The following is a 57671-nucleotide window of genomic DNA, read 5'->3' as shown; positions in this document are numbered from 1 at the left end:
GGCGTTGGCTTATAAAGTCTTTTAATGGAAATAACAACACTAATATTGAGATAACAAAAATGCTCAATGTTAGTGGACGTTCCCATAAGAAGCTTAATGAACCATCTGAGATCATCATTGAACGACGAAAGTTACGCTCAATCATGTCGCCTAAAATAAAGCCTAGTAGTAATGGTGCCATTGGGAAAGCTAGTAATCGTAATACCAACGCCACCACAGCAAAGCCAACCATCATAAATAAATCAAAGGTATTAAAGGAAACTAAATACACGCCAATTAAGCTGAAGAACAAAATCATTATCGTTAATATTGATTTTGGCATCGCTAATACTTTTGCAAAATATGGGATCAAAGGGAGGTTCAGAATCAGCAATACAATGTTACCAAAGTACATGCTAACGATAACCGCCCAAAATACACTTGGGTTTTCTTGCATTAGCATTGGACCTGGCTGAATACCGTAAGCAATTAAGGCACCTAACATAATAGCGGTAGTACCCGAGCCTGGAATACCTAATGTAAGTAATGGTACAAATGAACCGGTACACGCGGCATTGTTCGCTGATTCCGGTGCTGCCAAGCCTCGCAATGAACCTTTACCAAACTTTTCTTTTAAGCCTTTAGGCGCTAAGTTACGTTCCGTCGCATACGCCATAAAACTAGCGATAGTGGCACCTGCACCCGGCAATACGCCAACAATAAAACCAAGTATAGACGAACGGCCAATAACTGGCGCAATATCTTTAATCTCTTCTTTGGTCAATTTAGTTGAACCGATTTGCGGTGTGTCTGAGTCATTAATACTTTTAGTTTCTTTTTTCTCTGGACGCACTACATTAATAAGCGCCTCAGCCAATGCAAAAGTAGCCATTGCCACTAATAAAAAGCTAATGCCATCAAGTAAGTCGGCTTGGCCTAACGTAAAACGCTCTGTACCAGATGATGGATCAATCCCCACAGTGGCTAGCATTAAGCCAAATACTGTCATCATCATGGCTTTTAAAAATTGTCCTTTATTAGAAAACGCCGCGATCGCTGTTAAACCTAAAAACATCAGCACAACGTAATCTGGAGATTGAAAACTCAGCGACACTTTTGCCAACAAGGGGGCTGCAACCATCAATAAAATTGCGCCTATGGTTCCGCCGATAAAGGAAGAGTAAGCAGCTATCGCCAATGCTTTACCTGCATGACCTTGTTTAGCCAGCGGATAGCCATCAAAGGAGGACGCAACTGTGCCCGCCACCCCTGGGGCATTAATTAAAATAGATGATGTTGAACCGCCAAAAATGGCACCGTAATACACCCCCGCCATCAGAATCATCCCTGAATCGGCACCAATGCTATAAGTAATTGGGATCATTAACGCGATTGCGGTAATAGGACCTAGGCCCGGTAACATGCCAATAAACGTACCAACAAAGCAACCCACAATCACATACAATAAATTGTTCCAGTCGAGTACGGTCGACAAACCCAGCATAATTCCATCAAACATAACTTAACTCCACAGGTCGCCAGAAACCAAATAAATACCGAGCACTTGGGTCATTAAAAACCAAAACACTACAGTAACAGGGATAGAGGCCAATAATAAAATAGCCTTACGGCGCTCACCCATAACAAAAAAGCCAACTAATAAAAACGCACTGGTTGAGATTAAAAAGCCAATAGGCTCAAGCGCTGCGCTATATATCACCATCAATATAAGCAACCCGGTAGTTCGCAATACATGTGACTTTTCGAGCACATTATCTTCATCAACGGCTGCGGTTGGTTTAAGTAAAGTAGCCCCGATAGAAAGCAGACAAACGATAATCCCAAATGCCGCATATACTTTAGGTAAAGTGGCAGAAGTAACCGTTTCAAACTCTTCAAATGGGAGTAACGGAATTTGCCATGCAACGATGGCGTAAAGGGTAAATAGCGCCAAGAATAAACTTGGCCCTAGTAGTTCGCGATTTAGCATCTGAGCCTCAATTAACGTAACGTACGAATAAAGCCGAGCTCTGCCATTACAACTTTAAGCTGTGCTTCTTGCTGCTCAAGCGACTTTATAAATTGATCTTTTTCTTGAAATAGGTTTAACCAACCATTACGTGCCCGTACCACTTCCCACTCAGGAGTAGTTTGTAGTTTACGTAACTTCTCGGTGTATTCAGCAAGTTTATCAGCCGGTAAATTTGGTGCCGCAAAGAAACCACGCCAATTAACAAACTCCATATCATAACCAAGCGATTTCAAGGTTGGAATTTGTGGATAATCTGGTAATGCCTCACCAGAGGTCACAGCTAGAATACGCGCTTGACCGCCATTAGCGACTTCTAACGCTTCGCTAAGTCCGGTAGAGAGTAGGTTAACCTCGCCAGATAACAGCCCAGCTTTGGCTTTACCACCCGCGTCATAAGGAATATAACGCAAACGACGTCCATCAAGGCCTGCCGCTTTAACGGCTTGCGCTGCAACTAAGTGATCCATGCTACCGCGTGCAGAGCCACCAGCTACTTTTACAGAGCCTGGATCAGCTTTCATTGCTGCGATCACATCCTGCCAGGTTTTAAATGGCGAATCGTTACGTACTACAAACGCACCGTAGTCTGCAATCATGCTGGCAACTGGAGTTAAATCACGGTAGCTGTACGGAATTTTACCGGTTAATGCCCGCAACACGATAGGTGTTGAGTTAACCATTAAGATATCGCCTTTTTTAGTGCCAGATTCAATCAGGTAAGCGATTGCACGGCCACCGCCGCCGCCCGACATATTTTGAAAAGACGCATTATCTTCGATACCCGCTTTCACTAAACCTTCACCCACACCGCGGGCGGTGGTATCCCAGCCGCCACCAGGGCCGCCCGGTACTAAAAAATGAATATCAGCCATGGCAAACGGGCTGCTTAGTACTAACGATGCCGCAAGAACTGTAGTTTTAAATGATTTAAATGATTTTTTTAGTAAGTTCATATCAATTTACTCCTAAAATAAATACTGCATGCGCGCACTAAACCCCATACCTGAGTCTTCATCACCCACTAACGCAGTTACGCCGGGGCCCTCTACATCGCTGTAGATCAGGTTGCCCATAAATTTGATATCGCTGCTGATATAATAGGATGTACCTAGGGTATAAGTCGTTACTTCAGTACCTTGTGTGCTACTTGTTGCATCCATTTTTGATACTCGAGCCACAAGCTCCCACGCATCTTTAATGCCTTTAGGTTGGACAAATAATGCTGAACCGGCTTTGTACCTGCGTTGCTCGCCACCTAAGAAGTAGCTTGCTGATACATGAAAACCATCATAACGCTCGCCATCAAGCGGGTCCGCGCCATTAACAGCATCGAGTGTGCGGCTTGCGTATTCAGCTTCTAGCGTTAATGCATCTGCTTGATACGCAAACTCAAGACCACTTTGCGACAAACTATCCAATGCTACGGCATTACCACCCACCGCGTAATCAACAAGACGCACATTGGTTTCACGTATTTCGCCACGGGCAAAACGCGCACCTAACTCATTACCACCCATATCACGGTATGAATGCCACGCACCTAAGTGGATCACATCGCCCGGAGCTGCGCTTGACCAAGTAACACGCCCCGTTGCAGCGAGTGTTAGTTGATCATCTTCGTCATGACCGGTCGCACCAAAGGCATCATTTTTATAAACACCAACGGCATAACGAAAACCACTGTCTTTAAAGTATTGAGACGCTGACGCTCCCCAACGGAAGAACGGCGAAAAGGTATTGGCTAGCGTACTGCGCTCTATAGTATTGATATGCTTAGAGCTCGTTAAGCCGTTTAAGGTGATATCTTCACGGATCTTACCCGCTTTAATTTTTAGACCATTATCGAAATTATAACGAACTCGTGCCATCACGATTTCTGCTGTCCCTTCGGCAAACTCAAGCAGTAATTTGTGATCCCAGTTACCATGCTCACTTTCAACATAAGTACGGATACGACGCGCGAAAAAGTCACCGCCCGCATCACCGTTATTATTTGCGTTATATGCACCATCAAAATAGTTGTAATCAAGTTGCACTCGACCACCAAATTCTAAATTAAAGCCGCTAGACTTCTTCAGCGCAGCGACCTCTTTTTGTAGTTCGTCTAGTTGTTGCTGTAATTTTTCAGTGTCATTGGCAGCGAATGCTGAGGTACTTGCTAGCGCTGTTGCAATGGCTAAAGCCAATTGTGTGTTACTTGCTTTCATTGGTTGGTTCTCTCCACATCTGTTGATGATTTTGTTGTCGTTAGATGAGCGACTGCACACTGCTATCTGTCTTTGAGCATAGTATTAACGTCAGATTAACGAAATATTTAGAAGTTAAGTTGCATTGTTCTGCTTAAAATGCATTTAGCGCATAAAGATCATGCACAATATACACAAAACTACAGAACAATAACTCATTGATAGTAATTGATTATTTTTTGAGGTTTAGCTAAAAAAGGCATATTAAGGGGTGATAAGTAATTCACCCCTTTGATAATACTTATACTTTAAAGTTGCTTACTAGGTTATCTAACTGTTGACACTGTTGTGCTAATGCTTGGCATGCACGCTCAGCCTGATCCACTTTTTCTAACATATTGCCACTTGATGTAGCGATACGTTGCACATTGATATTCACATCTTCACTCACTTGGCTTTGTTGCGTGGCAGCGGTGGCAATTTGCATATTCATATCGTTAATAATGGTGACTGCGTCGTTAATACGCTGCACCGATTGCGCGGCACCGCGGGAGTGCTCAATCGTTTGTTGACCACTTTTGGTACTAGCTTGCATTGCACCAACCGCTTGATTAGTGCCTTGTTGGAGCTTTTCAATCATGGCGTTGATCTCTCCAGTACTATCTTGCGTGCGACTAGCTAATGAACGAACCTCGTCAGCAACAACCGCAAAACCTCGCCCTTGCTCACCCGCACGAGCTGCTTCAATGGCCGCATTTAACGCTAACAAATTTGTTTGATCAGCAATACCACGGATAACATCAAGCACAGTGGCAATATTCATTACATCCTGCTCTAAGGTGTTTATTACGTCGCTTGATGCCGAGATATCGGCCACCAGTTGATTAATTAACGAAATGGTTTCTTCGATTGTGGCTTTGGCAACATTGGCATCATTATTTGCAGTACTTGTGGCACTGGCCGCATCATTAGCGTTTTGGCTTACGTTATCACTGGTCGTACTCATTTCATTTACCGCAGCAGCCACTTGCTCACTTTCTATTTGCTGATTACTGGCTTCACTTAATACACTTGCAGTAATAATGCGTAAGCTTTCAGTTTCATTGCGCACCTGTTCAGCCGAGCCGACAACCGCCAATACTGTGTTATGAATTTTACTGATAAAGGTATTAAACGAACGCGCAAGTGCACCCATTTCATCTTTTGACTCACTGTTTAACCGTTGCGTGAGATCGCCTTGGCCACTGGCTATGTTTTCTAATGCTAACTGCATTTTCTTTAACGGCGCCAAAATAACGGTAGAAAGCAGCCAGGTTGCAGCTATCGATAAAACAAAGCTCAATACAATACCAGACTGTAAAGCAAAACTAGCAGACTCTTGATTAGCGGTTACTTCAATTAAAGAATTTGTAAGTTTGGTATCTATTTCATCACGCATGCTAGTAACATTGTTACGAATACGCGCTAACACAGCTTCCATATCTTGTTTATGCTCAGCTAAGTAACTAGACGCAAGCTGGTGATCACTAAAAAGTGCTTGGTAGTAACGAGACCAAATAGCGACATCGGCTTTGATATTCGTAATCCGCTGTGCATTGATCGCATCAATGTAGCCAGACTTCACCAGCTTTAATGGGCTAGAAAGGCGCGCGTCAATACGCGCTATATTATCTCGGTACTCTGCTAGCTGTACTCGATAATTTTGTTTGTCGCCTTGTCCTAGTACCATGCTCAAACCTGCCGTTTTCACCTGAAAGAGATCACGATAGCCGTCTTCAAGATCATCCAGTACCGTTCGCACCTCTAAGCTTATAAAGCTGTTAAGCCGAGCTTGCTCTTTAAACGTATACAATACGTAACCCGACAGCACCGAAAAAATAACTAAGGCAACGACAACAGGAATAGCAAATTTAACTCGAAAGCTAAGGTTATTTATAAATTGTCTCATTTTTGATCACTTATTGGTTTGCAGGTAATGGGAGGGTGTGTTTAAAATAAACATAGTCCTATGTCTATAAAAAAACAAATAAACTAAATAAACTAAATAAACTAAAGTTTCATGAAGGACTTCAAAGTCTACTTTTTGCTCCGCGGTCGGTTCAATTTTGTTCATGTTAGTATCACGACCTCATTACTGTAAAAATCAAGCATCTTCATTATTGATCACGGGGATATATTGAAATAAATAATTAGACTAAATCATAACTAATTGTTTTACTTGAAATATAAACCAACAAGAAATTAAATGAGAATTATTTGCAAATGACTATTGACAGATCAGACAATCTAACTGATAATCAATATCAACAAGACGGCAAAGTACTACGACTTGTACGGAATAAACTGATTTGTTTCTCGACCCTGAAACACGTGTGGCGCACGTAAACAGCTAAGGTTACCTGTTATTAACCGCAACGCCCCTTGATGTTGATAACGGGTAACCGCCCTACTATTTTACTTGCTACATTGCTCATATCGGTGACGGTAGATATGAAACTAAAAAAGCCCTTACGGGCTTTTTTTATGTTTGTAATTTAGCGAACTAAATTATTACTAAAGTAAACATTACCGACGGTTTTTACGTGCTCGTGCTCGGCGTTGTTTTTTCTCTTCTTCTTTAGCTGCTTTTTTAGCCTCAGCCGCAGCGCGTAGACCTGCAACCATCACTTCTTCTTCTTCGCGCATCGCAGGAGTTTCCATAGTGATACGACCAATAATGCCATCACGTAATTCATTAATTAGAATTTCAGACATTTTATACGTATCAATTTGATTACCACCACGAATACAACCACGCTTTTTACCCGCCATTTCAACAAATTCCCAATCATTTTGTGGTAATTCATCAATTTTATAGCGCGCTTTTAAAAGTTCAGGATAGGCATGTAATAGATATTCAGCGGTATAACTGGCCACTTCTTCATAATCAAGCGCCGTATCACGTATCGCACCTGTCGCGCCCAAACGGTAGCCTGAGTTTTCGTTTTCAACTTTTGGCCACAACATACCCGGTGTATCGTAAAGCATAATGCCATCTTCAAGTTTAATACGTTGCTGCGCTTTAGTAACCGCGGGCTCATTACCTGTTTTTGCAACAATACGACCCGCCAACACATTAATTAACGTAGATTTACCCACGTTAGGAATCCCCATGATCATGGCTTTAATTTGCTTATCAGCACCAACTTTGTGTGGTACTAATTTTTTACACAGCTCATTAATACGATGAACTTCAGCCGCTTTATCATTACCAAACGCAATTGCTTTTACGCCATTTTCTTGCTCAAAGTAATCTTTCCACGCTTGCGTCATTTTAGGATCGGCTAAATCAGCTTTGTTCAAAATTTTGATAACCGGCTTGCCTTCTCGCAAGGTGGTCACCATTGGATTCTCACTACTGTAAGGAATGCGCGCATCAAGCACTTCAATGATCACATCCATTTGTGGCATTATTTCTTTAATTTCATTACGGGCTTTATTCATATGCCCAGGGAACCACTGTATTCCTGCTCTACTCATTTGATATGTAAACCTTATACTTCAACCCATAACACCATGGGGTACTGGGTGAATAATTTCGATTTATCACCTCAACTAATACCTCTAAGTTTACAGCATTTACTGGTTCTATTGCATAAGTTTATAATTAAACCATAACTTTAATCATATTTGATAAAAAAATGATTGACTAGCTGCATCTAAAAACTACCATAAAAACATCAAATATGGCTTTCCTTATGGAAATAAACACATGAATAATAATTTAGTTAATTTTTCGATTTCTGGTAGTTTAAAACAAGAGCGTGTTCATTGGAGAAACTATGAAACACGCTATGAAGCACAGCAGGACGTAATGAATTACATAACCATGTGGTACAACAGTAACCGATTACATTCCTACTTAGGGTATCAAAGCCCAAATGATTTTGAATTTAAAATTAATGAGTTAGAAAAGTAGCTTTTTATAAGGCTATTTTTTTAACTCAATGCTATTAAGTAAGCTAACCAATGATCTGCCTAGAGCTGCGGCCATATTAACAGGTACTGCATTACCTATTTGCTTATATATTGCGGACATAGATCCCTGGAAACACCAATCATCTGGAAAGGTCTGAATCCTTGCATACTCACGGGTCTGTAAAGGCCTAGTCTCAATCGGATGACATCGCTCTGTTTGCTTTTGAGCTGGTGCGGTTGTCAGTGTCAAACTCGGCTCATTCATTGAAAGCCTTCGCGCCATACCAGTCTTACCTCCGCCCAAATAAAAGCTTTTTTGCATATACTCTTTTTGAACTTCAATATCCTTTATATCTCTCCAATACCCTCCTTGAGGCACCATGTTCATTATTTCTGCTTTTCGTTGAGGGTACTTTTGCCCACACGAGACGGGAACATCGCTATCAAATAATTCACCTTGTTCGAAAGCATCTTTTAATGTCATAACCCTCTTGTAAGCTGAGGGCCATTTAAAATCAGCTTTCGGATATAAGTCATTTCTAATAGCAACAAGAATCAACCTCTCTCTTTTTTGAGGTACTTTATAAAAGATAGCTTTTAGTACTTTAGGCTCAATCAAACTATAACCTAGCTCGCTAATAACATTTTTAATTGTTTCTAACGTCTTGCCATCATCATGTGTAAGAAGAGCTCTTACATTTTCAGCCATAATAACTTTAGGCTTTATTTCTTTGATAGCTCTCGCCATTTCAAAAAATAATGTTCCTCGAGTGTCTTCAAAACCCAAGCTTTTTCCAGCATAAGAAAAAGCTTGGCAGGGAAACCCACCAGTTAAAACATCAACTTCCCCCTCAAAAGAAGTAAAATCGACTTTAGAAATATCACCCTCAACAACGTTCCAATCAGGTCTATTATACCTAAGGGTTGAACAAGCATGTTTGTCTAACTCATTTAATAAAAGACTTTTAAAACCAGCTTGCTCCATACCCAGAGCAAGCCCTCCCCCACCAGCAAAAAGCTCAACTAAGCTAAAAGGCCTCACAGGCTTAACCTTTAACTCTTCATCCCATGTGGAATTTTGAAAACTTCTTACTTCCGGGAAGTGTTGCACTTGGGTTTTATCAATGAAACCTTCAGAGCAGGCTCTAAGTTCACCCTTTTTAATCCTAGTTTCAATAGCCCTCTTGGGCAGTGATAATATATCTGCCAACATTTCAAGACTAAACTGGTTATATGATTTTTCTTGGACATCAAACATATGACGCTTCCAACCTTAAATAACTTTAACAACTGATCAAGTATACAGTACTTATAAGAAAAGGACCAGGTTTGACGTATAATTTATTATAAATTATCTGCCAAAAGTTCATCCAAAACTTCTTTTAACTCTCCGCTCTCTCTAATCTCATGAAATGCTTTTTTTATTATTGAATATGTTCCCTCATGACCAGAACAAAAGTCCCAAAACTCATCCTCAACCCAAGCCTCTTCAAATGGCTCTAAAGGCTTACCACCACCAATTACTCCTTTCCAAAAAGACTTTTCAGGTGTCGGATTGTAAGGGAAAACTATACGCCCTATAGCGGTTCCCTCCGGGTGCTTTGAATAATAAAATGAATACCAACCAATAACCTGATCTAAACACCCAGTCAAAGTTGATAGATTCGGCTGAACTGTTTTTGTATCAAAAAAATAATTAACACCATCTTTTTCAAGCCAGATATCGACTCCACGGCCACTTTTTGGTTTTTTAAAGCTATCTATAGGATTTATTTTATAATTTTGGCAAACCCTTTTTATCGCCTCATGGCTCGATTTAGCATCGTATAACCCACCCTCAGCATTTCTGTCCTCTTTAATCGATTCAACAGTATTGCTCAATGCCGCAGGCATATTTGAAGGGCACATTAAATCCTGGTGAATAACATTAAATCCATTTTGGGCTGCTAATGCCTTTCCCAAAGGCTCCCATAATGTTGTACCTAACGAACCTTCAAGACCACCGACTATTGATCGTATTTTTCTTTCTTTTGGTATCAAAAGATCTAAAATTTGGAACTTAGGCTTTTTCTTTAAAGAATTTTTTGCAAAGTTTTGAATACTAGTGACTATTGTATCTCTAACAATTTTTTTTATATCATTTTCCGTCAAAATAAGTTCCTTTATAGGTTTATAAATCCAATATCCGAGAGGCTTTTATTTCATCTTCTAGCTTTTTACAGCCTACCTCTAAGGAATTGTCTGTTGGCATATCTGTAATGATTCTATCAAGCCCAACAACCAACCGCTGATAAAAATGTTCAGAACCAGTAATTCGATTTGCTCTTGGTTTTTTGCGCACACAAAATAATGCCCAGCGGTGCTTGCTCACCCGCTTGGCGTTCATATTTATCTAGCCAGCGTAAGTAGAGCTCCATTTGGCCTTTATAGTGGGGTTTGAACTTCCCTAGTTTTAAATCAATCGCCACTAAACGCTGAGTTGACGGTTATAAAACAATAAATCGAGGTAATGGTCATTCAGTCCTAAAAAATCTAATACGTATGGGTCTTTAAGCAGCAACGCCTCAGAAACAGGTTGTTGCGAAGCTAACTTTTGTAACTCTATTTTTATTAACTCTTCTGGCTTTTTAGACAACGCCGTGCACTCAAATAGCATACTGTTAATGCGATCATCTAAGGTGCGCGCACTCCAACCTTCTACCGCACACATTTGCGCATAAAACTCACGCTGTAGAGGATCTTTTAAATGAATTATTTGTTTAAAATGCGTCCAGCTAAATTTTGCACGCAGTGCGTGCACAATCTGTTGCTCAGGGAATGTTTCGTAAAATTGCACCATATATTGCAAATTACGCTTGCCCCAGCCTTTGCCTAATTCATTACTAAGTTGGGCCGATAAGTTAGCAATAACCTGCTTACCGTACTCAGCGCGTTCACCTTTTAATACCGCTTGGTTAATACGTTGACCAATTTTCCAATACAGCATGGTTAATGATGCATTAACCGCAGCTTGCTGCTTGGCTTGGGTAATTTAGTTTAGATATCTGAAAACAGTTCAGGTTCAACAGTGAGTTTTGACATTAAGCGCTCTCCAATAAATCTTCTATCCATTCTCTATCTTGATAATCTTTAACAAGCTCTTGGCACGTTAGTATTTAGCCACTTATTGCTTTATTTCTCACGGTGAATAAAAGTAGAGCATGAGAAAGTTACCGAACATTCAACTTAGTGCTGCAAAACACACATAATATCGCTTTTAGTAAGTGCGGCATAGAAGCTCAGGTAGTAACAGAGCTTTAGTGACTTAGGTATATGTACTATTTTTACAAGTACCAGCCTTGAATTGCGCTATACTGACGCAAATTTTTTCAAATAAACTGTTATGGCTCTTAAATCGACGATTATTAAAGCGCAGTTATCGCTCAGCGATATGGACCGCCACGTATACCAAGACTTTAATTTAACCTTGGCGCAGCATCCGTCTGAAAACGAACAACGACTGATGATCCGCTTGCTTGCCTATGCACTTAATGCCTGTGATGGTCTTGAGTTTACCAAGGGGTTGTCGGCTGACGATGAGCCAGAAGTGTGGCACAAAAACTACAGCGATGAGATTGAGCTGTGGATTGAGCTTGGCCTTCCAGATGAAAAGCGCCTGAAAAAAGCCTGTAATAAAGCTAAAAAAGTGGTGCTATACACTTATGGTGAAAACAACCAAGCAATTTGGTGGCAAAAGCATCAACCTAAATTGTATGAGTTTAAAAATTTAAGCATTTTTAGTTTAGACTTTGCAGCAACACAAGCTCTTGCGGCATTAGTGGATCGCAATATATCGCTAACAATTACGGTTCAAGATGGTGATGTATGGGTGAGCTCTGATTCAGTGAACATTGAGATAAAACCAGTACAATTAATGTAATTGTAAGTTCGATAAATTAAGAGGGTGTATGACTGTTAAACGCGTTGTGGTATTACACGGATTGTATATGTCTGGCTTTGTAATGCGCCCTTTATGCTCGCAACTCGAAAAGTTTGGGTTGGATATTCTCAACCTCTCTTATAATACATTGTCTCCCGATCGCGCCGCTATTTTTAAACAGATTGATAATTTTATTAATGATAAAAATACAGCCCTTGTTTGTCATTCAATGGGCGGACTGGTGGCGCGTGCATACCTTGCTGCAAATTCAGAGCAAAGCCAAAACGTAACAAAAGTTATTACTTTAGGCACACCGCATAAGGGCAGCCATATAGCCCGCAGAATGCAGCAAAAAGGCTTTGATGTATTTTTGAAAAACAGTGTAGAATTTCTACTCACCGAAAATGGGGATTGGCCGTTTAGCGCTAAGCTTTATAGTATTGCCGGCGACTTACCGATCGGGCTCATGCCGCTAATTGCCAAAGGCAGTCAATCCGATGGTACTGTATTACTTGACGAAACCAAGCTCAATGGCATGGCAGAACATAAGGTGTTTCATTTAAGTCACACCGGTATGATCTACTCACGCCAAGTGATGAATTATATTGTTGAGTTGTTGGTTTAATCTTCTGCACTCGCAGCTATTTTATAGGCAACAAATGCGATGATTGCTAAGATCAGTGGTATTGGCGCTGCAATATAACCAAAGGTATCAAAGTTAGCAAAGCTTGCTCCCGCTAAATGACCCACTAAACCAACTACAAATGCCAACAACGCGATACCAATGACAATTAGCTCAAATCTATTTTCTTTGCTTGTTTTAGCCTGCATGTTATCTCTCCATCTAATTAATCTAGGTTGATTATGCGCCAACTAAAAACTCCGATTTTGACCTAAATCAAACCCTAGCAAGCAGTAAAAAAGCGTAATTATAAAGTTTGTTCTGGATCATGGTTTTGTTCTATCTTTAAGGAAATATCAGTTATTTTTCTCTTAGGGGTAGATTTTTAAAGTTTGGCACCCACTTCTATTACGGTTATGACTACTAAAGTAACGAGTTTTATTTGAGTGGTTTGTTGATAGATAAAAACTATGGCTATCATCGATTCTAACTATTTTACAGTTCATCAATAATGGCTGATACTTACTATCAGTCATTCGAAAATAACTTATCAGTTTATTTAAGGAGAGTAATATGTCACAGGTAAACGCAATCGGTCTTAACAGTGCGAAAAGTAAAGATATCGTAAAGTCACTAAATACCCTGCTAAGTAGTTATCAAATTCAGTATATGAATGCCCGTGGTTTTCATTGGAATATTAAAGGACGTAACTTTTTTGAGTTACACGTTAAATTTGAAGAAATTTATAACCTACTACTATTAAAAGTTGATGAAATAGCAGAGCGTATTCTTACCCTTGATGGTGCGCCACTGCATGCATTTTCTGATTACTTAGAGATCAGCAAAATTAAAGAAGCTAAAAATATTAGTGATGGTGAAACTGCCGTTGAAAACTTACTAGCAGGTTACAGTACCTTAATTAAAATGCAGCGTGATATTTTAGAGCAAGTAAGTGATGCACAAGATGAAGGTACAGCCTCACTAATGGGTGATTATATTACTGAGCAAGAGAAGCTAGTGTGGATGCTTAAAGCATATTTAAATTAAGTAGTCATACATCAAATTAAGCAATTAGCACCAAGCCCTACTTGGGGGCTTGGTTGGTTATTGCTTACAGCCAATTTTTTACGTGCTGATGCTCAGGGTTTTGCTCAAGGTAGCTCTGGGCATTTACACAAAATTGCACATCCATATCGCTACCTCTAAGCTCAATTACAGATAGAAACGGCTTTATTTAGCTAAGCTAATAAAAAAAGCCATCTCTAATGCTTTTTCTTCTAAGCTTTTAAAACGCCCTGATGCACCGCCGTGGCCAGCATCCATATCGGTTTTGAATACTAGAATGTTGTCGTCAGTTTTATATTCACGCATTTTAGCCACCCACTTCATTGGCTCCCAATATTGCACTTGTGAATCATGCAAACCGGTAGTCACTAAAATATGTGGGTATGCCTGTGCGGTAATATTGTCATATGGTGAATACTTAGCAATCATATCATAATAGGCAGGGTCATTTGGATTACCCCATTCATCGTATTCATTGGTAGTGAGCGGAATTGATTCATCCAGCATGGTGGTTAGCACATCTAAAAATGGCACATGGCAGCCAATTCCTAAATAAAGTGCTGGTGCTTGGTTAACAACCGCTCCCATTAGTAAGCCACCAGCACTACCGCCTGAAGCAAACACTTTATCTTTTGCACCATAACCTTGTTCAACTAATGCTTTGGTTACATCAATAAAGTCGTTAAAGCTGTTTTGTTTATACTGCTTTTTGCCTTGCTCATACCAATCACGTCCCAGCATTTCACTACCACGAACATGTGCTATCGCATACACAAAACCACGGTCGAGCAAGCTTAATGAGGTACTAGAAAAACTCGGGTCGATGGTTATACCGTAAGCACCATAACCATATTGAAACAGTGGATTAGTACCATCTTTTTTAAATAACTCTTTACAATAAACCAATGACACGGGCACTTTAATACCATCACGCGCTGTTACCATTAATCTTTCTGAGGCATAGTTTTGCGGATCAAAACTGCCTAATACTTGCTGTTGTTTTAATAAAGTTTTGTCACCATTATTTAAGTCTACTGCAAATAATGAACCTGGCGTGGTGAGGCTTGAGTAATAAATACGAGCTACGTGCGTATCATGCTCAGGATTCATTGCAATGGCAGCATAATAACAAGGATCATCAAATTCTAAGGTCATACGCTGCTGTTGCTTATTAATGACCACAAAGCGTGTTTGTCCTTGCTCACGCTCAGTAAGCACCAAGAAATCATCAAACAGCTCTACGCCTTCTAATAAAACGCTATCACGGTGAGGCGTATGTTCAAACCACTGATTTCTATCTGCAATAGTTGCCGCTGTTGCAGTCATTAAACGAAAGTTTTTAGCTTGCCAATTGGTCACGATATAAAACGTATCGCCGAGTTTATCAACATCAAACTCGTGGCCTTCCTCGCGTGGCATTAATTGGGTAAATTCACCAAGTGGCTGATTGGCATCTAATACCCAGGTATCATTAGTTTCAGTGGTCGCTAAATCAATAATGATCAGCCCCTCATCACGGCTTTTACCTAAACCCATAAAAAAACTACGATCTTGCTCTTCATAAACCAGTATATCTTGCGCTTGACTAGTACCTAAAACATGGCGATAAACTTGGTAGCCGAGTAAGGTTTTCAGATCTTTCTTAACATAAAATACGGTTTTATTGTCGTTTGCCCAAACGATTTGGCCCTCGGTGTTTTCTAATACATCTTCAAGTAAATCATCGTTACCAATAGCTTTAAACTTTACGGTATAGATGCGGCGACCATCGGTATCTTCAGAGTAAGCCAACAATTGTTCATTAGGACTAATTGCCACCTCGCCTAATTCATAAAATTCAAAACCTTCTGCAAGTATATTTACATCTAACAGTAGCTGCTTATCTGCCGCATCCATCTGACGACTACGGTAATGGCGAGAATATTCATCATCGCCACGAACCTCAGAGTGATACCAGTACTGACCATCTTTAACAGGAAAAGTATTGTCATCTTTAACTATACGGTCTTTTAGCTCGTCAAATAATGCGGTTTGCAGTGGCTTAATTGGCGCTAACTGCTGCTCACAATAGTCATTTTCAGCAGCTAAATGTGTCAGTATAGTTTGCTCTGTGCGCTCGTCATCGCGCATCCAATAATAATCATCAGTGCGCATTTTTTGGTGTGTTGTTAACGTGTGCGGCTGTTTACGTGCAACAGGAGCATTAGGAAGAGAAGACAACGATAAGTTTGATAAAGCCACAGAAAAACCAATAAAAAAATTACAATGACTGGAGTTTACCATAATTTTTAAAAGTACATAAAAAAGCCCACTCAAAGTGTGGGCCGAAACATGCTAACTAGTATTAAGGGGAGATTTGCTGCCAAGCCAGATGCCAACTTTCGCCTACACCAGGCTCGTATAGCGGGTTGTTTTCTTCTTTGACATTGCAAAACTGGCTGAAAGGCCAAGGTTTGCATTTATAAATTAAGCCTGTTTTTGGCTGTAACACTTTTACACCCGCATTATAAGCACTGCATTTTTCAGGGTAGATATAGTCATATGCAGGCTTAACAGCTTGGCAATCATCGCATTTAGCAATACATTTAAACGTTAATTCCGCACGAGTAATCCCGCAACCTTCAAGTGTATAGATCTGATTGGAACGATAAGCAACAACCAAGCCTTGCTCAGTCATTCTTCCCGCTGCAACTAGTGGTATATGGGTATTAATATATTCAGCGACAAAACGCGGCCAATTATGTGGTCCACCTTGTTCTTCGGTGATAATTTCATATTTAAATGATAAATCGACTAGCTCTCCTTGCGTGTCATAAAAGGTCACTGTCACCATATCACCAACAAATAATTGGGTATGATGATTGAGACAACCTATTGGCATCCAATTTCCACAGGCCAATGACGTATGCATAAACAAAGCAACACCTTAATAACATCTAATAGGTACTATCCAGTATTTATTGGATAAAAGAAATACTTTTTAACTATATTGTAGGGCTGATGACACACAGTGAGGCTAATATTACCCTGTGCAACGGCCCCGCTATCTTAGTTTTAGCACACTAAAACCTTAGACCGGAAACTTTGCGTCCTAACCTTTCGATTAGTTTGCCAAAACAGCGTGAGTATAATCTGACATTGCTCAAATATCAAACTAAAGAAGGTAGCAGAAAATAAAAACCAATACTTAGGCATGTTAAAAAAACCAATACATCATATATTGGCTTTTAAGGTGTGTAATAACGAATTAAACTAACTATCTAATTGCTGTACTTTTCTACGTTTAAATAAGCGCCCAATCATAGTGAACAAAGCTTTAAACACCTTACCTACATCGCTCATTATGATGTACAAACACGGTACTAATATTAACGTGATTAAGGTTGCAAACATTACTGCAAATCCAAGCGCTACAGCCATAGGTATTACAAATTTAGCCTGTAAGCTGGTTTCAAACATAATCGGCAATACGCCCGCAAAGGTCGTGATTGATGTCAGCAATATAGGTCTAAAGCGTGCACAACCGGCCTCTATCACCGCATCTTTAATAGCGATACCTTCACGGCGAGCTTGGTTAACAAAGTCAGTCATAACCAGCGAATCATTAATAACCACACCCGCTGCGGCAATGATACCAAAGCCCGACATTAAGGTTAGATCTAAGCCAAACCAATAATGCCCCCATACAGCCCCCGTCAAACTAAACGGGATCACCGACATTACAATCAAAGGTTGCGCATAGCTTTTCAAAGGTACAGCCAACAAGATATATACTAAAATCATGCCACCAAAAAAGAACATCTTTTGCTGATTAGCTTGTGATTGCTGCTCTTCAATAGCACCGCCAAGCTCTGATTTAACACTTGGAAACTCTTCTTTGAGTTGAGGTAATAGCTTTTCTTTTACTTGTGTAATTACTTCATTTGGCTCAATCACTTCTTCGTCTATGTTGCCGTAAACATAAACAGTGCGATAACCGCCTTCACGACGAATATAACTAATACCAGGTGTTTCGGTTAGCTCAACCACATCACCAAGTAACACCTCTTTACCTTGCGGTGTGCTGATAACTGCATGCTTGAGCGACGAAAACGCTTCGCGAGTTAGTTTTGGATAACGCACCATCACCCGCACTTCTTCACCGCGGCGAATTACACGCTGTGCTTCACCACCGTAAAAACTTGCGCCAACTTGGTTTGCTATTGAAGCTAAGTCTAAACCAAGATCATAAGCCACAGGCTTTAAACTCATTTGCACTTCTTTACTTGCTGGATCGATGGTTGAGCTAATATCAAATAAACCGTCTTGCTGCTGCAATAATTGAATAAAACGACGCCCGGCATCATTTAAAGTGTCGATATCTGAGCCATAAAGCAAGTAACCAAACTCACCATTATTACCACCTTGCGTATTCACATCGTCATAAATAACAAGCGACTTAACACCAGCAATGGTTGGCATCGCTTTACGCCAACGACGAGAAAGCTCAAACGCGTTATAAGGACGTAAATCCTCTTCAACTAATGGTGCGAGTATTTGCGCTTCAGTACGACCTTGGTTAAACACGAGTACATCTCTAATTAGTTTTTGACCATATTCCCGCTCAGTCTCTTTATCAACGGCAATCACCATCGCTTCGATTTCACGAATTGCCTCAATGGTTTGTATATCAGAGACATTATCATTCATCTCTAAGTTGATCTGCGGATAGTCATGCGGGATCTTCGGCATAAAACCAGTACGCACATGGTTTGATGCAATCAAGGCAAAAGTGACGATAAGTAATGAAATAAACGAGAACAGTACCGCCCAACGCCACTCTACACAACGCACTATAAAGCGTCGATATGGTCCATTTACAAAACCAAAAAAGCGCTTATTAAAACGTGCTCGCCAGCTATCTGGTTTAATTGGCGAGAAGTTAGTGTGGGCAATATGTGCAGGTAGAATCAGCTTTGATTCTATTAAGCTGAATATTAAACACAATATAACCACGATCGAGATCCCAAAAAAGAATGCACTTTCAGGGCCTGTCGATAACGTAAATGGCGCAAATACCGCAACTGTGGTTAACACCCCAAAGGTTGCCGGGGTTGCGACTTTTTTAGCGCCATTAACCACATTAACAACTCCGCCGCCTTTTTTCTCTATTTCGGTGTAGGCGCTTTCTCCGATAACAATGGCGTCATCCACCACAATTCCTAGCACCATAATAAAAGCAAATAATGACAATATATTAATAGTGACACCAAATAACGGCATCATCATCATGGCACCTAAAAAACACAACGGTAAACCAACCATTACCCATAGCGCAAGCTTAAAGCGTAAGAATAATGACAACATAATCGCGACTAAAATTGCACCTTGGATCAGGTTATTAACCATCATGTCTAAGCGAGCATTTAGATAGTAAGTCATATCCATTAATGGCTCTAAGCGCACACCCGGCGGTAGCTCTTTATTTTTTTGATCAAGAAACGCTTTAACTGAATCCGCAACAGGAATAATACTTTGCTCTTCCGTCGCTTTGACTGATAAATAAACGGCGTTTTCGCCATTGAACTTAAAGTAACGTTCGCCTTCGGTGAATTGATCCTTAATAATTGCAATATCTTGCAGTAATACTTTCGCACCATTGTTGCCAATTTTTACTGGAATTTGACGAAACTCCTCACCAGAATACAGTTGGTTTTCAACTCGAACAGAAATGACCCCAGCATCGGTTTTTAATTGTCCAGCCGAAAAGTTAGCTGAATAGCGACGCACCGCGTTCGCTACATCCGATAAGGTTAAATTATATTGACGTAATGTATCGGGTTCTATTTCTATGGCAATTTCATCCAGCGGTACATCATTGACTACCAAAGATACATTGGATAGCTGTAACAGCTCATCTTCAATCCGGTTAGCTATCGGTTTGAGCTCATTCAGTGGGAGGTCGGCAACTAATGTCATGCCTATTACATCTTGACGAAATTCAATTTGACTGATAGTGACCGGTTCCATTCCTGCGGGGAAAGTCGCGATACCATCAACCCGCAACTTAATTTTATCCAATACATCGGTGAGCTCTGCATCAGTATTGATTTCTAACTGGGCGCTGCCGCCGTTACGAAATGCGCGATATACCCCTTTTTTAATTTCGGTAATATCTTTTAAAGATTCTTCAATCTTAACGAGAATACTTTCTTCCATCTCTTGCGGTGACGCGCCAGGATAATTCGCATCAATCGTAATGTAATTGATTTCAATGTTCGGGAACATTTGCCGTTGGATGGTTAAAAAACTAATGCTCCCCATTACTATAATGAAAACCATCATTAAATTAGCCGCTACAGAGTTATTAGCAAAATAGGCAATAATACCAGTCTGCTTTTCAACTGTTGAGTCTGGTGTATTTGGCAGTTCAGTGTTAGTCATAACGCAGTCTACCTTTTATAGTTTTTCACTGGTTGCACTATCAAGTGCATCAACTTTTTTAACATCCTGCACATCAGCGATTTTCACTGCCATGCCTTTTTGCGGATACTCAGGTAAGGTAATAACTAATTTATCATCAGCTTCTAAGCCATCGCTAATATAAAAGAACTCGCCCTCTTCGCGGATCACTTTCACTTTACGTGGCTCAAGTTGTTGTTCATCATTAACAATCCATACCATTTGGTTATTCACCAGCTCTTGCGGTAAACGATAGATATTATTAAGCATAGTGCCAGCAAAATTGACTTGTACATAACTGCCATATTTAATTGCCTGCTGCTTATTTACTAAACCATATGGGTCATCAATACGAACAACTAAGTTACTCATACGAGTTGCGCTATCAATAATACCTAAATCACGATCCACCACAGCTTGACGCGTAAATCCGTGTAAACCAGTTTTAATTACCGTTGCTGTAATACCTTTGACTCGTTCAGGTAAAAATACACTATCAAAACCCGCGATAGGAATAATCACTTCGGCTGTTTCAATGTTATTTAACTCGCCTATCTGTGTACCCATATTTACATATTGGCCCACACCAATATCACGACTTACAATCAGTGCATCATAAGGAGCTGTTACTTCGCAATTATCTAAATCACGTTGCGCACGCTTTAATCGCGCTTGCGCTGACTTAACCGATGCTTGCGCGCTAAGCACTTGTGGCTCACGTAAAAACAATGCTGTGCGCTCTTTACCTGGGAAGCGTTTTACTTCATCTGCTGCAACTTGTGCTTGCGCTTGCTCTTCGATGAGCTGCGCTTGAGCTTGTGCAAGTTCAGCTTCAGCTTGTAATAAAGCGGCTTGATAGTTATCTTTTTCAATAGTGAATAAGGTTTCACCACGAGCAACAATCCCACCAGCCACAAAATTAGGATGCCAACTAACCACTTCACCCGACACTTGTGCTGATAAATACGTGCTCTCCAATGGCCTAACCTCACCATAGCTATTAATGATAACCTGATGGTTATTAGCAGCCACAGGCTCAACCTTAACAACCGGTCGTGTATCAACAACTTCTTTTTTTTCTGGCTCTTGGGCAATCGCATTAATTCCCGCAAAGCCAACAATTCCTAAGCCAAGCGCGATAAATGGAAGTGTCCATTTTAATATCGTTGTTCGCATAATCAGTCCCCTAAATGCTTTACTAAAGCCATAATAACAGAGCTGAATGAAACATGAACGTGACATTTGTAAGGAACTGTTACAAAAATTCAAACCCTCATACAAGAGTGCTTAACTCTTATTTCAAAATCACTTGTCATATTTTGATACAAAAAAATAGTAGATATAAATCAATATATTAATGATTATTTTTGGAATTTCATCTTAGACTTGTTTTATCCAAAGCCGATTTGGGTACACTGAATACGATTTTTAACAAATAAAACAAAGAGTATAAAATGAAGTTAACAACCCTTACGCTAGCATTAAGTTTAGCTTTAGCGACCAGCGGCCACGCTTTAGCCACAGATAAAAAAGACGAAAAAAAAGACCAAACCATTGCCGAGCTGATCAAAGACAAAACCGAGTTTGCGGGGATATTTAGCCTCTATCAAGATGAGAAAACCGGCGAGCACCTAATGGTTATTGATGAGTCACAACTTGATACCCCGTTTGTATATTTTGCTCACACTGTTGATGGCGTTACCGACGCGGGGCACTTTCGCGGCGCATACCGTGAAACTAAGCTAATTGAATTTAGAAAGTACTTTGATCGTATTGATATCGTAAGTAAAACGCCTCGCTATCAATTTGATGAGAATAGCGCTATCGCCAAAGCGGCTGATGCGAACATTAGTGAAGCAGTGCTTGCCAGCATAAAAATTGAAAAACAAGAACAAGGGAAAATAGCTTTTAATGTAAACACGCTATTTTTAAGTGAGGCACTGCATAAAGTATCTCCTTGGCCAAACCCTGACGATAAAAATGCCAAAAAGCGTTTCAAAGTTGGCAAATTGAGCGATAAGAAATCACGTATAATCAAACAGCGTCCTTACCCTAACAACTTAGACGTTGTTGTTGATTATGTATTCGAAAACGCCAGCCCCAGTGTTCGCGGCTCTAGTGCAGTCAGTGATCCTCGTAACGTATCAGTAAAAATACAACATTCATTTGTAGCATTACCAAAAAATAGTTACCAACCGCGTATTGATGATGCACGTATTGGTTATTTCACCAATCAGTTTGATCAAATGACGTCGTCAGATTGGGCCCCGTATAAAGATGTAATCAAACGCTGGGATTTACAAAAGAAAGATCCAAGCGCTGCATTATCTGAGCCTGTAAAACCAATTACTTGGTGGATCGAAAATACCACCCCGATTGAGTGGCGCGACACTATTGCAAATGCAACTCTGGCATGGAATAGCTCATTTGAAAAAGCGGGGTTCAAAAATGCGATTGAAGTAAAAATCCAGCCTGATGATGCCGATTGGGATGCGGGCGATATTAATTACAACGTACTGCGTTGGACCTCATCACCAAAACCTCCATTTGGCGGTTACGGCCCAGCACTAGCAAACCCATTAACCGGTGAAATACTTGGCTCAGATATTATGCTTGAGTTTGTATTTATGAAAAACCGTTGGATTTACGACACCTTATTTACACAAGGCGCTATGAGTCACAGTAATGGCCCTGCTAATACCGGTGAACTGAATTGCTCGTTAGGTCATGAGATTCAACAAAATATGATGCTTGCAAATAGTTTATCTACAGGAGCAAGTATTGAAGATAAAGAAATACTACGCCAAGGCTTAACTCAATTAGTACTTCACGAAGTAGGCCATACATTAGGGCTAAACCACAACATGAAATCATCTATCTTGTGGGATGAGAAAGAGGTTCACGACCAAGCAAAAACACAAGGCATCGTTACAGGCTCCGTGATGGATTATGCTCCCGCGAATATCGCCCCAATTGGCGTCACCCAGGGAGATATTTTCCAAACAAAACCAGGTCCTTATGATGATTGGGCAATTGAGTTTGGTTACAGCCAAGCATTAACTGATGAGACTGCTGAGCAGCAACGTCTTGAGGCAATTCTGGCCCGCTCAACCGAGCACAAACTTGCATTTGGTAACGACGCCGATGATATGCGTGCACCAGGTCGTCATATCGATCCTCGCGTCATGATTGGCGATATGTCATCCAACCCAGCAGCATACGGTGCTGATCGTATGGCTTTGATCAACAAGCTATTCACTGAACTAAAAGATAAAGCCCGTGTTGCAGGCGAATCTCACCAGCAATTACTGACCTCTGCAAATAGTTTATTTGGACAATACCGCACTCAAGCAAATATCATTTCACGTCAAATTGGTGGCGTTTACGTAGAGCGTGCTGTTGTCGGCGCTAGTGATGCTATTGCACCATTTACTCCTGTACCATTGGAGCGCCAGCAACAAGCAATGCAAATTTTAGCTAAAAATGTATTTGCCCCTGCTGTACTAAGTAGCATGAAGCCGCTTTATAACTACATGCAACAACAACGTCGTGGCTTTAATCATTACGGTAAAAATGAAGATCCTAAACCACACAAAATGATTTTAGGTATGCAGAAGTCGGTACTTTCACAGCTATTACATCCAGCCGTAATGCAACGTATTTCAGATACCTCACTTTACGGTAATGAATATAGCTTAAATCAGTTTATGAACGATTTAACGGCAAGTATTTTTGTCGAAAGCAAAACGGCAAATTCTATTAGCCATAATTTACAGATCGAATACGTGAATCAGCTAATAGCTATTGCAGGCCTAAGCAAACCGAGTCAGCATGATAATCTCGCTAAAACAGCGGCACTTTATCAATTAACTCAAATTGCTGATAACAGCACACCTTGGGGTGCTGACACAGCAACTAAAGCACATAAAAAGTATATCGACCGCCTAATCAATAAAGCGCTCGAAGCATAATCAACAACGCAGATATACCAAGCCGCACTTTATAAGTGCGGCTTTTTTATTTTCGATATCGAACTATAATAATTAAAAAATAATCAGTTAGATCTTATTATTGCACTATTACATTATGCAAAACACAATGACCATCGGCTTGGCGACAAGTAAACGTCGTTTCAAAAACGTTATTTTCTGCGCCAATTTTTAGCATTAGATTTATCTAATATTAAGCTGCGACAGGTCGCATTTTATAATATTGAATACAACCAAGTTGCGCGGCATTAGTCAGTAAGATCATCACAAACGTTAAAAGATGCGAAATACTCGGGGCTGCCATCGCTAACTCTGCAAATAAACCACATACACCGGCGATAAACTGCAAACTAAAATAACGCGCACTTAGATTACTTATATCGCCGCTGCGCAAAGTTTTATAGGTTTGTGGCATCACGCGCACCGAGCTCATGATCAAGCCAACAAACGTAAGCCCTGTAAGTACATTAGCGGTCTCTAATTGTGGATTTACTAACAGTAAAAACGGTAATAATGAAAAACCTAGCATCGCGGCCAATTGAATTTGCTCTCTAGTTTTGGCGTTATATCGAGCAAAATAATACAAGATTAAGCCACTCAAACACCCGGTAACCACAAACGGTAGTACCATGTAGTAACGTTCAAAAAAGAGATTAAATGCAATAAAGTAAATACTTTGCGCCACCCCAAAAGTCATCATTAATAATGATAACCCCGATACACTGCGGTTTTTACGAATTTTATTTAGTAATGGTAAAAAGCTAAACACTAAAATAAATGATGATAAAATAGGCAGATAATGCGCCAAAGTAGACCTCGTTCGTTAGTAGTTGATTAATAAGTTAGCAGCTTATAAACAAAATAATAAATCAATGTAAACCACTGTTTTTATATGCTTTATATAAGGCGCGGCATTGTAAAGATCCTATAAAAACAAGCAACCATTTGTACAAAATAAACTCACGGCTACTGTGGCAAGTTAACCTTACAGTTTCCATTTTTAGACTGGCACTTTGTCGTTAGCAAGAAAGCATCCCATCGCATAGAATTGAAATAACATTGATAATTGTTATCATGCAAAAAATTTATTTTGACGACTCTTTACCTTATGAGAAAAGCACTTTTTAAAATACACAGTTGGATTGCGCTTTGTGCTTTAGTTCCACTTATTGTGATCAGTATAACTGGCAGCGTATTAGTGTTTAAAAGTGAAATTGATGGCTTACTGATGCCAGATAGTCACTTTGTCGTTACTAGTCACGCAGAACGCAAACCCCTTGATAAATTAATAGCGGTTGCTGAGCATGAATTTCCTAGCTATGTAGTAGGTAGTTGGGAAATATTTAATGATGACACTGCTGATCGGGTTTATTTGATCAAGCGCGGCACTGATACTTGGTATAAATTTCATATCAATCAATATTCTGGAGAAATACTCTCGCAGCCAGTTGGCACCAGTCACTACTTCACAGATTGGTTTTTAGAACTGCATTACACATTTTTGCTCAACGATTTAAAAACTCTACCTGGTCAAACCGGCACCGTTCTTGGGTTCTTTTTTGCAATCTTTCTATTTATCCTCGGCGTTACAGGCTTAATAATTTATCGTAAATTTTGGCAACGTTTATTTTCAGTACGCTTCAAGGCGACGCTGCAAATTGTGCTAAGCGATATTCATAAAATGACAGGGGTACTTGGCTCACCCATTATTTTAATTTTGGCGATCACTGGCGGCTACTTTAATTGGGCTGTGTGGTATCACGAGGTAGTCGAACACGCAGAAGAACAGCATTTTATACTCACTAAAAACTTACATAGCGATACCATTAACTTTCAAGCCATTCTAGATGACAGCAAAAAACAAATCCCGACATTTAATGGTACTTTTTTAGTTATGCCACTGGAGCCTGACGAAAACATTACGCTATTTGGTGAAGTTGATAGCAACAATCCACTGGCAAGCGAATACGCTAACACCGTTACTTATGATAAACAAACCGGTGAACATATAGCTAACTGGGATATTCGCGAGGTCGGCATTGGTTGGAAAGTAATTGATAGCTTTAGAAAATTACACTTTGGTTATTTTGCCGGTTTACTCAGTAAAATCTTATGGTGCGTGATTGGCCTAAGTCCAGTATGGCTTGCAGGCACTGGTTTTTACTTGTGGCTTAGCCGCCGTAATCGTAAAAAACAATCACAAAGAAATCGCGAGCAAAGGCGAACAGCGACAGCATTAAATACTTAACTTATACAAAGCGATAAAAGAGGCTCCTTGGAGCCTCTTTTAATTTATAGCGAATAATAAAACCCGAGCCAGCCTCTTAGTTCATCATCAAAGCTGTCGCCTTCTACTCTGACTAAGCCAAAATCAAGCCTCACATCATTGATACCTGCAGGGCCTAAGCCAAAACTAAAGGGCCCTTGCCATTTCACACCATAGCTTTGCCCGTAAACCTGCTGGTCAATCTGATGCTGTTGATAGTAAAACCATGGCATGCCTTCTGACCAGCTAATACCGCCACCATAACCTTGATAGCGTTTGCCAATAGCGCTGTAAAAGGGTAGTTCAGGTGCAAAAACAAAGTCACTGCGAATATTTTTTGATAATAATGAAGAACTAAATCCACCTAATAGCAACTCACTATCATCTCGATATTGCTGGCTATAATTGGCATACATAGGGATTGCCAGCGCTTTACCAAATAGCTGCACAGCAACATCATAGCCCTGCCACTTCTGTGTGTCGCTATCGCCACTATACCAACGTGCATCAATCGCTTGGCCAATAGCATAATCTTGCCTGTTATGGCTCCAAGATTGCTTCAAGCCGACTCTAAGCCACTGTGAATTCTGCCCTTGGTTGATATTTGTATCATCTATTTCTGAGTAAATATAAGCCAGCTCTGGCTGAATTCTAAACTCCCCAAAGCGTAGTGGTAAACTTGCAGCAAGGTAGCCACCTTGCACTGACTGTTCATTTAACAAGCTACGCTGATATTGCTTGCTAGCATTCAAATCATAAGAAAATAACTGGCTGTCAAACTTGATTGCAAGCGCACTGTAGCGTGCTTGGGCATAAATGCCTTGCAGTGCAGTGTCATGTAAATCAATGCTGTAGCCCAGCTGCCAATCTAATTGCTTGAGTAAATCGCTGCCTTTAATGCTCGCTGAAAATAATGCTGCGGAGGCTGAATGATATTGTTCACCTAACGCAAAAGTGGCTTTTTGCTGCCAGATATCATAGTGCGTTTGCTCACCAATGGGTTGTTGATATACTCGAGCTTTTGGCAAGGTGTGCTCATTCACAAGCAACAAAGGCGCAATACTCGTGGTAGCAAAATCGGTGATTTCTTCTTCGTTATTATTTATCTGTAGCTGCATAATGTCAGGGCCATCACTACTGATTGAAAAATACAGTAACTCACCGTCCGATAATGCCAGTGGATTAGCAACCGCTTGTTGACCTTGAGTCAGCTTGAACAAACGTTGTGTAGTTAAATCATAACGGTAGATATCCGTTGCTTGAGCTAATCCTGCAACAAAATAAAGCTGCTTACCATCCGCACTCCAACTTGGTTGTGATAAGTATTGATAGCCTTTTGGCATAGGAACTGCGACAGACTTTTGTTCTTGCAAATCTTGTATATACAACTGCCAATTATGATTAAACTCAGTTTTAAGAAAGGCGAGTTGCTGTTGATTGGGGCTAACTACAGGATAATCGTAAACCGTTGCTAGACTTTTTTTGAATAATGGTTGAGCTTGACCGGTTTGTAAATCAACTCGCACTAACTCTGAGTAACCGCCTTTAACCTGTTCTCCATAAAGTGTTTGCCCATTATCTGCAATACTAAAGCGCCGCAGGCCAGCTAAATCAGTTAGTTTGGTAACTTCACCGGTTTGCGTATCCCAGCTAAATATATCTGATATACGCTGATGATCGATGTGATCAACTCTGCTATAAGCTGAAAAATACAACACGTTGTCATTTAGCCATTGTGGATTTTGAATACCCGCACGGTTGATTTGATTCAAGACTTGCTTTTGCTTACGCTTAAACACCTTAGGTGGTTTATCTGCGATATCGTTAGGGTCATCTGTAAGCAACTCTTGCTGTATTTTTTGAAACTCTTCAGCAGCCTTAATGTTATCCTCAGTACTGTAAAGTTTTAACTGCGTTTTACCGTCTTGATCACGCTCCACCACCGCAAGTTGCTCGCTATTTGGTGATAAAGCGGGACCACTAGCATAATGATCTAACGCCAACCACAGCCCACTAATAAGTGACTGCTCACTTTCCTCTTTGCTCATTGCTTGATAGGTATACTCGGCAATAAAACGTCGATACAGCTTACTCGCTGAGCCACCAAATACCCCTTCGAATGCGTCATCAAATTCGCGCTGTTTTACTCCTTGCATACGCGTCCAAACAGCATCAAGGGTTTGCTCTGAATAGTTTTTCTCTAGCCAAGCTAAAAACCGTGCGCCCATTAAATACGCCATAGAGCCTGCCATAAAGCCACCATCAGTACTATTGAGCTGATCATAGCGAGGCAATGCTCCTTGCTGAGCAAACTCGATTAAAATCGCCTCGCTGTAGTTATCAAATAACCGACCACGCCCCGTCATTTTCGATTCAAGTAATGTTGCGTAACCCTCCGCCACCCAGCGCGGCATCTCGCTGTGTGTTAAATCGTATAAATCCCAAATGTTCCTGAGCTCTTGACGCCATTTACTGCGCGTTGGCTGTGCTAAATGCACTAGATGAATATACTCGTGCAGTACTAGTAATTGCTGCCAACCACTATTATTTGAGATCACTGTATCAGATTGAGGTGGTGTAGTGAAAAGCGCCATCAATGGCCTATTTGAAACCGGTAATGCAAAACCATTAGCGGCATTGAGTGGATCAAACACCACCACATCAACCGCTTCATCTAAAGCACGGTTTTGTTGCTCAAGCACTTTGCTGCGCACGATTTCTAATTCATTGGCCGCAGAGCGTGCCCAATCAGCATTTTCTTGACTGTAATGAACTTTAAAGTGTTCGGTATGAATAGTTTGCCATTGCACAGCGGCCTGTGTATGTGTGGCTAATAACAAAGTGGCGAGTAAGATTCTTTTCATCATATTCCCTGATCTCTTATTTTAAGTCCATTATTGTCATAACTTAGTCGAAAAAGAGAACATAAAAATGTAAGAGAACGTGAACCACCACTATTACGCTTTATCACCTAATAAAATACCATCCTAAGAACTTAAAAGTGGTCAATTACATCCAACTTCGTTGCTCAGATTCAGCTTGACACAGAATAAAGTCGATAATTTCATCTGCTTGCTCTGCTTTGATATAAGGCATAGTCACTGTGCCCGCAGCGAGTTGTATAGACAAGCTTTTCAAGCCGCTTTTCCGCATAAAATAAGTACTTACTGCGCACGTGCTTTGCGCTTTATATAATTCAAAAACTCGATAGTGCGCACTTATCATGCCACTGCGAAACACTGCGTAATATCGCCCTTGATAATGATAAAAATAATAACCGTATCGTCGATATGATAAGTACACTAACAAACTTAGCAGTACAACACAAAGCAAGCTATACACGGGGCTGTAACCTTCTCCTGCATAGCCCATAACTGCAATTAAAGCGCTCGGTAACAACGCATAAAAGCATAAATTTTTGATCAGTAACGCTTTTTCAGCGCCTTTAAAGTTGAGTGCTTTAAAATCAACGCCGGTTAAATTAAGCCAAGGATGAACCCACTGATAAACTTGCTTTACTTGCTCAAGAGTAAGTACTGGCATTACTAAGCTTTGCTTGCTCTTAGCGCCTGCGCTAAAGCCGCCGCCAGTTGCTTGCAAACACTGCACGGTATAACGTTTAAGTAGTCGTGCAATTAGGTTTTGCTTAATTAGCAGCGATTGCACTTTATCAAGACTCACCGACAACTGATGACGCTCTAATAATCCAGCAATGCGTTTAAATTTTCCGGCCTGAAAGTATAACTGAAAATTATAAAAGCGGATTAATGACATTAATACCGATAATAAAACGGCAACCAACACAACAAGCACAAGTATTGAAAACACAGCGAGTGCTGCGGCATCAACCAAGGTGCCCATTTCTTGTTGATAAAATGATTCTAAGCGATTGATCACCGCCGTTTCTAAAAACTCCAGCATTGCATTCATAAAAGGCGCAAGCGCTGCTAATGCCAAAATAGCCATATTCGACATCAAGCCAAATTTTGCAACTTCTTTATTGCTCAGCACCAAACATTGTTGTGGTTCGTTGCTATGTGTAGCTTCAAGTTGCTGCTTAGCTTCAGTTTGTTGTTGGGTTTCTTTATACGCCAAGACCCGCTCTCGCATCTGCTCTGCATACTGAGTAGTTACACCGGGTAACACCGCTTCTTGGCTAGTACTGCCAGCGGCATCAAAAATACAATTAACCAAACCCAGCGGCTTAAAATAAAACGGTTCGGTAATATTAACATTCTGCACTCGCAAAAAGTTAAGCGTTAAACGCTCTTTTTTAAACACCCCTTTATTGAGTAAAATTTCATGTTCATCGGTAATACAAAAGCGAAAGTTAATGTGGTAAGCAAATGAATAAACTAGCAATCCAACGATAGCGACAGCTACTGTTACTTGCCCCCAAAACAATTTATCTTCAACTTGCGTAACAAACACGACCATAATCGGTAGTAAGTTAAATACGCCATCTTTGACAAATCGAAAAGCAAAGTGCACAACAAAATAAACCAACGACCATGGCGATACACGCTGCCAAATTAAATTATCCATTTGCTGACTCATCAGTAGCTAGCACATCATCACTATTTTCTTTATCTATACTATTAACGGTTTGCCTTGCTTCTGTATACTTTTGGATAAACTGACGGATATTTTTACAATCATCATGATTTAAACCACTAATGTTGAGATCGGCGCTCATACCGCCAGCGCTGTACAAACGCAAGCTAGCCAAGCCCAGTTTTCGTTCTAAAGGGCCGCGATGTATTTCTGTGTGCTGCACTCGTGAGAAAGGTAAAATCGTCACCTGCTGCCAAATAACCCCTTTGCGATAAGCAATATCATGCTCACGCATAGCAATTCCTTTAAGCCGTATACTGACAACGTTATAAACTAGCGATATAACTAAAATAATTGGTAAACCAATCAGCAAGCTCGTTTGTGCCAGTGCTGCAAACTCCTGATTAAAAAAGCAAACAGCGCCTAATATTGCCGTTAATGGCAAATAAAACAGCAGCCAGTTAAGCTGAGCGTGCAGCAACGCTTTATTTGCCAGTGGCTTATATACTATTTGTTGATGTTGGGGTAAGACGTCCAATTGGTGGTTTTCGAACACTTTTTTTCCTTAATAAGCCAACGGTTTGATACATTGGCTTTGATTTATAGCAAAATCGCGGCTCTATATTATACCCAGCGAATAGTCGTCGCTAAGGTATGACTTTCGCCTGGCGCTACAATCACACTATCATCCATTACATTTGCCGCTTCAAGGCACAGCATTGTATGGTATTCATCATCAGCAAAATTTGATAAACGCTTTGACTTATCAATCCACGGGTTCCACAGCACACACGAGTTGGAATTTTCACGACCGACTTCAATAATTCCATCCGGAGTAATAATACGCTGGATAGCTGCGGCTTGGGTATAAACCATATCTGTTTCACGAGCAAAACCAACCAGTCCATCTTGATCAAACGGGCCCTCGCTAAACTCAATATATTTAGAACCTTGCAGGCCATCCACTTGGGTTTCCTCAATAGCTGGGGTTGGAAAATAGGTGTGCAGCGCTTGCGTGAAAGTAATAGTTTGGTCACTTAAATTCGTTGTTGTTAAGCGCACTTCAAGCTGATTAGTTAGTATAAATTCAACCTTTAGCTTTGATTTGTGTGGCCAGTAGGTTTCATCAACTTGTGCCATTGGCAAGGTTAAGCTAACGCGTATTTCATCGTCTTGCTCTGCAACTTCATCTGCTCGCCATAAGCTCGTACGTGCTACACCGTGAATTGCCCACTCAGGATTTGGATTGACACCAAACCATGGCCAACAAATAGGGATGCCACCGCGTATACTTTTACCTTCTTGGTAATCTTCCTCGTTTGATACCCAAATTAATGGCTTTTTGCCAGTTGGCGTGAATTCGGTGAGTTGTGCACCTTGTAGAAAAATTTTAGCGTTACAAAGCTCGCTTGCAACATTGATATATTCTAAACTAGTGTCAGTTTGTTCGATGCTTACAGATGGAGATAACTTCATTATACGTCCCATAAAAATGAAAAACCTATCTCACCTTACCCAATCCCCAACCAATTAGTAAATATTATTTAGTGAGTTTTTATGTCAAATTTATAATTTTTCACTATGTCACGACCTATAAACAAGAGCAGAACTAAAAACATTTAATTAAATAATAAGTAAATGAACCAAATTTAATTTCAACTCAAAGCAAGTAAAAAACAGCTATAGCTAACTGTAAAGCCAGAAATACAGTATAAATCGCCATTATCTATTTGAACTCTATTTATTAGATGTGTAATATTTATTGATTGCACTCACGCCTTGACCGTAAACCATCTGCGAATGAGATAAAAATGAAAAAATATGACGAATTACTGGTTTCTTTACGTAAAGTGATCCGCGCGATCGACCTCCATTCTAAGCAATTAAATAAAATCTCCGGCCTTACCGGTCCGCAGCTATTAATTATGACTGAAGTAGCACAAACTGATGGTATTACAGCCAGTCGCATTGCCCAAAATGTAAACCTGAGCCCTGCTACGGTTACCAATATTTTAGATCGCCTAGAAAACCGCGATTTGGTGACCCGTGTTCGCAGCCAATTAGACAAACGTCGAGTGAGCCTTTACCTCACTACAAATGGTCAAACAATTCTGCAAGCAGCACCACAACCGTTACAAGAACACTTTATTGAAAAGTTCTCAGCCTTAAACGAATGGGAACAAAGTCAGCTACTATCCTCAATGCAACGAATTGCCGCAATGATGGATGCACAAAGTATTGATGCCGCACCATTATTAGAAGTCGGCTTACTAACCCGTGCAGCTGATGGCAAACCGTCTGAGTAAACCATTAATAATAACTGATATAAAACAAACTATTAATACATAAGATATGACTGCTTAGCTTGGGTTAAAAGTACAATTAGTCTATTCTATACATACCTTTATCAAGAATAGTGATTTATCATGCTTAAACTATCAAAGTTAGCTTTCGCGACTATGCTAGGCGCAACAACAAGCGCCTCATATGCATCAGACATTGATGCTATGCAAGCTCAACTTACTCAACTGCAACAACAAATGCAGCAACTGCAACAACAGCTTGCAGCTGAAAAAGCAAAACAAGCCAAAGTTAATCAACAACTTGAAGAACAAACCACAACTCTCGCAAAACAAACTCAAGATAATACCGAAACAGCCCAATCAGGGGTTAAATTTGGTGGTGCAATTCGTACTAACTACAGCCATACCTCCTATAGTGATGGTAATAAAAACCGTGGCGGCGATTTTGATTTTGATATTTTCCGTTTAAATGTTTCTGGCGATATTGGTGGAGTACTGATCGGCGGAGAGATCCGTTTCTTTGATTACATGACCGCAATAAAATCAGCATGGGCAGGCTATCAATTTACTGATGATTGGCAAGTGCAAGTAGGTATCACTAAAGTACCGTTTGGTAATGATCCTTATAACTCCCATAACTATTTTTTTAGTGCCAACTACTACGTTGGCTTAGAAGACGATCATGATTTAGGCGTGATGTTTAAACGTAAAGTAGCTGATAACTGGCAGCTCGATTTAGGCTTTTTCAAAAATGATGAGCTCGGTGGTGTCGATGGTTATGTAGAAGATCGCAGCCATCGCTATTCGTACGATATAGTCGGTAGTCGCACGGCCGATGAAGGTATTTATGCCGATCCAGGCGTTAAAGGTGGCAACCCACTAGGCGAATACAATACCTTTACTGGCCGCTATGCCTACTTTTTTGAGCATGGCGAAGGTATGAAAACCGAAGTGGGCTTTTCCGCCTTAGCGGGTGGTTTACATAATGGACAAGATCGAGCTGGCAGTTACAACGCATGGGCACTGCATGTAAACAGCAATATCAATAATTGGAATATTCAGCTACAGCATGGTGAGTATGACTACAATATTGATAACACTAATCGTATTGCTGTGGGCGCATATGGGTTTTATGACTCTATCGCGACCGATGCAACCACTAGTAGCTTTAACGTCGCGTATAGCGTGCCGGTTGAGTGGGGTCCGGTCAGTAATCTACAATTTTATAATGATTACAGCGCGATCTATAACAAATCTGACAACACAGCCGATACTTGGATGAATGTTACCGGGGTATCTGTCGCGGCTGGCGGGTTGTTCACTTACTTTGACTTAGTTCATGCGCGTAACCAAGCATTTGTTGGTGGTTCCGTCGCTGGTGATAGTGATGAAACCGAGCGTCGTTTTAATATTAATATTGGCTATTACTTTTAAATAGTCCGTTCACCCAGCCTAGCTGCTGGGTGCCTTCTTTGGGTACCTACCCCTGTATACCCAAATCAACCCGCTGGGTGATTGAGCTGACTTGGGTATACAAGCTAATAAAACACATTCTTAAACGATAATAATTGTCATTACCGGAATAAACTGTTAGCATCCGACTCCTTTTTAGAAACGTACGGGTGTGCATTGGAACGATATTACGCTGAGGTTTTAAGTTTTATTTCTCGCTCTGTGGGCTGTCGTAATAAAGCAGAAAACATAGTTCAAGAAGCTTATACTCGCTTACTCAGTGGGCATATTAGCCGACCAAGCTTTGATGAAAATCACCAGCGGGCACTATTTTTTACCACGGCAAAAAACATTGTAATTGACCATTATCGTCGTAATCAGAAATTCGCAGACCCGATTGAGAGCGAACTCGTTGCGCCGTGCAATTATGAACCTGAAGCAAAATTAGCAAGCCAACAACAGCTCGATTTACTTTATACTTGCATTGGTCAACTGCCACAGAAAACCAAACAAGCCTTTGTGCTGTATAAATTTAAAAACCTCAGCTATCAGCAAGTGGCTGACCAAATGGATATTTCAGTGAGCATGGTTGAAAAACATTTAGCGACAGCTATGCTTGCATGTCGTAATGCATTAAAAAAATAACTGCGAGAATAATAACAATGACCCGTCATCAAACAGCAGTGCAACTTCAGCAGCAGGCAAACTATTGGCACGAGTTACAACGAACCGGTTTAAATGAACAACAACAGCAAGCATTTTTACATTGGCTAAATGAACACCCTGAACACCATGCTGTTTATCAGCAAAGTCAGCAGGTTGATCAACTACTGGCACAATTTGACAACATGCAAACAGCTGCAATTAACAGTAGCGTCAAACACTTTGGATTTAGCAAAGTCTGGGCCATCGCCGCCTGTGTGGCGATATTGATGATCAGCCTCACAAGTTATCAATTTTGGCCAAGCAGCAATAATCCAAATTTTAATGCCCAATACCGCTCCGCGCGGGCAGAACAACTTGATTTTGTGTTACCCGATGGCAGCAAGCTCAGCTTGGACGCACAAACACAACTGGCATTGGAGTTTGATACGAATCAAAGACTCACCCATTTAAAGCAAGGTCGTGCTTTATTTGATATTGCAAAAAATCCGCAACGACCCTTTATTGTAAATACTGACAGAGCCAATATTACCGTACTCGGTACTCGCTTTAGCGTTGATAACAAAAGTAATAGTACACGCATCAGTGTTGAACATGGCCGCGTAAAAGTACAAAGTACTCGACACTCACATCATCTCATTGAGCTAATACAAGGCCAACAAGCGGTGCTCAATGATCAAGGAGTCGATGTGCATAGTATGAACCCCAAACTAGTGGGTGCATGGCGTAACGGCCGTTTAGTATTTAACAATGTTCCACTCATCGAAGCATGTGCTGAGTTTAACCGATATCATGATGCTGACTTTAAATTTACCGATTTCAGTGTTAATAACATGATGCTTTCAGGCACTTTTACTGCTTCAGAGCTCGATAACTTTTTAGCGTTATTGCCACATGTGTTGCCTGTAAAAATTGAAAAAAATAATAATCAAATAGTTATAAGTAAGAGTTAATAAGATTCAAAAAAACTTAAAAATTTATTGAGGGATTCTCATTTTCATTCGTTTTCATATAAACCTATTTGCTTTATATGGAACAACCGCAATGCTCACCACTTCGCGACACAGCTCAAAGCTGACCACTACTGCTCTTGCCTTAGGGCTTGTATTCAGCCAGCCTTTAGCAGCTCAAACGCAGGCAACTATAGTCACTTTTAATATTGCTCCGCAACCACTTAGTCAGGCCCTTAACCAACTTGCAGAACAGGCAAATATGAGTTTAATTGCCGATGCAAGCTTACTTAAAAACTTACAAGCACCCGCTTTGTATGGGCAAAAAACAGTTCGTGATGCATTAGTGCAAACCTTGCAAGGCACAGCAATAAAAGCTGAAATAGTGGGCAATACTATTATCCTCAAAACAGCTACCACAACAGCAACAAGTATTAGCCCTACTGTAAAGCTACAACCTAGCTCAGCGAACAGTGGCAAACAATATGGTATCGAAGTTATTGTTGTCAAAGGCGACCAAATTCAACTCAACCGTGAACCGTTAGAGCGCAGCAAAGGCAGCTCAAATTCTGATATTTTTTCAACTCATACTAGTATTGAAGCTAATAACCTACGTAATGAAGCCGGAGCCCTTGATATTGGTATTCGTGGTGTGCAAGGCGAAGGGCGCGTACCAGTATTTATTGATGGTAGCTTACAATCAACCCATACCAATCGCGGTTATATGGGCACATCCGATCGTACTTATATCGACTCTGACTTAATTAGCACCGTTGCTGTCGAAAAAGGTTCATCAGTAAAAGGCAGTCTATTCAATGCTGGCGCTATCGGTGGTACGGTTAACATCACCACTTTGAGCACCAGTGACATCCTCAAAGCAGGGCAAAACTCAGGGGCGTTAATAAAACTAAAAACCTATAACAATAACCATATGCCCACCGTCAGCGATAACGCATACCAACAACAGTATTATCTAATACGTAACCATAATAGTAGCAGTGATTTTGATAACGGCGCCATCATGCTTGCTGGTGCATACCAAACCAAGAACCTAAAAACAGTATTTGCTTACAGTAATAAAAAAGTTGGTAACTATTTTGCTGGTAAAAATGGCTATGAAAATTTTGTTGAAGAATATGAATGGGGCGGAAAAGGTTTACCACCGGTCAATCAGGGGGGGGAAGTGGTCAATACTAGCTTCGAGAGTGAGTCTTATCTCGCAAAAGCACAGTATGCATTTAATGAAGAGCATGAAATAGAGTTAAATACTCGCCATCACCAACAACAAGCCGGTGAAATGTTAGCCTCATACTGGCACAAACAAAAAGAAGGTGATTTTTGGAGACTACCAAATGGCGAGTTTGGCTATATTCCTGCTGGAATTGAAACCATGCCACAATGGCAACCAGGTTCTGCACTGGTTAATAGTGCCAGCGCCTCGTATCGTTACTTACCAACCAATAACACATTAGTTGATTTAAAAGTTAATGCGTGGACTACGAATGCAAAACTAAATCAATATAATGCATTAGGTAGTAATTTTGGCCCTAATGCACTGCAGTATCTGCACGAATACAGTAACCAGCGCCAAGGTTTAGGCATATTCAATACCTCGTCTTTCAACATGGCAGCTATTCCGACAACATTAATATATGGTGTTTCTTGGCAAGACGAAGTTTTAAAGCCAAAGCCAGGATCTGTAGAAAACTTTTACGGAGACCTAACTACTTCTCGTAATGGTAAACAAACTGAGCGTAGTTTATTCATCAATACACACCTTGATTTAGACCCTGTGGGGCTTTCACTAAATCTTAACCACCACGACTCAAAAAGCACAGATAATCAGACTGAATCAATCCAAAAATTTGATCCTAAAACAGATATAACAGCACAAATTTATTACCGAGTACTTAGTAATACCATCTTAAAAGCCAAGTTTAGTCACGCTTACAGAATGCCAAACTTATATGAAACAACTGTATCAAACGAAGTATTTTCATATTCACCTTATTACCCTATAACCCCCGAAACCACTCATTCATTTGAAACGGGTATAGTGAGCAACTTTAGTGATCTATTAATTAATGGTGATAAACTAACCCTATCAACAACATACTTTGATACCCAAATTAATAACATGCTTGCAACGGCTAACCTGCCAAATAAAGATCCCAATCAGCAATCATGGGAGCTTTCAAAATACACTTTTATAAACTACGATAGTTTTAAACTGCCGGGTATTGAGCTGGCATTAGATTACCAAGGCGATTTTTTTTATAGCTCTGTTTCTTATACCAATTATACCAATATAGAAATGTGTTCAAGTAAGTTTGTTAGCATTGAAGGGGTTGAGCGATGTAATAGCCAAGGCTTTTCAGGCAGTCTTACGCCACTGCGTATTCCTCCAAAGCGCAACCTAGTCGCGACACTGGGTAAAACATTTCTCAACGACGCGTTAGATAGCGGTTTAATTTATAAAGGTCATTCTGAAAAATACCACCCATCAGGCTTTTTAAGTGGCACAGGGGCAAAAGCCATTACCTGGATCCCAGCCAGTTACCAGCTTGATTTTTATATCGACTACCAGTTTAACGACAGCGTCAGTGGCTATACCACAGTGACCAATTTAACCAATCGCTACATAGTGTCATCTGGTTCTATAGTAGCCATGCCTGAGCCTGGCCGCACTATAACGCTTGGTCTTGAGTTTAAATTATAGCCAAAAAATGGCGGCAAATTAGCCGCCTTCTCAATCTTAAATTTAACGAATAAACAACCTTTAATACCGTTAAGGAAAAAACATGACAGCAGCAGTAAGCGCCCCATCTCGGGCATTAAAACTTCGTCAAGGTACTGCCGATTTACATGACAATATCGACAAAAGCATTATGGCAAAAGACCCTTTTGCCAGCGTAGATAACTATGTACAATTTTTATCACTGCAATATCATTTTCTAAAAGATGTAGCGGCTTTATATGAGCACTGTGAATTAAAAAAACACATCGATGATTTAGCATCTCGTCGTCGTTTAGGTTTATTAGAGCAAGACTTTGCTGATTTAGAGCGGGCATTACCTAATAGCACGCTGACCCCATTGGTTGATAACAATACAGATTTAGCAACAGCACTGGGTTGGCTATATGTTGTTGAAGGCTCAAAAGTTGGCGCTGCTATGTTAGGAAAACAACTTCAAACTCAACTACACTATACAGGTGAGTTTGCTGCACGCTATTTAGCAGGCCCTGGAGCTGGGCGTGGCAGTGCGTGGCGTCATTTAATACAATTAATTGATAGCATCGAACTGTCACAAACTCAAGAGCAAGCATTAATCGATGGTGCTCGCCAAGCATTTAGCCGTTTTCAACTTTATCAGGCACAAGTCTATTCATGAATTTAAAGGTAACTTTAGTCACGTATAAAAATATTGGATACCAACTGTTAGGGTTAGCCTTGGTTGGACTGGGTATTATTGGCATTGTTTTACCGGTAATGCCCACCACTATTTTTTTCATTTTGGCATTAGCATGCTTTACTCGCTCGTCCCCAAAACTCGCGGCTTGGTTACTTAACCACCCTCGTTATGGCGCAACTTTGCGCCATTGGCAAAAGCATAAAGTAGTGCCAGTAAAAGCAAAATGGTTCGCAGGTATAGGTATGCTATTTGGCTTTATATTATTGCTACTATCATCACCACCTTGGTGGGTTATTATATTAGTTGCAATAATTGAAATGGCTGTGATGGCGTATTTAATTTCTCGCCCATCAAAACCACTTTAATCTTGGATCGCAATGTAAATTTGCAAATAAAGTTGTTATAGTTAATACAAATGATTACCATCTAGTAATTGTTATAAATCAACTACATTATTTATGCCGTTAATAAATAAACGAACTTTATATAGTACCAGCCGTGCATTACATATTTACTTATCAACAGCATTGCTGTTTTTACTGATCCTGTTCTGTATTAGCGGCATTATTCTTAATCACGTAGATTGGCTTGAAGGCGATAAAAGTGACGGCCAATTAACCGCTCAACTCCCTACAGAGCTAATAGCACAAGCAAAAGAAAACCTAAACTCGCTACCCTCTTTATACCCGCAAATAGAAGCTTACTTAGCTAGTGAGCATGGTTTAACGAAAGTAAAAAGCATTGATTGGGAAAAAGAAGACTTCTTAGTCATGCTCGACTACCCACTACCTGCAGGCTTTGCCTTCGCAGAGCTTGATTTCATTAGTGGCGAACTGAACCTCGAATATCAAACTGGCGGCTTTTTGAGCTTAATTGGCGATTTACACAAAGGTCGTCATAGCGGCAAAGCATGGAGCTGGGTAATTGATATATCAGCCGTATTAATGATTTTATTTGCTATCACTGGGATACTCATTTTATTTCAAAATAGAAAAAAACGCTTAGTAGGGATATGGCTAACAGTGCTCGGGATCGCGACACCGACAGTCATTTATTTATGCTGGGTTCCGCAACTAAAAGGAGTATCTTAATGCTAAAACTTAATACCTTAATTAGCGCTGTTGTTTTATTTACAGCGGCCTTGTTTCAACCTCATGCGAATGCCGCTGAGCTTGAAGTAGAACTAACCTTACCTGATCTAGACGTACAACCTTACCATCGACCTTATGTCGCAGTTTGGCTAGAAACCCCTGAGCGTAAGCATGTAACCACGGTTGCCTTATGGGTTGAAAAAGCAGAATGGTTTAAAGACTTACGCCAATGGTGGCGTAAAGCAGGTAAAAGTGACGCTAATTTTGATGGTGTAACTGGAGCCACTAAACGCCCAGGCAGCTACACAATTAATTGGGACGGCAAAGATCTAGACGGCAATACCGTTGCGCCAGGTCAATACCTACTTAATTTAGAAGTTGTACGTGAAGAAGGTGGCCGAGATTACACCCGCGTTGAACTTGATTTAAATAAAGACGGTAAAATCACTATTGATGGTACAAATGAATTTTCGAAAAGCTTTGTCACTATTGTGAGTAAGTAACAAGCAAACGCAGCAAGTAAAAATAACGCTAACGCTTAAAATATTATTAATATAAGGAAAGATTATGAAAATCAATTTACTGAAAAGCGCATTTATTGGTGCTCTTACTTTTACAGCACTGGCCTCAAGCTACGCCAATGCACATGCCCAATGGCTAGTGCCTTCTCATACCTCTTTATCTGGTGATAAAGCACATTATGTAATGATCGATGCCAGTATTTCTAACGAGATATTTTCTGCTGATAAAGCGTATCGTCCAAAAGAAAAAGGCGCTGAGTATGACGATAATTTAATCATAGCGCTAAGCCCTGACGGAAAGCCAGTTAGTGATAAAATCCGCGCTTACTACTTACAACGTAAAAACTCAGCAGCCATTAAACTATCAGACGAAGGAACTTATCATATCGCTATGAAACGTGAGCCGCGCATAATGACGTTTTATAAAGATGCCAATGGTGAGCGTGGTCGCGTATTTTCAGGTAAAGACAGCAAGGACATTCCTGCTGGTGCAACAGATATTAAATCTATGAAGTCATTTTCAACTGTTGATACCTTTGTTAGTCGCAACGGTACTTCAAAGCCTGCATTACTAGGTCAAGGATTAGAGCTCAGTGGCCCAACCCACCCTAATGATTTATTTGTTGGTGAGCAAGCACGCTTTCAATTATTAAAAGACGGTAAACCAGCTGCCAACATAGAACTTGCAATTTTAAAAGGTGACACTCGTTATCGCAACGAACGTAATGAAGTAAAAGTTACTACTGATAAAAACGGCTTTTTCACTAATATATGGCAGCAACCAGGTTTATATCTGATTGAAGCGAGTATTAGTGAAGATTCATCTGAAAAAGATATCGATAGTGTACGTTTTTCATTATTTACCACCTTAGATGTAGCACCTGAATAATTAACGCCTACGTACCCAAATCACCTAGATATGCTGAATACAGCGTCTCACAGGGGCCCAATATCACAATTTACCCTTTAAAAAGTGTAAGTTCCTGTGAAGCGCCCTGAGGGTTGGTTTGGGTATATCACCAGCAATCCCCCTCACCAAATAATCGTTAAACTCTCTACCCGGGATCTACCATTCAAATTCAATACCTGAGTACTTGATTACAAATCAAACACGACTTAATGTTGCCTTGCAAAGAACATTCTACTAAGCGAAATGATAAACACTAAAATAACTAATGTTCATCCGATTAAAATGGACATAAACTTAATCCATCGCAGCAACACAGTATAGTTAATCAACCACAGGAATTTATAGTATGAATATTTTAACGCTTATTTCAAAAAACCCAGCACTGGCTAATGTTAGCAGCTTATTAGCACGCGTGGGGCTAGCTACCTTATTTATCTTAACTAGCTTTAGCAAAATTCAGTATTTTGATACCACGGCTCAGTACATGGCAGCAACAGGCTTACCTGAATTTTTGCTACCGCTAGTTATCGCGTTCGAACTGCTTGGTGGCTTATTAATTGTACTGGGGTTATTAACGCAACTAACAGCTATTGCATTTGCTGCTTTTAGTATTGTTAGCGCCTTATTATTTCACTTTCAGCTTGATGATCAAATGCAGTTTTTAATGTTTTATAAAAATATCGCAATGGCCGGTGGCTTTATAGCATTAGCAAGCCACGGCGCAGGAAAGTTCAGTATCGACCATATATTGTTAAACCGTAAGCAATAATCTTCCACACTTTAAGAGCGCAGTACAAATGCTGTGCTCTCATTTTGCTCAACGTAAAGGGTAAACTAATGGCCAAAATTCTCAATCCAACCACCCATGATATTGGTGGCTTATATGTAAAACGTGTACTGCCACACTTTGATAAGAAAATGGTGGGTCCATTTATATTTTTTGATCGTATAGAACCAAATGACTTTCCAATTGGTCAAGGGGTCAATGTTAGACCCCACCCACATATAGGCTTATCAACACTCACCTATTTACTGCACGGCAGTATTTTGCATCGTGACTCGCTAGGCAATAATTTAGAAATTCACGCAGGTGATGTGAATTGGATGACAGCAGGTAAAGGTATTGTACATTCAGAGCGTGAAAGCTTTGAAGTGAGAGCAAGCCCACACCATATCGATGGTTTACAATGTTGGGTTGCACTACCTGAGGACATGACTGAAATTGAACCTTCATTTTGTCATGTGAAAAAACAGCAACTACCGTATATTATTCATGACGGTATTATGATGAAGTTAGTTATTGGTGAAGCGTATGGTTTAAGCTCGCCAGTAAACACTTATTCTCCAATGTTTTATGTTGATGTGGTCGGCAGCGCCAATAGCCAAATAAAATCCCCCAACCCACAACAAGAAACCGCCTTATATATAATTTACGGTAGCGTTACTGTGGGCCAACAAGATTATCAAGCTGGTGACTTTATTTTATTTGATAGTCAAGATACTGAGATACACTTTGCCACAGACGCACGCTTTATTTTGCTCGGCGGCGACAAATTCACTAAAACCCCTTACTTGCATTGGAACTTTGCAGCCTATAGCAAAGAGCGCCTAGAGCAAGCAAAACAAGACTGGCAAGCCCAACGCTTTCCGCGTATTCCAGGTGACGACAAAGAATTTATTCCGCTATAATAAACAGTTTTTAAGGCAAGTATGTAAAGGTAATTGCCAGGACAACAATAAAGATGCTTAGAATTACTTTAGAACAATGGCGTATGTTTAGAGCTGTTGTAGAGCATGGTGGCTTTAACCAAGCTGCACAAAAAATTTATAAAAGCCAATCGAGTATTCATAATTCGGTTGGCAAAATTGAAGCTGCATTAGGGGTTAAACTATTTACCATTGCAGGGCGTAAAACAGTGATCACCGAAGCTGGTGAAATGATGTTACGCCGTGCCAATTACCTGCTCGATGAAGCCGCCAAAATAGAAGCTATTGGCCAAACCCTCAGTGAAGGTATTGAAAGCAAATTACGTATTGCTGTAGATGAAATTTTTCCGCAAGCACTACTTTATAAAGTTCTCAACAATACCTCGGCAATGTATCCATTATTACGTATAGAATTATACGAATCGATACTGACTGGCGCGAATGAATTACTAGAGAACACCAGTGCCGATATTGCAATATCGGGATTCACTGGCAAAACTGGGTTTAGTGAGGAGTTATGCAATATCGAATTTACTGCTGTTGCGCATCCAGAGCATGCCTTACATAGTATCCCCCGACCTATCACCCTTGAAGATTTAAAATCGCATCGACAAATTGTACTTCGCGATTCAGCTTCATACAATAAACAAGATGGGGGCTGGTTAGGTGCTGACCAACGTTGGACGGTTAGCCATATGCGTACTTCAATAGATATGATCAGCAATGGCCTAGGCTTTGCTTGGCTGCCTAGCACAGCGATCACCAGTCAATTAGCAGATAATCGGCTCAAGCCCCTTAACCTTAGCCATAATTGTAAACGCAGCGCCATGCTCCACTTACTCTTTAAAGACAGTGATCGCCTTGGCCCTGCGGCTCGCACATTCATTGGCGAGTTACGATATCAAGTAATGCAGGCTGATCTTGATTGCTAATTAAAGAGCTTGTTAGCAGCCCTTTTATGTCGGCGCTGTTTTATTTTGGTTTTGCGTCATCGCGTTATTACTACTTAACATTATGGTGTTAACCTCTCCGCCCTTGCTGTATTTGGTGGTTCGCTAGGTGTTGGCCTTGGCTTAGGTCTGTAATCAATCGCCTCCAACTTTATTTCTGGCATCATTATTTTGCTCGATAAGTCACTCACCGTTGGTGACTTTGTTGAGTTAGAGCACGGTAAAAGTGGCTTTGTTCGAGAGTTCAAAATGCGCCATGCCATTTTAGAAACGCTCAAAGCTAACAATATCGCTATTCCATTCCCACAACGCGCAGTTAGAGTTATTAATGAAGGCTTTGTCAGTAAAATTTAAATTAAGCGGTATTGACAAGTAAGCATAGGAAGTTCAGCATCAGGCGAAAACCTGTTAACGTAGCGGTGCTCCCCAATAATAGTGACCAATCGCGATTAAAGTCGTAGTTATAATTAAGCTGATGCCCGCGAGAAGTTAGCTCATTTATTTCGATCCATATATTGAGCCTAAGGCCTGTATTGCCTACAATGGCGCAAAATTAATTCAACGCAGAACATTATAATGACTGATACCAATAAACCAGAATTACCTGATCAACTTTCGATCAACCCACGCAGCAAGTTTTATGTAGAAGAAGTTTTTGAGCATGAAATTGGCGTTACTCTTAACGGCAAAGAACGTTTTGACGTTGAAGAATACTGCATCAGTGAAGGTTGGATCAAAGTAGCCGCACCTAAAGCGCTAGACCGTCGCGGCCAGCCTTTACTTATGAAAGTAAAAGGTACAGTAGCAGCGTTTTATAAGTAAGCTAACTGTTTACGGTAAATGAAAAAGCCGATTTACGTCGGCTTTTTTGTACTTGTTACTTACGGCGCCAGCCGCTCCATACGTCATCTTCTTGGCTGGCTTTTTTCTTGTTCTTTTTCTTACCTGTGCCTTCAGGCTTAGCCATTGGCTTGTCGTTTTTAAGCGCTTGTGCGGCATCAAGGTTGGCTTGGTTTACAGCAAAGCCCGCTACTTCTTCGCGCTCTAAACGTAGCTTGTTTTTCTTCTCGATAATTCTAAAGTGATGCAAGTCTTCATAATCTATTAGTGATAACGCTAAACCCACTTCACCGGCACGGCCACTTCGGCCAATGCGGTGCATATAATCAGCTGGGCTGCGCGGTAAATTAAAGTTAATCACCACTGGTAGCTTTTCAATATCTAAACCTCGGGCGGCAATATCGGTGGCAATCAGTACTTCAATTTCGCCATTTTTAAACTTTTCGATTACTCGAGTACGTTCACTTTGGCCTTTATCACCATGAAATACCTGCGCGTTAACACCGCGTTTTTCAAGCTTGCCCGCTAAATGCTCACAGTCTTTTTTCGCATTGACAAAAATCAGTGCTTGGCGCCATTGCTGCGCTTTAATTAAATGCGCTAAAACCGTGGTTTTTTCACCTTTATTAACCGTAAATACACGCTGTACTAAGGTGCTTTCGTCTTTGCTTTGCACTTGTATTTCTATCGGATCGTTTAACAACTCTTGGGTTAATAGCTTAACTTGCTCAGGGAAAGTCGCTGAAAACAACATGGTTTGTTTTTTAGCGGGCATAAGCGCTAATAAGTTAGCCAGTTCTTCGGTAAAGCCAAGGCTTAATAAGCGGTCGGCTTCATCAAGCACTAAGGTATTTACTTTATCAAGCTTAATCGCATTGCTTGAGATTAAATCGAGTAATCGCCCAGGGGTTGCCACGATAATATCGGCGCCACCACGAAGTGCCTGCATTTGGGTATTAACCGATACACCACCAAACACGGCAACTGTTTTAATCGCGCCGTTAAAATGCGCCGAATACGACTTAACATTATCAGCTACTTGCGTTGCAAGCTCACGGGTAGGTACCAAAATAAGCGCCGAGACATAGTTACCTTTGGTATCTCGCTTGAGTGCACCTTGTGATATTTTTTGCAATATCGGTAATGCAAAGGTCGCTGTTTTACCAGAGCCGGTATTCGCTCCTGCAATTAAATCATGCCCCGCCAAAATACTTGGAATTGCTTTTGCCTGAATCGGCGTAGGCTGGGTGTATTCAAGATCAGACAATCGAGCAATTAGTTCTGGGATAAGGCCAAGTTCGTTGAAATTACTAGGATTTGCGGCTGAGGTCATAAAAAGTGCGGGCTCATTACTAAAAATAGCCTGCAATTTTAGCGTATTTATTGCCCGTTAAGTAGGGATTAGTGATTTAAATGTGTTTTAGCTAGTGGTACGCGTGGTGGTGTACGCTACGAATACCGCGAAAATTAATCTATTCATACGCAGGCTTAACTAGGCCTGCGTTTTTATCAATGAGGTATCTTGGCTTTTTAAGAACTCAACGGCCTTTACTTGATATTCTTTAATAAAAGATTCTGAGGTTAATTTTTCTACCGTTGATAAAGCAGACTGCGCATATCCAACAACTTTACTAAAAGAGCGAGGGTGCTCTTTTTTGCGCTCCGCCAGTAAATGCAGCAATCGCTTCTGGCTCTGCCTCAGCCTCTATTTTAGCATCTGTCACTTGCTGCTGAGGAGCTATCGGCGCTTTGGGTTGGTTTGCAGTAGTAAGACTTACCGCTTGATGAATATTAAAATTGATTGTCATAAAAGTTCCTTTTTTAGTTGTTCTGCATTCAAGTACTTCTGTATCGGCTGACTTACTTATTAGTTTAGGTCTTATTTTAGGTACAACGATAAAACACTTTTATTGACTTGCATCGCCATATATATCGCCCCCAAATAAGACAATGAGGATAATATTGGATACAATGCTTTAACTAAACGCACAATAAAAATTATCGCCGTAAGTGTTGTGATTTGTCGATTGTGTGCTTGCTCATACGACTAAGTAGAAGTTCTATTGCCATTTAAATTAAGGAAGGTTAAATAATGCAAGGACAAAACTTAACAAGTGGCCCTATTCCAAAGCAGTTATGGTCTTTGGCATGGCCTATGATGCTCTCAATGTTTTTTCATTCCCTCTACAACTTAGTGGATGCATTTTGGGTTGCGAAAATTTCAGCTTCTGCCATTGCCGCAGTATCAATTTCACAAATAATTTTATTTATTATGATCAGTTTGGCAATGGGTATCTCTGTTGGCACTTCTGTTTTAGTTGGGCAAAGTATTGGCGCAAAAAAAATAGCGGTTGCTGAGCGAGTGCTTGGTCAAGGCTTTCTATTAACCATTATTGCGGCACTGCCTTTTACCCTGGTCATTTTTAGTTTCCGTAATGAATTTTTGATTATTTCTGGCGCAGTTGGCGACATATTACCGCTAGCAACCCCCTATTTCACTGTCATTATTGCGGGATCGGTACTGACATTTTTAATGATGATGATCTCGATATCTTATAATGCCCAGGGTGATAACTTTACCATGACTAAACTCTTCGCCCTTTCCACTATGATTAATATGGTGCTGGATCCCATTTTTATTTTTGGCTATGTAGGTTTCCCTGCCTTGGGTATTGCTGGTGCCGCGTATGCAACCTTGATCTCTCAAGCAGTTTTTATTGTACTAGCTTTAAGGTTATTGATGAAACCGACCATGATGGTGCCGCTACATCTAAAGTATTTACACCTAAGTTGGTCGTCGGTAAAAAAAGTCATCGATATTGGCTTGCCCGCATCGCTCAACCAGGTACTCAATCCACTGGGTTTTTCTGCATTAATGTTTTTTGTTTCAGCCACTTTTTTAGAAGCTGGGGCTGCCGCTTTTGCTATCGGTTTTAGAATAGAGTTTTTCACCTTTATTCCCGCTATTGGCTTTGGTTTTGCTGCAATGTCGATGATTGGACAGAATATCGGAGCAGGTAATCATGATAGGGTTCGTGCAGTTTTAAATGTGTCTATATGGTATGGCTCAGGCTCTGCATTACTGTTTAGTTTACTGGTGTTAATTTTTGCTCCTTATATTGTAGCCATTTTTACAGCTGATCCGCTTGTCACAGAATATGCCCTGCAATACTTTCGCATCGTGCCATTAGGCTATCTCTTTTTTGCCGTTGCTTTTATTGAAGCGAGTATTTTTCAAGGCATTGGTAAATCATGGCCAGGTTTTTGGATTACATTTGCAAGGATCGGCATTTCTATCGCCATTAGCGTTATTACCATTAACGTATTTGGGTTAGAAATTTGGACTGTTTGGATAGCGATTGTTGTTGGTAGTGTTATTGCGTCTTTATTTGGGCTGCTATGGCTTAAGCGTGCACTCACATCAGCTCAACGAGAAGAGCAACAAACAGATCAGGAATTAGCCAGAGAGGAAGCCCTGCCATAACAAAAGCAGCAAGTTTAAAATGTCGAAAGCCTAACTCCGTTGGAAAGTAAGTACCGCTCAACTCAAAACGAAAGCTACGAGCCCATAATAATGCCACTCACTAAAGAATGAGTGGCATTAATTTTATACCTAAACCTGAGGGAGCCTCAGGTTTGGTTTATCTCAGCGCTAGTTATTTACCTGTATTTGCAGCCTAGCTTTCGTTTCTTTTAAGTAATTTATATAAGGATATGAGTCGTCAGCAATCGCTAAAGCAGAGTCCATATATTCAAGCGCTTGACGAGTATCCCCCTGCATTTCATAGCCATAAGATAAGGCTGAAAGCGCATCGACTGATTTGGGGTGATTTTTTATATTGTATTTAAACACCTCGATAGCACGGGTAAACTGCTTGCTGCCCGTTAAGTTATAACCGAGTGATCTAACAGCCTGATCCGGTGGAGATATCTGCTCGCCCCATTGTTGAGATAAGCTTTGGTAATAAGCATCAATAGAGGCTACATCGTCAGTTAAAGCACTTATGGGCATTTGTTTAGGTAAAAATAAGTTGTGATAGGCATTAAATGCCCCTGCGACAGAAGTCAGATTATGCGATATGCCATCAAACGCATCACTAAAAAAGTGTAACCCTCGCACTTTATACGATTGCAGTGATTGCTGTAATTCATCGTACCTTTCACGCATTATGCCGGCTTCTTCGCCGATATTCATATAAACGTAACTATTAAACTCTTTGTTTTTAGCGATAAACGACTTTGTGCTTTTTACTGACGCGCCATAGTTCCACCATACCGCAGGGCTATAAGCAATGTGCGCTTGGAATAACTCAGGCTTGGCTTGCAACGCGTATAACGAAAATACACCACCAGCGGAGGCGCCAGCAATAACCTTATAGTCATGCGTGCGATAATTCTTATTTACTAAAGGAATGAGCTCTTGTTCAAAAAATGCTAAAAACTTTGCAGCGCCGCCCCCTTCACCGACAGGCCCTTGCGGCTCTTTATTCACTGTAGGATAAAAATCTCTGAGTCGATTTGTGTTTTCAATAGCGACAATAATAACCTCAGGCGCACGATTATCATTTTGTAAGCGCTCTATAACAGCACTAGCAAGCGGTATATTACCCGCTCCATCTAAGCGATAAATGACTGGGTATACCTTATTTGGCTCAGATTGATAGCTTTTAGGCAACTGAACGACAACTGTGCGCTGTTCATTTAGAACAGTAGATTTAATAGTATGCGTGTGCTGAGAATAATTTACGGTTTGTTGTTTAGTGTTAGGTTGTGCAAAGGCACTTTGTGAACTAAAAATACTAAAGCTAATAAAACACAGAACAGCAAATAAACGCATAACTAATCCCTTAGAGAATAATGAGTTACTTAAGCTAACAGAGTTTCAGGCATAAAAAAAGGCGCATTAATTGCCTTTTATTACTTGTGAAATGAGAATTAGTTATTTTAATGTGTTTTAGGTAACAGCCTCGAGTTACAAGCAGGTTGATGCTGTTTATCGTATTTAGTTTTTGTTTTCGAATATTTCGAATGTTGCCTTTATTGCGAATATTTCGGATACTTACTGCATTGTACAATTTGTACTCGACAATAGTAAGAGAGAAAAATGAACACAGCTACAAAATTACCCAGTGCTAAAGAAATAGCGCTCGCTAAACTTGGTAGCCAAGAGCTATCAGCTGTTATACAAGCCAATGGTGAGGCGCAAAGAATTAACGTGGTTGATCAACTAGGTAAATCTCACGAAGTAACAATTCCTGCAAGCGCATTAAATATGATGATCGAAGTACTTACTCAATTAGGGCAAGGTAACTCCGTTAGCATCACCCCTATTCATGCAGAGCTAACAACGCAAGAAGGTGCTGATATGCTGAATATGTCACGTCCAACATTTATAAAACTCCTTGATTCACAAGAAATCCCATTTACTCGAACGGGAAATCGTAGGAAAGTCGCTTTTGCCGATCTTATGCAATATAAACAACGCCTAGAAGAGCAGCGTTTAGCATCACTTGCTGAATTATCTGCATTAGACCAAGAAGTGGATATGGGCTATTAATTAACGGACTAAGCTTGCCCGATCAAGATGATAGGCATGTAGTTGCAGCTGCAATTAAAGGCCAAGCAGAATTAAACCAATTCGATAAGTGGTATCAGAACATTGGTAGTTGAAACCAAAAATGCCATGATTGATAAGAATTTCACACTTTGATCAGCAAGGCCCACTAAGCATCCTTTTGCATTCTCAAGCGTTACAACCGTCGCTTATTTGCCTTCACCATAAACCCGATAAAGTAACAAACAACTCATTTAAAACCCTGCTATGAAAAGCAAATGAAATTTTTATAATTTTTCACTTATTTTAATTTTAACAACATTAATCTTATCTATACCCATTAAAAAAGCCAAAATAACACCGATTAATTTTAAATCACTCAACAATCACCCCTTAATAGGAACACCATTGATTAACAGTAGGTTGTGCTAAAAACGAGATAATGTTTATATGAAATTGAATACAAAATAAGGAAAATAACGTATGAAAAAAACCATGGTTTTATTGTCAACTACCGCATTAACTTCAGCACTGTATGCACACGCGCAAGTGGGTTCACAAGAACTGAATTTAAAACCAGCGGGAGAAGTCAAACTCTCGCAAAAAAAGCTCACCTTTAATACCGCTAAAAAACGAAATAAAAAAGCGCTGTCCAGTGTGGCAAATACCGAGGTGTCAACAACCAGTATTACGCCACAATGCCCAACGCTTGCTACTGGCAATTTGTATACTTTATCTGGCTTAAATGTTGGCGGCACGGCCTGCTACCATTTTGAAATTACTGAACGCAGCAAGACAACAGCCTTACTACTCAATCAAGAAACCGGAAACAACATTGATCTCAGCATCATACGACACAATGAAGATAATACCTACACAACTCTAGGCACCTCGAGTAATGCCGCAAATGCCGATGAAACAGTTGTTGTTTTGACCGTTCCGGGACATTACTACTGGTTTATGGAGGCACAAGAATCCACCGGTGCGGCATTTAACTTTGGCGCAGCTGTGACGACTGAGTTAGATGATTATGAGTTTAATGATACAGCTGCAACGGCCACTGTGTTAGCAGACAAACAGCATAAGATCAGTGCCAATATGGATTCAGCGACTGATATAGATATCTATAAATTCACCGCGGTACGAGGCCAAGATGTGCTACTTAATTTCTCTGATAACAATTTAGATGAGTGGATTGTGGAATACTATAGCGCTGGTTGGCAAACCTTTACCATAAACGCCGATAATACATTGGGCAACTTACAGCCCAATCAGGAAATTTATGTCAGAGTTCGTCCCAACTTAGCGCTGCCTGTTAATCCAAACAATTATTACGCACTCACATTCGGCAGCAAAGTAGTGTCGGCATCGAATCATTATGTCTCCGGTGAAAGCAATGTAAACCGTGTGCCTTATTCATCATTCGTTTCTAACCTACCTTATGCGACAACCCAAGCTTATCGCAAGCTCACTTGGGGCATTACACTTCAAGACTCGACGGGTCAACCAATTGAAGGCGCAAGCGCTGTACTGAAGTTTGACCAAGACATTAGAGAGCCTGAAGGTGTCATTGAATATACAGACTATGAGATGGTTTCTAACAGTATCGGTGTAGTTTCAGGCACAATAAACTTAGGTTCATGTTATAGCGATCTAACGCTAAGACATACAGAATATAGCTTAGGCTACAAAAATATATGGGATACTGACTTGGTGTATGGTGTGTGGCGACTGGAAGTACCACACTCTGTTGGACTCGGAGTTGGCGGTGACAACGTCGAGTACGTCTGGTTTAGTCATTTATGCGATCAAGATTTAGTGAGCAGCAACCCATCGTAATTCTTTGAATTATAAGAGCAGTGTGCAAGCACTGCTCTGTTTTTATTTTCAGTTACTTGGTGTAAATGAAAAAAATGTTAAATTTTACTAAAGTAATATAAGGACCTACCGATAAATAAGACCTCTTCGCTTATAAGGAATATGTTATGAAGATAGCTAACTCAGCCATTAATCAGGCCCAACTCAGCACGACAAAGCAAGTAACAGACAGCAAGCAGCCTATTACTGAAGAGCTCAACACTGCAGCCAAACAACAGCATGCCCCAAGCGATATCAGCAATGAACCAGCCCTTGCTAACAACCAAAACCTGCACAATGTTGAAGTCACTTCTGTGAGCGTGTACGAACCAGATCGGTTTGCGAAGGTGTCGCAAACACTTTATTTTGGTGAACTACCCAGTTTATTCAGAGATATGCAATCTCATTACCAAGACTTTATGAGCGAACTGCAAAAATCAGATCCACAGCTAGCTAAACAGGATTGGGGCTTTTCTGTTGACGAAGGCGGCCAACTGGTTGTGAATGGCCCTATCAGTGACGAAAGCAAAGCTTTTCTTGAAGAAAAACTGAATGAAAACACTGAACTTTTAGAATTAGCCAAACAAGTACCCGATGTAATGATGAAAGGACTAGCCTACGACAGAGGCGCTGATGGTAAAGCCAATGCATGGGGCAAGTATGATGTAAACACTGAGAACCTAAAAGATATTCTAGATTTTAGAGAAGTGTTAGACAGCACTTACATTGAACGGGATGATATTTCCTACTTTAAGGACAACTTTAACACCTTTGAATTTGCTGAAAACGTTGCTAGCCAGTTAAAAAGAAAAGCAGAGGTTAAATTTAGCTATTAAGTTTAAGTAAGTACCGAGCCTATCTTAGAGCAAATATGCACTTACTCCTGCATGCAGAACCAAACCTGTAGTAAAGTGCACATTCCCCTATTTTAAGGCAGAGTTTTACGCAGAATTAATGATATTTCTTATTAATAATCATGAAGTAAGTAAAAGTCGCTGGACAGGTGTTTATCGCCCTCCGAACATTTGGGTGTTTTTGATCGCAGATTCAGCTAACTCTACCGTTATTTCACGATCAAGCGAAAATTGCTCATTTACTTGCAGCACATCTGAACGCCATTCAAGCAAGTAAAACATTGAAAGTTCGAGGTAAGATAATAAATGGTGTGTTCGCTTGGACTTATAACCAAAAACACGGTGCACACGACCGTCGGATGGTACATCGTAAACGGTTAACCAAGGTTTATAATCTTGATGCTCGCCTGAGCCGCGCCCTTCTTTAATCCATTTACTATATTGGGCCTCAGTATGACCAATCTTCCTAGACATAATATACCGCTATAACTAATACGATTATTTCTTTATAAGCCATAACGGTATATTCCATTTAAGTAAAAGAAACAGACTACATTAAGCAGCCTTTTTTATTGGAATTCGAAACATTCCACCATTCTTTCTTGTAATTTTTTTGCCTTTAACTGTAATATAAGGTCGATAAATGTATTCAATCTCTTCTTGATTTGAATCTTTAGGTTCTTTTTTCTTCATTTGAAAATTCCTTAAACCAATCTCCTTGACTAACCATACAAATTGGAATTATAGTCAAGGGTATTGGTTATATTCTAAAATTTAGAACAGGGTTGCCGCCCTGCACTACCAGTTGATACGAAGACCTATTGATATAGGTCTTTTTTATTTTCTCTCTCTTCTTACCCCCTTAAATGGCTCTCCATCCATTTTTACATCCATAATTTGCCCTGTGTTAGAATCTCGCTTCGCCCACAATCCTGAAGGAGTTTGAAACTGAGATCGTTCTTTTACAGGGCCGATGCGCTTACCATCACCATAAGGTGCATTTTTAGCCATGTTAACTTCCTTTAAAAATAGAATAATTTAGCTGATCAACCATGAATACTATTGATCAAAATACATACTACCTCTGAAAATTTAAAAGATCAAACATTGATCTTTGTTTTTTTGCTAAAAAACAAAAAACACGTATAATAATGATATGTGATGTTTTTTTGATGTTGTTAAAATAAGAACTAAAAGGAAATAACCATGGCAATAACGTATGAGTACGCCAAATTAGTAGAAGAGTTTGGTTCAAGCGCGGAGAGGCTTGCATTTGTTGATTTTAAACTTAGGTTTACAGGCATCATCCAGAGAACAGATTTAGCGGAAGCTTTTAACTTAGCTGAAGCTTCCTCATCTAGGCTACTATCTCAATACCATGAATTAAAAAAAGACAATATGGTCTATGATAGAAGTAGAAAAATGAATGTAATATGTAACGAATCTTACACCCCTATCATAGCTATGGATGCTGAAACTGCATTAGGCATGTTATCCCATGGCTTCAATAAAAATCGATTACTAGATAAACCAGTATTGAAGTACGCTCGAATTGGAAAAGTACCTGAGCAGTTAGAAGTAGAGCAAGTTTCGAAAATTACTAGAGCAATGTTCAATCAACATGCTATAAGCTGTGAGTATATATCAGCTAATAGTGATAACCATGAGGCTAGGGAGCTAGTCCCACTAACTCTTATCTCTGATGGAAAGAATTGGCTCTTTAGGGCTTACGATAGATCAAGCACGAAAAGATACAATTTTAAGAACTTTAATTTTTCTAGAGCTTGTAATATAAAAGCCCTTAACGATAAAAACCAAGCAGCTCAATCGTATGAATTACTGAACCATGATGCTAAATGGAACTCCATGCAAGCAGTATTGCTCGAGTTACACCCTGAATTAAGTGACGGTTTAAAAGCTGCAATTAGACGTGATTATGGCATGCAAGATAATCAGAACGAGATAGTTTTGACTGAAAGAGGCGCTTTAATTTGGCTTCTCTGCAATCAATGGTTAGTTGATAAATCCGAAGGAATTAATGAAGGTCGTTACTATAATTTTCTTTTAAAAAATAGAAGCATGCTCAAAGATTACTTATAAAAGCAGTCACTAAAGCATGTAAAATAAAGAGTATTACTATTTAAAATTCAGAAAAACATGGCTAATTTAATTGTTTTTACTTTTTCGAGTAGGTGGTAGGCATTAAAGAACTTAAGCCTCAGTTCTAGGATAATACTCTTTCATCTAATGTAATGCTAATTACTCTTGAATTAGACAATGCATATATCTAGTATAATTTATGTGCAAATTTGCATATTAACTATAAAAGGAAAAGCTGATGAATGATTGGGGTTTTGTAAATTTTAGCGAAGCTCATGAAATGGATTATCACTTAGGGTTAGTGAACAAATCAAAATCAGAAAGTAACCGAGCTTACTTAATAAGTGATACATAAATCACCACTAAAAAGCACTAAGTAAAACAGTTATTACACATGGAGAATTTAAACCTTTTGTGCAAGCCGACAAAGCAAACCTTGATAACCCTAGGTAATTACCACTAAAAATTAATGTGTATATTAAAATAAAAAGAGTCATAAGCTGCCTAAAGCTGTCGGCTTATGACTCTTTTTAGTATGAAACTTTATTGTTTGGGATGTACTTTATTGTTTGGTATGAAACTATATTCCTAAGCCACAACAGATGTCACCCTGCAATATAGTTTCATACTAAGTAGGGCTGTAGGCTCTGTATATTGAATGAGAAACTATAATGTGGATAAATAAAGTTTCATACTGAGCTAGGGGTTATATAAAGTTTTCATTTATACCATACAATAAAGCTTCATCCTGACAAGTTATCTAGGCGGCTGCTAAAAGCGTTTAGCAGCAATGAAAGAAAATGATCTTTATTCAGCAAAGAATTGATTCATATCTAACTCTGTTACTTTTACAATGTTAAGAGATGTCAATTCTGTTTTTTCCAAATTTATTATGACGTCACAAAGCACAGCATAAATACCACATATATCAGCACTTGTTTCTATTTTTGGCTTTGACAAAAACCTAGTTGATTGGTGTGCCCCAATATGAGAATTCTTAATCGCTATTTTAAAGTCGCCATTATTTTGAAGAAGGTTATTGAAAGTTGAATAATTTATATCTATGACCTCAGAGAGCTTTGTTGACGTGGTTTAATGGATTCGACTACCCCAGTTAAGACATAATAAGCTTAACTGGAGAACAGAAATGACAAAACGTAAAAAATATACCAAAGAATTTAAACTTGATGCAATTTCTTTAGTCAGAGATCAAAATATTAGTGTTGCTGAGGCTAGTAGAAACTTAGGTGTTAGCCCTCAAATGCTTGGTCGCTGGATTAAAGAAGAAGCAAATGAAGATGGCCAAGCTTTTAGGGGTAACGGTAAGTTAACACCTGAGCAAGAAGAAATACGTAAATTAAAAGTTCAAGTCAAACGCTTAGAGATGGAGCGTGAAATCTTAAAAAAAGCGACGGTCTTCTTTGCCAAAGAAACGAAGTAAAATATTCGTTTGTTACCCAACATAAGAAGATCTGGCCTGTTACATTAATGTGTCA

At 40.1% G+C, this 57671-nt stretch carries 50 protein-coding genes, 3 pseudogenes and 1 riboswitch (1 of these 54 running past the window's edge); of the genes and pseudogenes, 27 read left to right on the top strand and 26 right to left on the bottom strand.

What is annotated here, in order from left to right; genetic code table 11:
- The 6 genes from HHO47_RS07190 to ylqF all read right to left on the bottom strand — a co-directional run.
- Positions 1-1498, bottom strand: partial view of a tripartite tricarboxylate transporter permease gene (locus tag HHO47_RS07190; RefSeq protein WP_169019684.1) — the 5' portion only. It extends 44 nt beyond the left edge of the window; the window shows 1498 of its 1542 coding nt (coding positions 1-1498); it begins with the start codon at positions 1496-1498; its stop codon lies beyond the left edge, outside the window.
- 3 nt (positions 1499-1501) lie between these two features.
- Positions 1502-1969, bottom strand: a complete 468-nt coding sequence (locus HHO47_RS07185) for a tripartite tricarboxylate transporter TctB family protein (protein WP_169019683.1) — start codon at positions 1967-1969, stop codon at positions 1502-1504.
- An 11-nt stretch (positions 1970-1980) separates the two neighbouring features.
- Entirely contained in the window at positions 1981-2964 is a 984-nt protein-coding gene (locus HHO47_RS07180) for a tripartite tricarboxylate transporter substrate-binding protein (RefSeq protein WP_169019682.1), read from the bottom strand.
- A gap of 12 nt (positions 2965-2976) precedes the next feature.
- On the bottom strand, positions 2977-4218 hold the full coding sequence (locus tag HHO47_RS07175; RefSeq protein ID WP_169019681.1) for an OprO/OprP family phosphate-selective porin: 1242 nt from the start codon (positions 4216-4218) through the stop codon (positions 2977-2979).
- A 280-nt stretch (positions 4219-4498) separates the two neighbouring features.
- Complete coding sequence (locus HHO47_RS07170) at positions 4499-6145, bottom strand: methyl-accepting chemotaxis protein (RefSeq protein ID WP_169019680.1); 1647 nt, start codon at positions 6143-6145, stop codon at positions 4499-4501.
- A gap of 617 nt (positions 6146-6762) precedes the next feature.
- Positions 6763-7716 (bottom strand): ribosome biogenesis GTPase YlqF, encoded by a 954-nt coding sequence (ylqF, locus tag HHO47_RS07165; RefSeq protein WP_169019679.1) that lies wholly within the window; start codon positions 7714-7716, stop codon positions 6763-6765.
- 238 nt (positions 7717-7954) lie between these two features.
- Between ylqF and HHO47_RS07160 the strand changes: the two are divergent.
- A pseudogene (locus tag HHO47_RS07160) lies at positions 7955-8155 on the top strand (IS3 family transposase); the annotation flags it as partial.
- A 12-nt stretch (positions 8156-8167) separates the two neighbouring features.
- On the opposite strand, the gene HHO47_RS07155 reads toward HHO47_RS07160, so the two are convergent.
- The 4 genes from HHO47_RS07155 to HHO47_RS07145 all read right to left on the bottom strand — a co-directional run bounded on the left by HHO47_RS07155 (position 8168) and on the right by HHO47_RS07145 (position 11140).
- Positions 8168-9412, bottom strand: coding sequence for a DNA cytosine methyltransferase (locus tag HHO47_RS07155; RefSeq protein WP_169019678.1), 1245 nt, complete (start codon positions 9410-9412; stop codon positions 8168-8170).
- A gap of 86 nt (positions 9413-9498) precedes the next feature.
- Entirely contained in the window at positions 9499-10305 is an 807-nt protein-coding gene (locus HHO47_RS07150; protein ID WP_169019677.1) for a TdeIII family type II restriction endonuclease, read from the bottom strand.
- A gap of 149 nt (positions 10306-10454) precedes the next feature.
- On the bottom strand, positions 10455-10571 hold the full coding sequence (locus HHO47_RS19290) for a DUF1016 domain-containing protein (RefSeq protein ID WP_248290948.1): 117 nt from the start codon (positions 10569-10571) through the stop codon (positions 10455-10457).
- Positions 10572-10621: 50 nt separating this feature from the next.
- The gene (locus HHO47_RS07145; RefSeq protein ID WP_248290944.1) at positions 10622-11140 is read right to left on the bottom strand and encodes a DUF1016 N-terminal domain-containing protein; all 519 of its coding nucleotides are present in this window, start codon (positions 11138-11140) and stop codon (positions 10622-10624) included.
- Positions 11141-11536: 396 nt separating this feature from the next.
- Here HHO47_RS07145 and HHO47_RS07140 point away from each other — a divergent pair, with 396 nt between their 5' ends.
- Together HHO47_RS07140 and HHO47_RS07135 are read left to right on the top strand one after the other, a co-directional pair.
- The gene (locus tag HHO47_RS07140; RefSeq protein WP_169019676.1) at positions 11537-12073 is read left to right on the top strand and encodes a YaeQ family protein; all 537 of its coding nucleotides are present in this window, start codon (positions 11537-11539) and stop codon (positions 12071-12073) included.
- A gap of 28 nt (positions 12074-12101) precedes the next feature.
- Positions 12102-12698, top strand: a complete 597-nt coding sequence (locus tag HHO47_RS07135; protein ID WP_169019675.1) for an alpha/beta fold hydrolase — start codon at positions 12102-12104, stop codon at positions 12696-12698.
- Here HHO47_RS07135 and HHO47_RS07130 read toward each other — a convergent pair.
- Positions 12695-12904: a hypothetical protein gene (locus HHO47_RS07130; RefSeq protein WP_169019674.1), complete on the bottom strand. Its 210-nt coding sequence runs from the start codon at positions 12902-12904 to the stop codon at positions 12695-12697. The two genes, HHO47_RS07135 and HHO47_RS07130, sit on opposite strands and share 4 nt — an antisense overlap.
- A 364-nt stretch (positions 12905-13268) precedes the next feature.
- Between HHO47_RS07130 and HHO47_RS07125 the strand changes: the two genes are divergently transcribed.
- On the top strand, positions 13269-13742 hold the full coding sequence (locus tag HHO47_RS07125) for a Dps family protein (RefSeq protein WP_169019673.1): 474 nt from the start codon (positions 13269-13271) through the stop codon (positions 13740-13742).
- A 183-nt stretch (positions 13743-13925) separates the two neighbouring features.
- Here the strand turns inward: HHO47_RS07125 and HHO47_RS07120 are convergent, their stop codons facing one another.
- The 4 genes from HHO47_RS07120 to HHO47_RS07105 all read right to left on the bottom strand — a co-directional run bounded on the left by HHO47_RS07120 (position 13926) and on the right by HHO47_RS07105 (position 21377).
- The gene (locus HHO47_RS07120) at positions 13926-16043 is read right to left on the bottom strand and encodes a S9 family peptidase (protein ID WP_211183640.1); all 2118 of its coding nucleotides are present in this window, start codon (positions 16041-16043) and stop codon (positions 13926-13928) included.
- Positions 16044-16104: 61 nt separating this feature from the next.
- Positions 16105-16671, bottom strand: a complete 567-nt coding sequence (locus HHO47_RS07115; protein ID WP_169019671.1) for a chitin-binding protein — start codon at positions 16669-16671, stop codon at positions 16105-16107.
- Positions 16672-16790: 119 nt separating this feature from the next.
- A riboswitch (cyclic di-GMP riboswitch) is annotated at positions 16791-16883 on the bottom strand.
- Positions 16884-17012: 129 nt separating this feature from the next.
- Positions 17013-20183: an efflux RND transporter permease subunit gene (locus tag HHO47_RS07110; RefSeq protein ID WP_169019670.1), complete on the bottom strand. Its 3171-nt coding sequence runs from the start codon at positions 20181-20183 to the stop codon at positions 17013-17015.
- Positions 20184-20198: 15 nt separating this feature from the next.
- Positions 20199-21377 (bottom strand): efflux RND transporter periplasmic adaptor subunit, encoded by a 1179-nt coding sequence (locus HHO47_RS07105; RefSeq protein ID WP_169019669.1) that lies wholly within the window; start codon positions 21375-21377, stop codon positions 20199-20201.
- Positions 21378-21655: 278 nt separating this feature from the next.
- Here HHO47_RS07105 and HHO47_RS07100 point away from each other — a divergent pair, with 278 nt between their 5' ends.
- Entirely contained in the window at positions 21656-24172 is a 2517-nt protein-coding gene (locus HHO47_RS07100; protein ID WP_169019668.1) for a zinc-dependent metalloprotease, read from the top strand.
- A 211-nt stretch (positions 24173-24383) separates the two neighbouring features.
- Here HHO47_RS07100 and HHO47_RS07095 read toward each other — a convergent pair whose 3' ends face one another.
- Complete coding sequence (locus tag HHO47_RS07095) at positions 24384-24998, bottom strand: PQ-loop repeat-containing protein (RefSeq protein WP_169019667.1); 615 nt, start codon at positions 24996-24998, stop codon at positions 24384-24386.
- Positions 24999-25298: 300 nt separating this feature from the next.
- Between HHO47_RS07095 and HHO47_RS07090 the strand changes: the two genes are divergently transcribed.
- On the top strand, positions 25299-26438 hold the full coding sequence (locus HHO47_RS07090; protein WP_169019666.1) for a PepSY-associated TM helix domain-containing protein: 1140 nt from the start codon (positions 25299-25301) through the stop codon (positions 26436-26438).
- A gap of 44 nt (positions 26439-26482) precedes the next feature.
- On the opposite strand, the gene HHO47_RS07085 is transcribed toward HHO47_RS07090, so the two are convergent.
- From HHO47_RS07085 to HHO47_RS07070, 4 genes are all read right to left on the bottom strand, one after another.
- Entirely contained in the window at positions 26483-29320 is a 2838-nt protein-coding gene (locus tag HHO47_RS07085) for a TolB family protein (RefSeq protein WP_169019762.1), read from the bottom strand.
- Between the two features lie 145 nt (positions 29321-29465).
- The gene (locus tag HHO47_RS07080) at positions 29466-31001 is read right to left on the bottom strand and encodes a PH domain-containing protein (RefSeq protein WP_169019665.1); all 1536 of its coding nucleotides are present in this window, start codon (positions 30999-31001) and stop codon (positions 29466-29468) included.
- On the bottom strand, positions 30994-31566 hold the full coding sequence (locus HHO47_RS07075; protein WP_169019664.1) for a PH domain-containing protein: 573 nt from the start codon (positions 31564-31566) through the stop codon (positions 30994-30996). Before HHO47_RS07075 ends, HHO47_RS07080 begins: the two co-directional genes overlap by 8 nt.
- Before the next feature lie 68 nt (positions 31567-31634).
- Complete coding sequence (locus HHO47_RS07070) at positions 31635-32486, bottom strand: D-hexose-6-phosphate mutarotase (RefSeq protein ID WP_169019663.1); 852 nt, start codon at positions 32484-32486, stop codon at positions 31635-31637.
- A 335-nt stretch (positions 32487-32821) separates the two neighbouring features.
- On the opposite strand from HHO47_RS07070, the gene HHO47_RS07065 reads away from it, so the two are divergent.
- From HHO47_RS07065 to HHO47_RS06995, 15 genes and pseudogenes are all read left to right on the top strand, one after another.
- A complete protein-coding gene (locus HHO47_RS07065; protein WP_169019662.1) occupies positions 32822-33316 on the top strand; it encodes a MarR family winged helix-turn-helix transcriptional regulator in 495 nt (164 codons plus the stop codon).
- 120 nt (positions 33317-33436) lie between these two features.
- Positions 33437-34747, top strand: coding sequence for a porin (locus HHO47_RS07060; protein ID WP_169019661.1), 1311 nt, complete (start codon positions 33437-33439; stop codon positions 34745-34747).
- 195 nt (positions 34748-34942) lie between these two features.
- Complete coding sequence (locus HHO47_RS07055; protein WP_169019660.1) at positions 34943-35410, top strand: RNA polymerase sigma factor; 468 nt, start codon at positions 34943-34945, stop codon at positions 35408-35410.
- A 17-nt stretch (positions 35411-35427) separates the two neighbouring features.
- Positions 35428-36381 carry a FecR family protein gene (locus tag HHO47_RS07050; RefSeq protein ID WP_169019659.1) on the top strand — a complete coding sequence of 318 codons (954 nt, stop codon included), beginning with the start codon at positions 35428-35430 and terminating at the stop codon, positions 36379-36381.
- Between the two features lie 91 nt (positions 36382-36472).
- On the top strand, positions 36473-39097 hold the full coding sequence (locus HHO47_RS07045; RefSeq protein WP_169019658.1) for a secretin and TonB N-terminal domain-containing protein: 2625 nt from the start codon (positions 36473-36475) through the stop codon (positions 39095-39097).
- Positions 39098-39179: 82 nt separating this feature from the next.
- Positions 39180-39770, top strand: coding sequence for a biliverdin-producing heme oxygenase (locus HHO47_RS07040; protein WP_169019657.1), 591 nt, complete (start codon positions 39180-39182; stop codon positions 39768-39770).
- Positions 39767-40156 (top strand): YbaN family protein, encoded by a 390-nt coding sequence (locus tag HHO47_RS07035; protein ID WP_169019656.1) that lies wholly within the window; start codon positions 39767-39769, stop codon positions 40154-40156. The genes HHO47_RS07040 and HHO47_RS07035 overlap by 4 nt, the downstream gene beginning before the upstream one ends.
- Before the next feature lie 93 nt (positions 40157-40249).
- Positions 40250-40882 carry a PepSY-associated TM helix domain-containing protein gene (locus tag HHO47_RS07030; RefSeq protein ID WP_169019655.1) on the top strand — a complete coding sequence of 211 codons (633 nt, stop codon included), beginning with the start codon at positions 40250-40252 and terminating at the stop codon, positions 40880-40882.
- Positions 40882-41385 (top strand): DUF2271 domain-containing protein, encoded by a 504-nt coding sequence (locus HHO47_RS07025; protein ID WP_169019654.1) that lies wholly within the window; start codon positions 40882-40884, stop codon positions 41383-41385. Before HHO47_RS07030 ends, HHO47_RS07025 begins: the two co-directional genes overlap by 1 nt.
- A 64-nt stretch (positions 41386-41449) precedes the next feature.
- Positions 41450-42292, top strand: a complete 843-nt coding sequence (locus HHO47_RS07020) for a DUF4198 domain-containing protein (RefSeq protein ID WP_169019653.1) — start codon at positions 41450-41452, stop codon at positions 42290-42292.
- A 367-nt stretch (positions 42293-42659) separates the two neighbouring features.
- Positions 42660-43082 carry a DoxX family protein gene (locus tag HHO47_RS07015; protein WP_169019652.1) on the top strand — a complete coding sequence of 141 codons (423 nt, stop codon included), beginning with the start codon at positions 42660-42662 and terminating at the stop codon, positions 43080-43082.
- Between the two features lie 68 nt (positions 43083-43150).
- Positions 43151-44002 carry a pirin family protein gene (locus HHO47_RS07010; protein ID WP_169019651.1) on the top strand — a complete coding sequence of 284 codons (852 nt, stop codon included), beginning with the start codon at positions 43151-43153 and terminating at the stop codon, positions 44000-44002.
- Positions 44003-44055: 53 nt separating this feature from the next.
- Entirely contained in the window at positions 44056-44952 is an 897-nt protein-coding gene (locus HHO47_RS07005; protein WP_169019650.1) for a LysR family transcriptional regulator, read from the top strand.
- Between the two features lie 49 nt (positions 44953-45001).
- A pseudogene (locus HHO47_RS19745) lies at positions 45002-45321 on the top strand (mechanosensitive ion channel domain-containing protein); the annotation flags it as partial.
- 225 nt (positions 45322-45546) lie between these two features.
- Entirely contained in the window at positions 45547-45792 is a 246-nt protein-coding gene (locus HHO47_RS06995; RefSeq protein ID WP_169019649.1) for a DUF3297 family protein, read from the top strand.
- 55 nt (positions 45793-45847) lie between these two features.
- On the opposite strand, the gene HHO47_RS06990 is transcribed toward HHO47_RS06995, so the two are convergent.
- Both HHO47_RS06990 and HHO47_RS06985 read right to left on the bottom strand, forming a co-directional pair.
- The gene (locus HHO47_RS06990; protein ID WP_169019648.1) at positions 45848-47143 is read right to left on the bottom strand and encodes a DEAD/DEAH box helicase; all 1296 of its coding nucleotides are present in this window, start codon (positions 47141-47143) and stop codon (positions 45848-45850) included.
- 298 nt (positions 47144-47441) lie between these two features.
- Positions 47442-47618 (bottom strand): hypothetical protein, encoded by a 177-nt coding sequence (locus HHO47_RS06985; protein ID WP_169019647.1) that lies wholly within the window; start codon positions 47616-47618, stop codon positions 47442-47444.
- A gap of 284 nt (positions 47619-47902) precedes the next feature.
- Between HHO47_RS06985 and HHO47_RS06980 the strand changes: the two genes are divergently transcribed.
- Positions 47903-49294 carry an MATE family efflux transporter gene (locus tag HHO47_RS06980; RefSeq protein WP_169019646.1) on the top strand — a complete coding sequence of 464 codons (1392 nt, stop codon included), beginning with the start codon at positions 47903-47905 and terminating at the stop codon, positions 49292-49294.
- Positions 49295-49462: 168 nt separating this feature from the next.
- Here HHO47_RS06980 and HHO47_RS06975 read toward each other — a convergent pair whose 3' ends face one another.
- Positions 49463-50647, bottom strand: coding sequence for an alpha/beta hydrolase-fold protein (locus HHO47_RS06975; protein WP_169019645.1), 1185 nt, complete (start codon positions 50645-50647; stop codon positions 49463-49465).
- A 267-nt stretch (positions 50648-50914) separates the two neighbouring features.
- Here HHO47_RS06975 and HHO47_RS06970 point away from each other — a divergent pair, with 267 nt between their 5' ends.
- From HHO47_RS06970 to HHO47_RS06955, 3 genes are all read left to right on the top strand, one after another.
- Entirely contained in the window at positions 50915-51367 is a 453-nt protein-coding gene (locus tag HHO47_RS06970; protein WP_169019644.1) for an excisionase family DNA-binding protein, read from the top strand.
- A gap of 480 nt (positions 51368-51847) precedes the next feature.
- Positions 51848-53203: a hypothetical protein gene (locus HHO47_RS06960; protein WP_169019643.1), complete on the top strand. Its 1356-nt coding sequence runs from the start codon at positions 51848-51850 to the stop codon at positions 53201-53203.
- A gap of 146 nt (positions 53204-53349) precedes the next feature.
- Positions 53350-54057: a hypothetical protein gene (locus HHO47_RS06955; protein WP_169019642.1), complete on the top strand. Its 708-nt coding sequence runs from the start codon at positions 53350-53352 to the stop codon at positions 54055-54057.
- A 171-nt stretch (positions 54058-54228) separates the two neighbouring features.
- On the opposite strand, the gene HHO47_RS06950 is transcribed toward HHO47_RS06955, so the two are convergent.
- From HHO47_RS06950 to HHO47_RS06940, 3 genes are all read right to left on the bottom strand, one after another.
- Positions 54229-54549: a hypothetical protein gene (locus HHO47_RS06950; RefSeq protein ID WP_248290943.1), complete on the bottom strand. Its 321-nt coding sequence runs from the start codon at positions 54547-54549 to the stop codon at positions 54229-54231.
- Positions 54550-54630: 81 nt separating this feature from the next.
- A complete protein-coding gene (locus HHO47_RS06945) occupies positions 54631-54768 on the bottom strand; it encodes a hypothetical protein (RefSeq protein ID WP_169019641.1) in 138 nt (45 codons plus the stop codon).
- Between the two features lie 144 nt (positions 54769-54912).
- Complete coding sequence (locus tag HHO47_RS06940) at positions 54913-55086, bottom strand: hypothetical protein (protein ID WP_169019640.1); 174 nt, start codon at positions 55084-55086, stop codon at positions 54913-54915.
- A gap of 195 nt (positions 55087-55281) precedes the next feature.
- On the opposite strand from HHO47_RS06940, the gene HHO47_RS06935 reads away from it, so the two are divergent.
- Both HHO47_RS06935 and HHO47_RS06925 read left to right on the top strand, forming a co-directional pair.
- Positions 55282-56175 carry a WYL domain-containing protein gene (locus HHO47_RS06935; protein ID WP_169019639.1) on the top strand — a complete coding sequence of 298 codons (894 nt, stop codon included), beginning with the start codon at positions 55282-55284 and terminating at the stop codon, positions 56173-56175.
- Positions 56176-57322: 1147 nt separating this feature from the next.
- A pseudogene (locus HHO47_RS06925) lies at positions 57323-57671 on the top strand (transposase); the annotation flags it as partial.

It is taken from the genome of Pseudoalteromonas arctica (assembly GCF_012927645.1).
GTDB lineage: Bacteria > Pseudomonadota > Gammaproteobacteria > Enterobacterales > Alteromonadaceae > Pseudoalteromonas > Pseudoalteromonas arctica_A.
Note: the sequence above shows the minus strand (reverse complement) of the source record. Positions and strands in the feature narration are given on the sequence as shown.

Bases quoted from the DNA above. Each gene is read 5' to 3' on its own strand.
- HHO47_RS07185 (WP_169019683.1), bottom strand. From the start codon at position 1,969: ATGCTAAATCGCGAACTACTAGGGCCAAGTTTATTCTTGGCGCTATTT.
- HHO47_RS07180 (WP_169019682.1), bottom strand. From the start codon at position 2,964: ATGAACTTACTAAAAAAATCATTTAAATCATTTAAAACTACAGTTCTT.
- HHO47_RS07175 (WP_169019681.1), bottom strand. From the start codon at position 4,218: ATGAAAGCAAGTAACACACAATTGGCTTTAGCCATTGCAACAGCGCTA.
- HHO47_RS07170 (WP_169019680.1), bottom strand. From the start codon at position 6,145: ATGAGACAATTTATAAATAACCTTAGCTTTCGAGTTAAATTTGCTATT.
- ylqF (WP_169019679.1), bottom strand. From the start codon at position 7,716: ATGAGTAGAGCAGGAATACAGTGGTTCCCTGGGCATATGAATAAAGCC.
- HHO47_RS07155 (WP_169019678.1), bottom strand. From the start codon at position 9,412: ATGTTTGATGTCCAAGAAAAATCATATAACCAGTTTAGTCTTGAAATG.
- HHO47_RS19290 (WP_248290948.1), bottom strand. From the start codon at position 10,571: ATGGAGCTCTACTTACGCTGGCTAGATAAATATGAACGCCAAGCGGGT.
- HHO47_RS07145 (WP_248290944.1), bottom strand. From the start codon at position 11,140: ATGCTGTATTGGAAAATTGGTCAACGTATTAACCAAGCGGTATTAAAA.
- HHO47_RS07140 (WP_169019676.1), top strand. From the start codon at position 11,537: ATGGCTCTTAAATCGACGATTATTAAAGCGCAGTTATCGCTCAGCGAT.
- HHO47_RS07135 (WP_169019675.1), top strand. From the start codon at position 12,102: ATGACTGTTAAACGCGTTGTGGTATTACACGGATTGTATATGTCTGGC.
- HHO47_RS07130 (WP_169019674.1), bottom strand. From the start codon at position 12,904: ATGCAGGCTAAAACAAGCAAAGAAAATAGATTTGAGCTAATTGTCATT.
- HHO47_RS07125 (WP_169019673.1), top strand. From the start codon at position 13,269: ATGTCACAGGTAAACGCAATCGGTCTTAACAGTGCGAAAAGTAAAGAT.
- HHO47_RS07120 (WP_211183640.1), bottom strand. From the start codon at position 16,043: ATGGTAAACTCCAGTCATTGTAATTTTTTTATTGGTTTTTCTGTGGCT.
- HHO47_RS07115 (WP_169019671.1), bottom strand. From the start codon at position 16,671: ATGCATACGTCATTGGCCTGTGGAAATTGGATGCCAATAGGTTGTCTC.
- HHO47_RS07110 (WP_169019670.1), bottom strand. From the start codon at position 20,183: ATGACTAACACTGAACTGCCAAATACACCAGACTCAACAGTTGAAAAG.
- HHO47_RS07105 (WP_169019669.1), bottom strand. From the start codon at position 21,377: ATGCGAACAACGATATTAAAATGGACACTTCCATTTATCGCGCTTGGC.
- HHO47_RS07100 (WP_169019668.1), top strand. From the start codon at position 21,656: ATGAAGTTAACAACCCTTACGCTAGCATTAAGTTTAGCTTTAGCGACC.
- HHO47_RS07090 (WP_169019666.1), top strand. From the start codon at position 25,299: ATGAGAAAAGCACTTTTTAAAATACACAGTTGGATTGCGCTTTGTGCT.
- HHO47_RS07085 (WP_169019762.1), bottom strand. From the start codon at position 29,320: ATGAAAAGAATCTTACTCGCCACTTTGTTATTAGCCACACATACACAG.
- HHO47_RS07080 (WP_169019665.1), bottom strand. From the start codon at position 31,001: ATGGATAATTTAATTTGGCAGCGTGTATCGCCATGGTCGTTGGTTTAT.
- HHO47_RS07070 (WP_169019663.1), bottom strand. From the start codon at position 32,486: ATGAAGTTATCTCCATCTGTAAGCATCGAACAAACTGACACTAGTTTA.
- HHO47_RS07065 (WP_169019662.1), top strand. From the start codon at position 32,822: ATGAAAAAATATGACGAATTACTGGTTTCTTTACGTAAAGTGATCCGC.
- HHO47_RS07060 (WP_169019661.1), top strand. From the start codon at position 33,437: ATGCTTAAACTATCAAAGTTAGCTTTCGCGACTATGCTAGGCGCAACA.
- HHO47_RS07050 (WP_169019659.1), top strand. From the start codon at position 35,428: ATGACCCGTCATCAAACAGCAGTGCAACTTCAGCAGCAGGCAAACTAT.
- HHO47_RS07045 (WP_169019658.1), top strand. From the start codon at position 36,473: ATGCTCACCACTTCGCGACACAGCTCAAAGCTGACCACTACTGCTCTT.
- HHO47_RS07040 (WP_169019657.1), top strand. From the start codon at position 39,180: ATGACAGCAGCAGTAAGCGCCCCATCTCGGGCATTAAAACTTCGTCAA.
- HHO47_RS07035 (WP_169019656.1), top strand. From the start codon at position 39,767: ATGAATTTAAAGGTAACTTTAGTCACGTATAAAAATATTGGATACCAA.
- HHO47_RS07030 (WP_169019655.1), top strand. From the start codon at position 40,250: ATGCCGTTAATAAATAAACGAACTTTATATAGTACCAGCCGTGCATTA.
- HHO47_RS07025 (WP_169019654.1), top strand. From the start codon at position 40,882: ATGCTAAAACTTAATACCTTAATTAGCGCTGTTGTTTTATTTACAGCG.
- HHO47_RS07020 (WP_169019653.1), top strand. From the start codon at position 41,450: ATGAAAATCAATTTACTGAAAAGCGCATTTATTGGTGCTCTTACTTTT.
- HHO47_RS07015 (WP_169019652.1), top strand. From the start codon at position 42,660: ATGAATATTTTAACGCTTATTTCAAAAAACCCAGCACTGGCTAATGTT.
- HHO47_RS07010 (WP_169019651.1), top strand. From the start codon at position 43,151: ATGGCCAAAATTCTCAATCCAACCACCCATGATATTGGTGGCTTATAT.
- HHO47_RS07005 (WP_169019650.1), top strand. From the start codon at position 44,056: ATGCTTAGAATTACTTTAGAACAATGGCGTATGTTTAGAGCTGTTGTA.
- HHO47_RS06995 (WP_169019649.1), top strand. From the start codon at position 45,547: ATGACTGATACCAATAAACCAGAATTACCTGATCAACTTTCGATCAAC.
- HHO47_RS06990 (WP_169019648.1), bottom strand. From the start codon at position 47,143: ATGACCTCAGCCGCAAATCCTAGTAATTTCAACGAACTTGGCCTTATC.
- HHO47_RS06985 (WP_169019647.1), bottom strand. From the start codon at position 47,618: ATGACAATCAATTTTAATATTCATCAAGCGGTAAGTCTTACTACTGCA.
- HHO47_RS06980 (WP_169019646.1), top strand. From the start codon at position 47,903: ATGCAAGGACAAAACTTAACAAGTGGCCCTATTCCAAAGCAGTTATGG.
- HHO47_RS06975 (WP_169019645.1), bottom strand. From the start codon at position 50,647: ATGCGTTTATTTGCTGTTCTGTGTTTTATTAGCTTTAGTATTTTTAGT.
- HHO47_RS06970 (WP_169019644.1), top strand. From the start codon at position 50,915: ATGAACACAGCTACAAAATTACCCAGTGCTAAAGAAATAGCGCTCGCT.
- HHO47_RS06960 (WP_169019643.1), top strand. From the start codon at position 51,848: ATGAAAAAAACCATGGTTTTATTGTCAACTACCGCATTAACTTCAGCA.
- HHO47_RS06955 (WP_169019642.1), top strand. From the start codon at position 53,350: ATGAAGATAGCTAACTCAGCCATTAATCAGGCCCAACTCAGCACGACA.
- HHO47_RS06950 (WP_248290943.1), bottom strand. From the start codon at position 54,549: ATGTCTAGGAAGATTGGTCATACTGAGGCCCAATATAGTAAATGGATT.
- HHO47_RS06945 (WP_169019641.1), bottom strand. From the start codon at position 54,768: ATGAAGAAAAAAGAACCTAAAGATTCAAATCAAGAAGAGATTGAATAC.
- HHO47_RS06940 (WP_169019640.1), bottom strand. From the start codon at position 55,086: ATGGCTAAAAATGCACCTTATGGTGATGGTAAGCGCATCGGCCCTGTA.
- HHO47_RS06935 (WP_169019639.1), top strand. From the start codon at position 55,282: ATGGCAATAACGTATGAGTACGCCAAATTAGTAGAAGAGTTTGGTTCA.